At 52.1% G+C, this 44,881-nt stretch carries 40 protein-coding genes, 9 tRNA genes and 2 pseudogenes; 48 read left to right on the forward strand and 3 right to left on the reverse strand.

The window, feature by feature from the left end; all coding sequences use genetic code 11:
• Positions 1-132 precede the first annotated feature (132 nt).
• From AWJ19_RS03570 to AWJ19_RS03650, 17 genes are all read left to right on the forward strand, one after another.
• Positions 133-224, forward strand: a tRNA-Ser gene (locus AWJ19_RS03570).
• Positions 225-250: 26 nt separating this feature from the next.
• A tRNA-Met gene (locus tag AWJ19_RS03575) sits at positions 251-327 on the forward strand.
• Positions 328-334: 7 nt separating this feature from the next.
• Positions 335-410 (forward strand) — tRNA-Val (locus AWJ19_RS03580).
• 29 nt (positions 411-439) lie between these two features.
• Positions 440-515: transfer RNA gene (locus tag AWJ19_RS03585), tRNA-Thr, on the forward strand.
• A gap of 16 nt (positions 516-531) precedes the next feature.
• A tRNA-Asp gene (locus AWJ19_RS03590) sits at positions 532-609 on the forward strand.
• Between the two features lie 22 nt (positions 610-631).
• Positions 632-707, forward strand: a tRNA-Phe gene (locus tag AWJ19_RS03595).
• A 6-nt stretch (positions 708-713) separates the two neighbouring features.
• Positions 714-799, forward strand: a tRNA-Tyr gene (locus AWJ19_RS03600).
• A gap of 7 nt (positions 800-806) precedes the next feature.
• Positions 807-879, forward strand: a tRNA-Lys gene (locus AWJ19_RS03605).
• 144 nt (positions 880-1,023) lie between these two features.
• A complete protein-coding gene (locus AWJ19_RS03610) occupies positions 1,024-1,983 on the forward strand; it encodes an NAD(P)/FAD-dependent oxidoreductase (RefSeq protein WP_068721647.1) in 960 nt (319 codons plus the stop codon).
• A gap of 98 nt (positions 1,984-2,081) precedes the next feature.
• Positions 2,082-3,185: a helix-turn-helix domain-containing protein gene (locus tag AWJ19_RS03615; RefSeq protein WP_241781582.1), complete on the forward strand. Its 1,104-nt coding sequence runs from the start codon at positions 2,082-2,084 to the stop codon at positions 3,183-3,185.
• Positions 3,186-3,294: 109 nt separating this feature from the next.
• A complete protein-coding gene (gene ugpC, locus AWJ19_RS03620; RefSeq protein WP_068721650.1) occupies positions 3,295-4,416 on the forward strand; it encodes a sn-glycerol-3-phosphate ABC transporter ATP-binding protein UgpC in 1,122 nt (373 codons plus the stop codon).
• A 219-nt stretch (positions 4,417-4,635) separates the two neighbouring features.
• Positions 4,636-5,574 (forward strand): HPr(Ser) kinase/phosphatase, encoded by a 939-nt coding sequence (gene hprK, locus AWJ19_RS03625; RefSeq protein WP_068721652.1) that lies wholly within the window; start codon positions 4,636-4,638, stop codon positions 5,572-5,574.
• 15 nt (positions 5,575-5,589) lie between these two features.
• The gene (lgt, locus tag AWJ19_RS03630) at positions 5,590-6,621 is read left to right on the forward strand and encodes a prolipoprotein diacylglyceryl transferase (RefSeq protein WP_068721654.1); all 1,032 of its coding nucleotides are present in this window, start codon (positions 5,590-5,592) and stop codon (positions 6,619-6,621) included.
• Positions 6,622-6,629: 8 nt separating this feature from the next.
• A complete protein-coding gene (gene ppaX, locus AWJ19_RS03635; protein WP_068721656.1) occupies positions 6,630-7,271 on the forward strand; it encodes a pyrophosphatase PpaX in 642 nt (213 codons plus the stop codon).
• An 8-nt stretch (positions 7,272-7,279) separates the two neighbouring features.
• Positions 7,280-7,861 (forward strand): acyltransferase, encoded by a 582-nt coding sequence (locus AWJ19_RS03640; RefSeq protein ID WP_241781583.1) that lies wholly within the window; start codon positions 7,280-7,282, stop codon positions 7,859-7,861.
• A 250-nt stretch (positions 7,862-8,111) separates the two neighbouring features.
• Positions 8,112-9,320 (forward strand): acyltransferase, encoded by a 1,209-nt coding sequence (locus AWJ19_RS03645; protein ID WP_068721658.1) that lies wholly within the window; start codon positions 8,112-8,114, stop codon positions 9,318-9,320.
• A gap of 64 nt (positions 9,321-9,384) precedes the next feature.
• The gene (locus tag AWJ19_RS03650) at positions 9,385-10,536 is read left to right on the forward strand and encodes an acyltransferase (RefSeq protein WP_068721659.1); all 1,152 of its coding nucleotides are present in this window, start codon (positions 9,385-9,387) and stop codon (positions 10,534-10,536) included.
• Positions 10,537-10,609: 73 nt separating this feature from the next.
• On the opposite strand, the gene gntK is transcribed toward AWJ19_RS03650, so the two are convergent.
• Positions 10,610-12,139 (reverse strand): gluconokinase, encoded by a 1,530-nt coding sequence (gene gntK / locus AWJ19_RS03655; RefSeq protein ID WP_068721661.1) that lies wholly within the window; start codon positions 12,137-12,139, stop codon positions 10,610-10,612.
• A 320-nt stretch (positions 12,140-12,459) separates the two neighbouring features.
• Here gntK and AWJ19_RS03660 point away from each other — a divergent pair, with 320 nt between their 5' ends.
• From AWJ19_RS03660 to AWJ19_RS36205, 23 genes and pseudogenes are all read left to right on the forward strand, one after another.
• Entirely contained in the window at positions 12,460-13,677 is a 1,218-nt protein-coding gene (locus AWJ19_RS03660; RefSeq protein ID WP_068721663.1) for an ATP phosphoribosyltransferase regulatory subunit, read from the forward strand.
• A gap of 65 nt (positions 13,678-13,742) precedes the next feature.
• Complete coding sequence (hisG, locus tag AWJ19_RS03665) at positions 13,743-14,387, forward strand: ATP phosphoribosyltransferase (protein ID WP_039869025.1); 645 nt, start codon at positions 13,743-13,745, stop codon at positions 14,385-14,387.
• A 117-nt stretch (positions 14,388-14,504) separates the two neighbouring features.
• Positions 14,505-15,809 (forward strand): annotated as a pseudogene (gene hisD / locus AWJ19_RS03670) (histidinol dehydrogenase).
• A complete protein-coding gene (gene hisB, locus AWJ19_RS03675; RefSeq protein WP_039869028.1) occupies positions 15,799-16,410 on the forward strand; it encodes an imidazoleglycerol-phosphate dehydratase HisB in 612 nt (203 codons plus the stop codon). Before hisD ends, hisB begins: the two are co-directional and overlap by 11 nt.
• Before the next feature lies 1 nt (position 16,411).
• Positions 16,412-17,041, forward strand: coding sequence for an imidazole glycerol phosphate synthase subunit HisH (gene hisH, locus AWJ19_RS03680; RefSeq protein WP_068721666.1), 630 nt, complete (start codon positions 16,412-16,414; stop codon positions 17,039-17,041).
• A 40-nt stretch (positions 17,042-17,081) separates the two neighbouring features.
• A complete protein-coding gene (gene hisA, locus AWJ19_RS03685; protein WP_068721668.1) occupies positions 17,082-17,819 on the forward strand; it encodes a 1-(5-phosphoribosyl)-5-[(5-phosphoribosylamino)methylideneamino]imidazole-4-carboxamide isomerase in 738 nt (245 codons plus the stop codon).
• Positions 17,820-18,157: 338 nt separating this feature from the next.
• On the forward strand, positions 18,158-18,916 hold the full coding sequence (hisF, locus tag AWJ19_RS03690) for an imidazole glycerol phosphate synthase subunit HisF (RefSeq protein WP_068721671.1): 759 nt from the start codon (positions 18,158-18,160) through the stop codon (positions 18,914-18,916).
• Positions 18,913-19,596, forward strand: a complete 684-nt coding sequence (hisIE, locus tag AWJ19_RS03695) for a bifunctional phosphoribosyl-AMP cyclohydrolase/phosphoribosyl-ATP diphosphatase HisIE (protein ID WP_068721673.1) — start codon at positions 18,913-18,915, stop codon at positions 19,594-19,596. The genes hisF and hisIE overlap by 4 nt, the downstream gene beginning before the upstream one ends.
• Positions 19,597-19,610: 14 nt before the next feature.
• Positions 19,611-20,444, forward strand: a complete 834-nt coding sequence (gene hisJ, locus AWJ19_RS03700; RefSeq protein ID WP_068721675.1) for a histidinol-phosphatase HisJ — start codon at positions 19,611-19,613, stop codon at positions 20,442-20,444.
• Between the two features lie 27 nt (positions 20,445-20,471).
• On the forward strand, positions 20,472-21,422 hold the full coding sequence (locus tag AWJ19_RS03705; protein ID WP_039869041.1) for a ribose-phosphate pyrophosphokinase: 951 nt from the start codon (positions 20,472-20,474) through the stop codon (positions 21,420-21,422).
• Between the two features lie 240 nt (positions 21,423-21,662).
• Positions 21,663-23,072: a tetratricopeptide repeat protein gene (locus AWJ19_RS03710; protein WP_241781584.1), complete on the forward strand. Its 1,410-nt coding sequence runs from the start codon at positions 21,663-21,665 to the stop codon at positions 23,070-23,072.
• A gap of 151 nt (positions 23,073-23,223) precedes the next feature.
• Positions 23,224-24,178: pseudogene (gene trxB / locus AWJ19_RS03715) on the forward strand (thioredoxin-disulfide reductase).
• A gap of 254 nt (positions 24,179-24,432) precedes the next feature.
• Entirely contained in the window at positions 24,433-24,660 is a 228-nt protein-coding gene (locus tag AWJ19_RS03720) for a DUF1858 domain-containing protein (RefSeq protein WP_068721677.1), read from the forward strand.
• Between the two features lie 30 nt (positions 24,661-24,690).
• Positions 24,691-25,956: a DUF438 domain-containing protein gene (locus AWJ19_RS03725; RefSeq protein WP_068721679.1), complete on the forward strand. Its 1,266-nt coding sequence runs from the start codon at positions 24,691-24,693 to the stop codon at positions 25,954-25,956.
• 309 nt (positions 25,957-26,265) lie between these two features.
• Positions 26,266-27,216: an ROK family glucokinase gene (locus AWJ19_RS03730; protein ID WP_068721681.1), complete on the forward strand. Its 951-nt coding sequence runs from the start codon at positions 26,266-26,268 to the stop codon at positions 27,214-27,216.
• A 46-nt stretch (positions 27,217-27,262) separates the two neighbouring features.
• Positions 27,263-28,162: an RNase adapter RapZ gene (gene rapZ, locus AWJ19_RS03735; protein ID WP_068721683.1), complete on the forward strand. Its 900-nt coding sequence runs from the start codon at positions 27,263-27,265 to the stop codon at positions 28,160-28,162.
• Between the two features lie 56 nt (positions 28,163-28,218).
• Positions 28,219-29,154: a YvcK family protein gene (locus AWJ19_RS03740; protein ID WP_198536462.1), complete on the forward strand. Its 936-nt coding sequence runs from the start codon at positions 28,219-28,221 to the stop codon at positions 29,152-29,154.
• A gap of 34 nt (positions 29,155-29,188) precedes the next feature.
• Positions 29,189-30,118 carry a DNA-binding protein WhiA gene (whiA, locus tag AWJ19_RS03745; protein WP_068721687.1) on the forward strand — a complete coding sequence of 310 codons (930 nt, stop codon included), beginning with the start codon at positions 29,189-29,191 and terminating at the stop codon, positions 30,116-30,118.
• A gap of 97 nt (positions 30,119-30,215) precedes the next feature.
• Positions 30,216-30,485 carry an HPr family phosphocarrier protein gene (locus AWJ19_RS03750; protein ID WP_019914358.1) on the forward strand — a complete coding sequence of 90 codons (270 nt, stop codon included), beginning with the start codon at positions 30,216-30,218 and terminating at the stop codon, positions 30,483-30,485.
• Positions 30,486-30,647: 162 nt separating this feature from the next.
• Entirely contained in the window at positions 30,648-31,406 is a 759-nt protein-coding gene (locus AWJ19_RS03755) for an SIMPL domain-containing protein (protein ID WP_068721689.1), read from the forward strand.
• Between the two features lie 278 nt (positions 31,407-31,684).
• Positions 31,685-32,785 carry a DUF4163 domain-containing protein gene (locus tag AWJ19_RS03760; protein ID WP_068721691.1) on the forward strand — a complete coding sequence of 367 codons (1,101 nt, stop codon included), beginning with the start codon at positions 31,685-31,687 and terminating at the stop codon, positions 32,783-32,785.
• A 182-nt stretch (positions 32,786-32,967) separates the two neighbouring features.
• Positions 32,968-33,402, forward strand: coding sequence for a GDSL-type esterase/lipase family protein (locus tag AWJ19_RS03765; protein ID WP_241781585.1), 435 nt, complete (start codon positions 32,968-32,970; stop codon positions 33,400-33,402).
• Positions 33,378-33,605: a hypothetical protein gene (locus AWJ19_RS36205; protein ID WP_241781586.1), complete on the forward strand. Its 228-nt coding sequence runs from the start codon at positions 33,378-33,380 to the stop codon at positions 33,603-33,605. Before AWJ19_RS03765 ends, AWJ19_RS36205 begins: the two co-directional genes overlap by 25 nt.
• Before the next feature lie 93 nt (positions 33,606-33,698).
• Here the strand turns inward: AWJ19_RS36205 and clpP are convergent, their stop codons facing one another.
• Entirely contained in the window at positions 33,699-34,295 is a 597-nt protein-coding gene (clpP, locus tag AWJ19_RS03770) for an ATP-dependent Clp endopeptidase proteolytic subunit ClpP (protein ID WP_068721693.1), read from the reverse strand.
• A gap of 195 nt (positions 34,296-34,490) precedes the next feature.
• Positions 34,491-34,562: transfer RNA gene (locus AWJ19_RS03775), tRNA-Arg, on the reverse strand.
• A 332-nt stretch (positions 34,563-34,894) separates the two neighbouring features.
• Between AWJ19_RS03775 and AWJ19_RS03780 the strand changes: the two genes are divergently transcribed.
• From AWJ19_RS03780 to rnr, 8 genes are all read left to right on the forward strand, one after another.
• On the forward strand, positions 34,895-35,947 hold the full coding sequence (locus AWJ19_RS03780; protein WP_068721696.1) for a sugar-binding domain-containing protein: 1,053 nt from the start codon (positions 34,895-34,897) through the stop codon (positions 35,945-35,947).
• Positions 35,948-36,063: 116 nt separating this feature from the next.
• A complete protein-coding gene (gene gap / locus AWJ19_RS03785) occupies positions 36,064-37,074 on the forward strand; it encodes a type I glyceraldehyde-3-phosphate dehydrogenase (protein ID WP_068721698.1) in 1,011 nt (336 codons plus the stop codon).
• A gap of 91 nt (positions 37,075-37,165) precedes the next feature.
• The gene (locus AWJ19_RS03790; RefSeq protein WP_068721700.1) at positions 37,166-38,347 is read left to right on the forward strand and encodes a phosphoglycerate kinase; all 1,182 of its coding nucleotides are present in this window, start codon (positions 37,166-37,168) and stop codon (positions 38,345-38,347) included.
• Between the two features lie 28 nt (positions 38,348-38,375).
• A complete protein-coding gene (gene tpiA / locus AWJ19_RS03795) occupies positions 38,376-39,131 on the forward strand; it encodes a triose-phosphate isomerase (RefSeq protein WP_068721702.1) in 756 nt (251 codons plus the stop codon).
• Between the two features lie 2 nt (positions 39,132-39,133).
• Positions 39,134-40,678, forward strand: coding sequence for a 2,3-bisphosphoglycerate-independent phosphoglycerate mutase (gpmI, locus tag AWJ19_RS03800; RefSeq protein ID WP_068721704.1), 1,545 nt, complete (start codon positions 39,134-39,136; stop codon positions 40,676-40,678).
• A 61-nt stretch (positions 40,679-40,739) separates the two neighbouring features.
• Complete coding sequence (eno, locus tag AWJ19_RS03805; protein ID WP_068721706.1) at positions 40,740-42,026, forward strand: phosphopyruvate hydratase; 1,287 nt, start codon at positions 40,740-40,742, stop codon at positions 42,024-42,026.
• A 178-nt stretch (positions 42,027-42,204) separates the two neighbouring features.
• Positions 42,205-42,438: a preprotein translocase subunit SecG gene (gene secG, locus AWJ19_RS03810; protein ID WP_068721708.1), complete on the forward strand. Its 234-nt coding sequence runs from the start codon at positions 42,205-42,207 to the stop codon at positions 42,436-42,438.
• A gap of 244 nt (positions 42,439-42,682) precedes the next feature.
• On the forward strand, positions 42,683-44,881 hold a 2,199-nt coding region (gene rnr, locus AWJ19_RS03815; RefSeq protein ID WP_068721710.1), incomplete at its 3' end, for a ribonuclease R.

Genomic DNA, 44,881 nt, shown 5'->3' on the forward strand with positions numbered 1-44,881 from the left:
GTGCAGCAATGCATGGAGCTGACCAATACTAATCGGTCGAGGGCTTATCCAATAATTAATTCGCAGATTCGTTTCGGATTCAGTTTTCAGGAATCAAGTTCCTGTATGGATTTACATGGCACCAGATCGTTTGGAGAGATACCCAAGTGGCTATAAGGGGACCCTCTGCTAAGGGGTTAGACTGCGTAAGCGGTGCGAGGGTTCGAATCCCTCTCTCTCCGCCATTTCAAATCCATAACCTAATTATTGTGGCGGCGTAGCTCAGCTGGCTAGAGCGTACGGTTCATACCCGTGAGGTCGGGGGTTCGATCCCCTCTGCCGCTACCATATTCCCGGAGGCTTAGCTCAGCTGGGAGAGCATCTGCCTTACAAGCAGAGGGTCGGGGGTTCGATCCCCTCAGCCTCCACCATTTTTACCTTGAAATACATTTAACACTGTGCCGGTGTAGCTCAATTGGTAGAGCAACTGACTTGTAATCAGTAGGTTGGGGGTTCAAGTCCTCTCGCCGGCACCATTCTTTTTACAAATGCGGAACCGTGGTGTAGTTGGCCTAACATGCCTGCCTGTCACGCAGGAGATCGCGGGTTCGAATCCCGTCGGTTCCGCCATTTAAATTTTGGCTTGTTATATGGCTCGGTAGCTCAGTCGGTAGAGCAAAGGACTGAAAATCCTTGTGTCGGGGGTTCGATTCCCTCCCGCGCCACCATAACGTGGAGGCTTAGCGAAGTGGCCAAACGCATCAGACTGTAAATCTGCTCACGTACGTGTTCGGTGGTTCGAATCCATCAGCCTCCACCAGTTTTATGAGCCATTAGCTCAGTTGGTAGAGCACCTGACTTTTAATCAGGGTGTCGAAGGTTCGAGTCCTTCATGGCTCATTCCAAACAGAAAGTCATCATCTCCGGATGGTGGCTTTTTTGTATTTTCAGGAACATTTTCATTTTATTTCAATATCCAGTTTAAAAATTTCTGCTTCGTTTAATTATAAGTTTATAATAACGAACAGAAATGAGGGTATCCCTGTGAGATATGATGCGATTATTGTTGGAGGCGGGTTTGCCGGCCTTCAGGCAGCTATACAATTAGGACGCTACTCTGTGCACCGTGTACTGGTCATTGATGCGGGTGTGGGAAGATCAACACTGTGCCGGAGTTATCATAATATACTTGGATGGCCGGATGGTATATGGGGTGAGGAGCTGCGCCAGAAGGGCCGGCAGCAAGCTCAGACAGCAGGTGTGGAATTTAAGACGGACAGAATCATTACGGCGCAAAAGAGGGATGATCACTTCCTGTTAACAGGACAGCAGGGACAACTGTATGAAGGGACAACCTTGCTGCTTGCAACAGGGGTAATGGACCGTTTCCCGGAACTTCCGGGAATAAAAGCAACCATGGGCAGAACCCTCTACGTATGTCCTGACTGCGACGGCTATGAAATTGAGAACCGGCAGACAGTCCTGCTGGGCTCTGGCGATGCCGGTGCGAATATGGCTTTTGTTTTACGTGAGCGTACCGGGGATCTTACTTATATCAATCATGAACGTGAACCTGTTTCACAGGAAAATATAAACCGTCTCCTTGATGAGGGAATCAGGTACATTGAAAGGGCTGCTGCCGAGGTTGTTCATGAAAATGACGGATATATTAAGCAGGTTATCTTGGAGGATGGGGAAACGGTTCCGGCAGAGCGGGGGTTTATAGCTTTTGGCAAAAATCCCGTTCATTCGGAGCTTGCTGCCCAGTTGGGGGTAACACTCCATAAGAATAAACATGCAGAAGCCAACAAGCGCTCTTTAATGACAAATGTCGAGCATCTTTGGGTAGCCGGTGATCTTGCTGTTCATGCCGAACAGGCTACGGTTGCTATGGGGGAAGGAGCGATTGCGGGGATCTGGATGAATAAAGTGCTTAAAAAGCTTAATCCCCCTAAACTTCCAGTATCCAAACATGCCGTTTACAATACTGAAGGCACTGATTAGAAGAATTCATGTTATATATCAATATCCTTCAGAAGGGCCTTGCCGCATCTTATTGCAAAATATGATAAAATAGGCGAAAAGAGCAAAAGTGGTGGAGCATGGTGACTATGGATAGTGAGGCTTTGCGTCAAAGGTTGGAGCAGCTCACGGGAAAAAGAACCGGAATCAAACAGCTCGGGAGGCAGCATTCGGCTTCCCTTTTTGGTGCAGGTACAGAACAGCAGGACCAGCCGGTAACGCATGAAGGACATCTATGGGTTCCTTTATATGAGAATGAGGGCCGGTTCACCGCACTCTGGGTCGAGATGGAGGGCCTGTCCCCGCTGGAGCTGCAATTGGTCAATTATGCGGCTCGTAATTATGCTGTTGCCCTCAAGGCCACAGGCATAAAGGAAGAGGGCGAGGTGGAGGCGCGTCAGCTCAGCGTCTGGCTTAACTCCCAGCTGGAGCAGGAAAAGATTGATGCAGAAATACCTGATGATATGACACTTAAAGGCCGTTTATTCGGAGATATGATTCCTTTTCTGCTGGTCAGTGAAAATGTGCATAACCCGCAGATGACCTACCGTACTTTAATGAAGCTGCTGCGCAATTATTTCGAGAATGAAATTCTGCTTATCCCCCTGCAGGAGAAGGAATGGCTAATTTTGGCCCGTAAGGAACTGCTCACCGGCGGAGATGATAAGGAAGACGAGGAAGAAAGTGAAGATGAGCTCCTGGCTCAAACTTGCATGGGACTGCATGAGCTGATTGCCAGTGAGTGGGTGGGGGTATTTCATCTGGCTGTGGCCCCGGCAATTATCCCGGTAAAAGGCCTGACAGGCTCAGTGGCTCTTCTGCGTGAGACTATAGTGCTTGGCCGGATCTTTCAGGTCGGTGATTATATCCATCTGCCGTGGGAGCTGCACATGGAGCGCTTGATTAACAGTATTCCCGATAGCCGGCGGCGGCAGCTGCTTGGACAGATCGGCGATTACTCTTCCGTGCTGGCTGACAAGGAGATGCTGCTTACACTGGAGACGTTCTTTGAAATGGACTGCAATGTAAGTGAGACGGCCAAGAAGCTATACATCCACCGCAACACACTGCTGTACAGGCTGGATAAGATCAAGCAGGAAACGGGAGCCGATGTACGGAGCTTCGGAGATGCGGCTATTGTGAAGTTAGCCATGTTATTGTATAAAGTGACGAAAAGAAAATAGGTTTTTTGTGAACGTTACAAATAGCCAGTTCTGCACGTCTGGGGTAAGATAAATGTACAAGAAAGCGATTTATTTTTATCCTAATTAATTAACTCGAGGGGGAAATACAATGGCAGGCGTACGTTTAGAGCACATTTTCAAAAAATACCCGGGTTCCGATAAAGCAACAGTAATGGATATCAATCTTGATATTAAAGATAAGGAATTTCTCGTACTGGTTGGTCCTTCCGGTTGCGGTAAATCCACAACACTGCGTATGATCGCAGGTCTGGAAGAAATCTCTGAAGGAAAAATGTACATTGGCGACCGTGTAGTTAATGACGTTGCTCCTAAAGACCGCGACATCGCGATGGTATTCCAATCCTACGCTTTGTATCCGCACATGAGCGTATATCAGAACATGGCATTCGGTCTGAAACTGCGTAAAGTGAAGAAAGAAGAAATCGACAAGAAAGTACGCGAAGCTGCGAAGATCCTCGATATCGAGCACTTGCTGGAACGTAAACCTAAGGCTCTGTCCGGTGGTCAACGTCAACGTGTCGCTCTGGGCCGTGCGATCGTCCGCGATCCGCAAGTCTTCCTGATGGATGAGCCGCTCTCCAACTTGGATGCTAAACTCCGTGGTCAGATGCGTGCCGAAATCACCAAGCTGGTTAAACGTCTTGAAACCACTTGTATCTACGTAACGCATGACCAGACAGAAGCTATGACAATGGGTGACCGTATCGTAGTTATGTACGACGGTATCATTCAACAGGCTGCTTCCCCTGAAGAGCTGTACAATGAGCCTACTAACCTGTTCGTAGCCGGATTCATCGGATCCCCTACAATGAACTTTATCAATGGTACCCTGAGCGATGTTAACGGTGCAGTTCGCTTCCGCGCTGAAAACCTGGATGTTGAAGTTCCAGGCGGCAAAGCAACAATCCTGCGCAGCAAAGGATACATCGGTAAAGAAGTTATCCTTGGTCTTCGTCCGGAAGATATCCATGAAGAGCCAGTATTCCTGGAAGCTTCCCCTAACACAATCTTCTCTTCCCTGGTAGACGTTACAGAAAACCTTGGTCACGAAATGCTCCTCTACTTGAGCGGCGTGGGCACAGGAACTGTAATCGCCCGTGTAGACGGACGTTCTACTACCCGTGAAGGCAGCAAGCCAAAATTGGCAATCGATATGAACAAAGTTCATATCTTCGATAAAGAATCCGAACTGAACGTATTGCTGGGCTAAGATAGCAGTATCTTCCCTGCTTGAGAGAGGCCGCCTGAAAGGGCGGCCTTTTTGATATGTTGGCCCCGGCGGGAATAAGCAGAGAGACAGGCATTAAGATTGCATTCATAGACATTATCCATTAAGATAGCAGGAGAATTACCTACGGTTGGGTTTATAAGAATAGCTATCCAGACGCGGACAGCGGACTTACCGCAGGCGACGAAAGGAAGAACATACATGGCTAAGAAGGTAAAAGTATCTGAATTGGTACAGCATTTTCAATTAGAAGTGGTTTCCGGGCATGAAGGTCTCAAAAGACCGATAACAGTGGATGACCTCAACCGTCCGGGGCTGGAAATGGCCGGTTATTTCGAATATTACCCTGAAGAGCGCGTGCAGCTGCTCGGCAAAACAGAGCTGGCGTTCTTCTCCATGCTCTCCGAGGAAGAGCGTAAGAGCCGCATCGAGGGAATTTGCACTGACAATACGCCATGTATTGTAATTACAAGAGCACTGGATGTACCGCAGGAGCTGATTGACACCAGTAATGAGAAGGGACTTCCGGTTCTGCGCAGCTCGATGGCGACAACGATTTTTTCCAGCCGCCTGACCAGCTTCCTGGAAGGCAGACTGGCGCCTACTGCAACCATTCATGGCGTTCTAGTCGATGTTAACGGTGTGGGGATGCTGATTACAGGCAGCAGCGGTATCGGTAAAAGTGAAACGGCTCTTGAGCTGGTTAAACGCGGACACCGCCTGATTGCCGATGATGCAGTGGAAATCCGCCAAACCTCGGATAATCAGCTGCATGGAACCGCGCCTGAGCTGATCCGCCATCTGCTGGAAATCCGCGGAGTCGGGATTATTAATGTAATGACTTTGTTTGGTGCAGGTGCCATCCGTAATCATAAACGGATAACGCTTGTTGTACGTCTTGAAGCATGGCAGCAGGACAAACAATATGACCGGCTGGGACTGGACGAGGAGACCACACGGATTATAGATACGGATGTTACGCTTGTAACCATTCCGGTACGTCCGGGACGAAATCTTGCCGTTATTATTGAGGTTGCGGCCATGAACTACCGTCTGAAGCAAATGGGCTTTAACGCAGCTCTTCAGTTTACCAATAAACTTACAGCCACCATCTCTGAGGACATGGATGATCTGGACTAGGAGGAGTGTGTGAACATGTTTTTCTCATTGGCGATTAATCCCATTGTTTTCTCCATCGGGTCGCTTCCGGTACACTGGTACGGCCTGATCCTCGGGACCGGGGCGCTTGTAGGCCTGTTTTTGGCCATCCGGGAGGGTAAACGGTTTAATATTCCGCAGGAATTTTTCATGGATCTGCTGCTGCTGGGTGTGCCTTCGGCCATTATCGGTGCGCGGATTTACTTCGTTGCCTTCATGTGGGACGATTACAAGGACAACCTGATTGATATATTTAAAATCTGGAACGGCGGTATTGCCATATACGGCGCCTTAATCGGGGCTATTATCTGCGGCATTATCTATTTCCGCTACAAAGGGTACCCGTTCTGGCGAATTGTGGATATATGTGCACCGAGTCTGCTAGCCGGACAAATGATTGGCCGCTGGGGTAACTTTGTTAATCAGGAAGCCTATGGCGGTCCTATCGAAGAATCTTTCCTGCGTGACAAGCTGCATCTGCCGGACTTCATTGTTAATCAAATGTACATAGGTGATGCGTTTCACCATCCGACGTTTTTGTATGAGTCACTGTGGAGTCTGCTGGGGATTGCGCTGCTGATGGTACTGCGCCGCCAGAAATTCGTACGGGCCGGTGAAATCTTCCTGTCCTACTTCATCTGGTACTCCATTGGACGCTTCTTCATTGAAGCGCTGCGTACCGACAGTCTGGGCTTCAACGGAAGCAGCGGTGTAGCTTCACTGATTGACGGGCTCTGGAGCCCGATGAAATGGCTGGGCTTTGAACAGGGCTATTTCGATCCGGCATACGGGAACATCCGTATCTCTCAGCTGCTTGCCCTGCTGATTATCATCGCGGCGATTATCATTATTGTCGTACGCAGAGTGACCGGCCAGGCGAATGCTTATTATTCTGACCCTATTGTCAGCACAAAGGCTGCAGCCAGTGAACCGGTTGTGCCGGAGCATGCCGCGGTTACTCCGCAGAAAGCCCCGCAGGATGTACAGTCTGAAGCAGACAAAGCGGAGAATGAGCAACGTAAGGAGTAAATATTGAAATGATAGAATATGTGTTGTTCGATCTGGATGGAACCATTGTTAATACTAACGAGCTGATCATCAACTCATTTATGCATGCGCTCAAGGAGAATAATCTGCCCCCGCTAAGCCGGGAGCAGATTATTCCTCATATGGGGACAACGCTGCAGCAGCAGATAAGCACCTTCTCCGGGCTGGCGGATACAAGTGCACTGGAGAAGTCATACCGTGCGTATAACAACAATCATCATGATGAGCTGATTGCTTCTTTTCCCCGTGTAAATGAAACGATGGACGAGCTGCTGCGGCGCGGGATCAAGCTGGGTATTGTCACTACTAAGATTCGGCCGACTACCCTTAGAGCGCTGGAGATGTTTGATCTGCTCAAGTACATGGAGACCATTGTTACCGTGAATGACGTAGAACACGCCAAGCCACACCCGGAGCCGGTGCTGACAGCACTCCGCAACCTGAATGCAGATCCTAAGCGGACGCTTATGGTCGGGGACAGTGCAGTTGATATCCAATCAGCCCAGGCAGCCGGCGTTCGTGTTGCCGGAGTCTCGTGGTCGCTTAAAGGGGAAGAGACGCTTCGTAAATATCATCCGGATTATATCATTCATGACATGACCGATTTACTGACTATTGTAGAGCAAGGGTGAAATGAACCGTGAGAAAAGTTACCCGTTATCCGGTCGAGGGGCATAACTCGCTCTGGTATATTTACCGTACGGTCAGCCCCTGGAAGGGTGTGCGCAATTTCATCTTTATCCAGATTGCCAGGTACTGTCCGATTCTGCCGGTCAAAAACTGGATTTACCGCAGCATACTCGGCATGAAGGTGGGAAAGCATACGGCGTTCGGCCTTATGGCGATGGTCGATGTGTTTTTTCCGGAGAAGATAACGGTCGGTGAAAATTCAATCATTGGCTACAATACGACGATTCTGGCGCATGAATATCTCATTAAAGAGTATCGTCTGGGTGAAGTCATTATCGGTGAAAATGTACTGATTGGAGCGAACACGACCATTCTGCCGGGTGTTACGATTGGCGACGGGGCCGTTGTTGCCGCAGGCTCGGTAGTACACAAGGACGTGGCGCCCGGCTCCTTTGTCGGCGGTAATCCGCTCCGGGAGCTGCGTCGGCTTCAGCAGGAGCGCTGCAGGAAGAGGAATAAAAGACAGGATCTGAAAATGGCCCTGCAGTTTCAGAATGCGTGTACCGGCGCAGAAGCTGCAGGGTTATTTTAATGTATATTGGCCTGCAGCTTAAATTTCCTTATTTTTTAGGTAACATTCAGAAAGCTTTAAGTGCCCCCGCAGCGGAAGAAGCGGTATACTTGTACTTAGAGTTATGTGTAGCTGACACAAGAACGCTGCAGAATACACATCAGAATGAATAAACAGCATAGGAAGGCTTCCTGATGGGTTCAGTCATCATGTTCCGCTCGCTTGGCGTCTATATGAACAGCCATTATAAGCAGAGAAGAGGATAATTATCATGAATGAAGCCAGACAGGAAAGACTGCCGCAGCTGGATATTTACCGCGCCTTGGCCATTACGGGCGTTTTGCATGTGCATTCTTCTTCTTTTGCCGCCGGGGAGCAGGCGCTGAATTCTCCCTTTTATTACTGGCTTAACTGGATCAATATCTTTTTCAAGTTCGGGACCCCGTCGTTTATTTTTCTCAGCAGCTTTGTGCTGTTCTACAATTATTACAGGCGTCCGGTTACGAAAAGTCTGATCGGCAGCTTTTACCGGCGCAGGCTGAAGTACATTTTGCTGCCCTATCTGCTTGCTTCGACCGGATATTATGCACTGACGCTGTATGTGAACGGGGTACTGATGCAGCAGCCGGCAGAGAACCTGTCCAGCTTTCTGGGGGCGCTTTTCTCAGGATCAGCATATGCGCATTTGTATTTTGTCTTTATCAGTATCCAGTTCTATCTGCTGTTTCCCTTACTATTGAAGCTGCTGCAGAGCTCAGAATTCTGGGTTAAGTGGGCTTTTCCGCTTGGCCTGCTGCTGCAATGGGGATTTATTTTTTGGAATAAAGTTCAGCTTCATATCGTGGAGAAGGGCAGTCTGGCGATTTCTTACCTGGCTTACTATATGCTTGGTGCTTATATTGCCATTCACTTTGAATCGGTGAAGCAATGGCTGATGCCGTCCTGGAGGGGACTTACGGCTCTGCATAAAAGGCTGACAGTGCTGTTGTTTACCGCATGGCTGGCGGCAGCTTTTATTCATGTTCAGTTATGGTATGAAGCCCGCCGCTTCGGCAACTGGACGGATTCGCTGTGGTACGAGCTGCTATGGAATGTGCATACGCTGCTGTCGGCGCTGGTGCTGCTGTACGTAACTTTTTTGCTCTACAGGAAGGCTCCGCGCAGGCTGGTTGCTTTTTTGACAAGGCTGGGGGAGCTGTCGTTCGCAATCTATCTGATTCATCCGCTGCTGCTCGCCGTGTACAGACGGTTCCGCTACGGCATTTCGCCTGATTCATTGCTCTATGTAGGGTTTATCTATGGCGGACTTCTGGTTGCGCTGGCTGGCAGCTGGATTATCGTGCAGTTTGCTTTTCGCAGATTTCCGCTCGGCTGGATTGCTTTTGGCAATGTGCCGCGTTCGCTGTCCCCTGAAGCTAAGGTGAGACAGACGGGAAGCGGGCAGGTGCGCTCTGAGATGAAAGAGAATCATGGGCTATAAAAGGGACTAATTATAAGCTGGGTTATGAGCATCAGAGATGCGGAGCTTAACAGGAGGAAGGGTAATGGGACAAAAGGAAAGAATTCCGCAGCTGGATATTTTCCGGGCAATTGCAATTTTTGCGGTACTGGCGATTCACGCCACTTCACGGACATTATCGGAGACACTGGGCACAGGTATGTTTCATCCGTTTTTGTTCGTCAATAAATTCAGCCAGTTTGCGGTGCCGTCTTTTGTATTTTTAAGCGGATTTGTACTGTTTTATAACTATATCGACCGTCCGCTCAGCGGGAAGACACTGGGCAAATTTTATAGCCGGCGGCTGATCTATATTATTGTGCCTTATTTTGTTTTTTCAGTACTGTATTTCATCCTGAAAATGACTGCCGGGCATACCTGGAACATGCCGCTGGAGGACATGGCAGCCAAGCTGTGGAAATACCTCTGGACGGGGACAGCCTACACCCATCTGTACTACATCATTATTATTATCCAGTTCTACGTGCTGTTTCCGCTTATGCTGTGGTGCCTGCAAAAAGTCCGTAAGCTTGCAGCCTGGGCACCGGTCATCGGGCTTGCCCTTCAATGGGGCTTCGTGCTGCTGAACAAATATATGACGAACAACGGATACTGGCAGCTGTCCAAGGGCAGCCTCTCGATAACCTATTTCTCCTATTTCCTGCTGGGAGCGGCGGTTGCCGTGTACTACAGCTCTTTAAAAAAATGGCTGATTCCATCCCGTGAGGGCTGGAAATCCGGCAGAGGCGGGGCCTGGATCGCACTGTGGCTGTTATGGGCGGCGGCTGGCGTTATCCATGTGCAGCTGTGGTTCAACAACTACACCAAGAAAACAGTGATTAACAGCCTATGGTACGAGGGCTTTTCTAACCTTCATGCGCTGCTGTCCTGTCTGATGCTGCTGCAGCTGTCTTTCCTGCTGTATGGAGCGGGCCGCAGTCTGCTGACGCGTATGCTGATCTCGGTGGGCGCGTGCTCGTTCGGTATTTATCTCGTGCATCCGGCGGTTCTATTTATTTACCGGAAAATCCCGTTCCACGGCGGTTCACTGGCCTATACGGCGGCTATCGCCGGGGGCTTCCTGGCTGCACTCCTGCTCTCCTGGCTGGTCGTGGCTGTAGCCTTCCGTTATATTAAGCCGGCCTGGGTGATCTTCGGCTCCGCGCCGCAGAAACCGAAATCCAAAGCAGCCGTTTAAACCTAAATAAAGCGCGGCATGGTCTGTGTGATGCAGACTATGCCGGCGCTTTTCATTATGAAAGGGCAGCCGCCTATTCTCCGGCCTGTTCCCGCTGGAACTGGGCTATAGATTCATACTGGCTCTCCAGGCTGCGGAAGACAGAGATAAAGATAGGCAGCAGCTGCTTATAGACCTTGGCATGTGCTTCTACCGGTTGATGGTGGTAAGTGGAGCCGATCATGTCAAATACAATATCGAGCGATGCGGCCCGCCCGGTGGCATACAGCCCCAGCACGACGGCTCCGAGACAGGAGCTCTCAATACTCTCCGGTATGATGACCTCCTGATCGAAAATATCGGCCATCATTTGCCGCCAGAGGGCGGAGCGGGCAAATCCTCCGGTAGCGAGAATCCGGCTTGGGCGGCCAATGCGCTCCTCCATAGCCAGGAGCACAGTGTACATATTAAAGATAACACCCTCCAGCACCGAGCGGATCATATGCTCCTTACGGTGGGTCATGCTCAGCCCGAAGAAGGAGCCGCGTGCATCCGGGTTCCATAGCGGGGCGCGTTCACCGGTCAGATAAGGATGGAACAGCAGCCCGTTGCTGCCGGGAGGTACCTGCTCGGCTATACGCGTCAGTACCTCGTAAGGATCAATACCGAGGCGCTTCGCGGTTTCCACTTCCGAGGCGGCGAACTCATCGCGCACCCAGCGGAACAGCATGCCGCCATTGTTCACCGGACCGCCGATCACCCAGTGATTCTCGGTCAGCGCATAGCAGAAAATCCGGCCCTTCGGATCAGTCAGCGGGCGGTCGATTACGGTACGGATGGCGCCGCTCGTACCGATGGTAGCAGCTACTACACCAGGCTCGATTGCGCCTACGCCAAGATTGGACAGTACTCCGTCACTGGCTCCAATAACGAACGGGGTTGAATCAAGTAGTCCAAGCAGCTCTGCAAAGCCGGGAAGCAGTCCCTGGATTACCCGGGTAGTCGGTACAGGCTCAGACAGCCGGTCAGCGGTTATTCCGGCAATACGCAGTGCCTCCGGGTCCCAGTCGAGGCTCTCCAGATTGAACATACCTGTGCAGGAAGCAATGGAATGATCGACAACATATTTACCAAACAGCTTGGCGAAGACATATTCCTTAATGGATATGAATTTATAGGTCTGCTTGAACAGCTCCGGCTGCTCCTCACCCAGCCACATCAGTTTGGTAATAGGTGACATGGGGTGAACCGGTGTGCCTGTGCGCAGATACAGCTCATGTCCGTTCAGCTCATTTTTGAGACGGGCAGCAGCAGTGCTGCTCCGGTTATCGGCCCAGGTGATGCAGGCGGTAAGGGGCTTGCCGGCAGAATCAACAGCGATTACGCTGTGCATCGCGGAGCTGAAGGAGAGAAACAGCAGCTCGTCCGGGCGGATTGCGCTTTGCTGCATCACGGCTGCTATCGTATGAAGAACAGCGTCCAGAATCTGATCCGGGTCCTGCTCCGCAACGGAAGGGGACGGCTGATGCAGCGGGTAGCCTTCACTCGCCTGGGTTACGATGCTCCCATCCTCCCTGAAGAGGACGGACTTGGTGCTTGTAGTTCCAATATCAACGCCGATCATATACGATGGATTCAAGTTCACAGTCCTTCTTTCTGCTTGAGAATAGATACTTGGAACGCTGAATGCGAAAAAATGCAGTAGAATTATATTAGTTCATTATAGTATCCGCAGAGCACAGTGGCAAAGATATGAAGTATTAAGTTGGGTAAGTAAAAAGAGGGGCCGGGAGGACAGGTGTTATCCGCGTAAAGGTAAGGTATTATTGACGTAGGAAGACAGTCCATGATACGATGTTCCCACCACTTTACTTTACTACCACTTTACCATAGTAAAGCGAATTACATATATTTTTATGAACTCTGACGAGGTGACTAATGAAGATGTCCAAGCCGAAGGGATTCGAAAAACCGGCAGGTGTGCGCGATTATCTGCCGCGTGCAGTCAAGAAGCTGCGCAAGATTGAACACGATGTGCTGCACTGTATGAGCCGCTGGGGATATCAGCAGATGATAACCCCTACACTTGAATATTACGATACGGTTGGTGTGGCCAGCTCCACATCCGACCAGAAACTTTATAAACTGCTGAACAACCGGGGGCAGGCGCTGGTGCTCCGCTCGGAAATGACAGCTCCGGTAGCGCGGGTGGTATCCTCCCTGCTCAAGGATGAGCCGCTTCCGCTGCGCCTGTCTTACCATGCCAATGTCTTCCGGGCTATTGAGGAGGAGGCGGGACGGGAGGCGGAATTCTTCCAGACCGGCGTGGAGCTGGTCGGTGATGATTCCCCTGAGGCGGATGCCGAGGTTGTTGCGCTGGCGATCGCCTCGCTGCAGGCAGCCGGCGTGAAGTCCTTCAAGATTGCCATGGGCCATGTGGGCTTCCTTGACGGCTTGTTCCAGGAAGCAGTACCGAACCTGCCGGAAGCGCAGGAGGAGCTCAAGAGCCATTTGCTCGGCCGCGACTATGTAGCCTTCAGGGATACGCTGCGGCGGCTAGACCTGACGGATGCCCAGAAGAATGAGCTGTACGGGCTGCTGCGCCTGCGCGGCGGCAAGGAAATCTGCGGGCAGGCGCTGGAGCTCAGCAGCCACCCGCTGGCCCGGGCCTCCATCGAGCATCTGTGCAAGGTGTGGGAGGTGCTTGTATCCTACGGGGTATCAGAGCATGTGCTGATTGACCTGACTATGATCGGTGATTTCTCCTATTATACCGGTATGACCTTTGAGGGCTATGCCTCTGAGCTCGGCTTCCCCGTATGCAGCGGAGGCCGGTATGACAACCTGCTGCAGCAGTTCGGCCGGGCGGTTCCGTCAACAGGCTTCTCCCTGAAGACGAACCGGATTCTGGACGGAGTGACCGGTATGCCGGAGGAAGAGGAGCTGCCTGTGCTGATCCAGTATGACGCGCAGCGGCGGTCAGAAGGACTTGCTGAAGCCGCAAGGCTGCGGTCTGAGGGGCATATGGTTGTGACCAGACTTGCCGCAGGTCCGGAGGATCTGAAGACTGTTAAGCGGCTTGACCCGGCGCGGGTTCTGGCGGATGGCGGACAATACGGTGAGATTTATACCTTCGTGTCTTTTGTAAGCGAGCATGGCTGAGCAGAAGAGGAACGGATGAGATAATAGAGCAGTAAGAAGAGTGATAAGAAACGGAGGCAAGTGACATGGGGCAGATACTGAAGGTAGCCATGCCGAAAGGCCGGATTTACAATAAAGCGGCGGAAATGTTCCGCCAGGCGGGCCTGCCGATTCCCCCGGACGGGGAGGAGTCGCGCAAGCTGGTCATTTCATTGCCTGAAGCAGGAATGGAATTTATTCTGGCCAAGCCGGTTGATGTGCCTACCTATGTGGAATATGGCGTAGCGGATATCGGAATCGTCGGAAAGGATGTCCTGCTGGAAGAGGAGCGCGATGTGTATGAGCTGCTTGATCTGGGCATTGCGCGCTGCCGGATGTCGATTATCGGCCTGCCCAACTGGCAGCCGGGCATTCAGCAGCGGGTAGCCACCAAATATCCGAATGTCGCTTCGCGTTATTTCCGGGAGCAGGGCCAGCAGGTAGAGGTTGTGAAGCTTAACGGCTCCATCGAGCTTGCGCCGCTGATCGGTCTGGCAGACCGCATCGTCGATATGGTGGAGACGGGCCAGACACTGAAGGATAACGGATTGGTCGAGATGAAGAGCATCTTCGAAATTACGAGCCGCCTAGTGGCTAACCGGGTAAGCTACCGGATGAAAAATAATGAGATTCAGCAGCTGTGCGACCGTCTGCAGGCCGTGATCGGCGAGCCGGGGTTACAGCTGAAATAATAACGGGAAGCTGAAGCAACGGCGTGTCTCACGAAGACGTATGGGCATGCGAATGATAAATAGAAGACATTGGGACACAGGAACAAAGCTTTACATGTGCAAAAGGGGGAAGCGGCGGTGAAGGTGAAGTCGAGCAAGGATTTTAAGCTGCAGCGGGATGTGGAGTACGGAACACCGGAGCAGAACGAGACCGTGAAGCAAATCGTAGCTACTATAAAAAAAGAAGGCGATGCCGCATTGCTTCGCTATACGGAGCAATTTGACCGCACGGTGCTGACGGCACCGGAGCTGCGGGTGACACCCGAGGAGCTTCAGGCTGCGTACAGCCAGGTGGAGGATTCATTCGTTACCGCGATCCGCGCCGCTGCGGTGAATATCCGGGCGTTCCACGCCCGCCAGAAGCGCAGCTCCTGGATGGATCTGCAGCCGGACGGCACGATCCTCGGCCAGATCATCCGCCCGCTGAAGCGGGTGGGCGTCTATGTTCCCGGAGGCACGGCGGCTTATCCGTCGTCCGTGCTGATGAACGTCATTCCGGCACAGATAGCCGGTGTGCCGGAGATCGTTATGGTCACCCCGCCGGCCACGGGCGGCAAGGCGGGGATTGACCCTTACATTCTCGTTGCCGCCGCTGAAGCGGGCGTAAACGAGATTTACCGGGTAGGCGGCGCTCAGGCGGTCGCCGCCCTGGCCTTCGGCACAGAATCAATTGTGCCGTCGATAAGATCTGCGGGCCGGGCAACATCTATGTTGCCCTCGCCAAACGCGAGGTCTACGGCGCTGTCGATATCGACAGCATCGCCGGACCGAGTGAAATCGTCGTGCTCGCCGACGATACCGCCGAGCCGGCCTACGTCGCGGCCGATCTGCTCTCCCAGGCCGAGCATGACACAATGGCCTCGGCCATTCTGGTGACGCCATCGCAGAGCCTGGCGGACAGTGTTGCTGCCGAGGTGGAGCGCAGCTTAAGGAGCTGCCGCGCGAGGCAGTGGCGCGCGCCTCCGTCGAGAACCACGGCGCGATTATCGTCGTGGACTCGATGCAGGAAGGCATTGACGTGGTCAACGGCTGGCGCCGGAGCACCTGGAGGTTGTGGCAGCAGATCCGATGGGCCTGCTGGGCAGCATCGAGAATGCCGGAGCGATTTTCCTCGGACCGTACAGCTCGGAGCCGGTAGGGGATTATTTTGCCGGACCGAATCACATTATACCGACTAACGGTACGGCACGGTTTGCTTCGCCGGTTGATGTGGACGATTTTATTAAAAAATCAAGCCTGATCTACTATAGCAAGGAAGCGCTCCTGCGTGACGGGGAGACGATTATGGAGCTGGCCAGACGAGAAGGTCTGGAGGGCCATGCAAGGGCGATACAAATCAGACTGGAGAACGAAGCGAAGGGTGGAGCAGAAGATGGAGAATAATAATAATGAGCTGGCGGAACGCAAGGCCGGTCTTAGCCGCACAACAAATGAAACGGACATTACCCTGTCGCTCGGCGTTGACGGCAGCGGTGTTGCCGAGCTGGAAACGGATGTGCCTTTTCTGAATCATATGCTGGATCTGTTCGCCAAGCACGGCCAGTTCGACCTGTCTGTGCAGGCCCGCGGAGATATTGATATTGATGACCACCATACTGTCGAGGATATCGGCATTTGTCTGGGACAGGCGCTGCGTGAAGCGCTGGGCGATAAAAAAGGAATCAAACGTTACGCCAGCGTATTTGTTCCGATGGATGAGGCACTGGCGCAGGTTGTGATCGATATCAGTAACCGTCCGCATTTCGAGTACCGGGCGGAATATCCGTCACAGCAGGTAGGCAGCTTCTCTACGGAGCTTGTACATGAGTTTCTCTGGAAGTTCGCGCTGGAGGCACGGATTACGCTGCACGTCATTGTGCACTACGGCTCCAATACCCACCACATGATTGAGGCGGTATTCAAAGCGCTGGGCCGGGCGCTGGATGAGGCGACACTGATCGATCCGCGAGTAAAGGGTGTGCCTTCTACGAAGGGAGTGCTGTAGCATGACCGTTGCAATCGTCGATTACGGCATGGGCAACCTGCACAGTGTCAGCAAAGCTGTAGAACGCCTGGGCTACGAAAGTCTGGTGACAGGCAAGGCTGAAGAGATTTTTGCAGCGGACAGCGTTATTTTGCCGGGAGTCGGTGCGTTTGGCGATGCGATGGAGCAGCTGCGCGCAAGCGGTCTCGACGGGATTGTGAAGCAGGCTGCCGCCGGCGGCCAGCCGGTGCTGGGCATCTGCCTGGGCATGCAGCTGCTGTTCAGCAGCAGCGAGGAGCACGGAGAGCATACCGGACTGGATATGCTTCCCGGGGCAGTCGTCCGGTTTGCCGCACGGGAAGGCTACAAGGTGCCGCATATGGGCTGGAACCGCTTAAGCTTCCGCCAGCCGCAGAGTCCGCTGCTTGAGGGGCTTGAAGAAGGGCATGTGTATTTTGTCCACTCCTATCATGCACAGGTGGAGCAGGAAAGTAACCTGATTGCTGTCACAGATTACGGGCATCCGGTAACGGCAGTAGTCGGACGGGATAACGTGTATGGCATGCAGTTTCACCCGGAGAAAAGCGGGAAACTGGGCATGAAGCTGCTGGGGAATTTTTTGCAGATTAAGAACGGGCAGAAGCGGGCGTAAGCACGCTATCAATCTATTATAGGGAAAGCAGGGGCGCCAGATGTCTTCTTTTATCGTGTATCCGGCAATTGATATCCGGGATGGAAAGTGTGTAAGACTGCAGCAGGGGGATTATGCCCAGGAGACGATTTACAACGACAGTCCGGTTGAGGTGGCAAAATCGTGGGAAGAGCAAGGCGGGAAATTCATCCACCTCGTCGATCTGGACGGTGCCAAAGCAGGCCATCCGGTAAATGATGTTATCATCGGCGCTATCGCAAAAAACGCCAATGTTCCTGTACAGGTCGGCGGCGGACTGCGCTCGCTGGCTGATGTAGAGAAGCTGCTCGGGCTCGGCGTCAGCCGGGTGATTATCGGAACAGCGGCCATCAACGACCATGCTTTCACAGAAGCGGTACTGGCTAAATACGGTGACAAAGTGGCGATTGGCATTGATGCGCGGAACGGCTACGTGGCAACCCACGGCTGGCTTAACACTTCGGAAGTGCGTGCCGAGGATCTGGCAAAGGAGCTCGCGGCTAAAGGAGCGGAAACGTTCATCTACACCGACATCTCCCGTGACGGAATGATGCAGGGCCCGAACATTGAAGGCATCCTCTCTATGGCAGCCGCCAGCGGACGGACCGTTATCGCCTCCGGAGGCGTCACCAGCCTGGATGACTTGCTGCGCCTTAACGTACATAGCGGCAGCGGAATCGGCGGGGCCATCGTCGGCAAGGCGCTGTACACCGGCAATATTAATTTGACCGAAGCGCTTTCGGCGCTTGGGCAGAAATAGAAGCAAGTAGAATTTAAAGGGTTTTGCAGTTTTGCAGTTTTGCACTTTTGCAGGTTTGCAGTTTTGTTTTTGCAGTTTTGCAGGAGCGCCTATTGTTCAAGCGGCCCCGCAGGGGCTAGCGCTACCTGCTCCTTGTTGCCGGGTGCGCCTCGGTCTCTTCTAAGACAGCTATCCGGGTGTCCAGAGGGCCGGGGCCCTTGGGGTCCCCCCTTGGCTAAGGGGGATTTAGGGGGATCGAAAATGCCTTAAGGTTTGGCTTTTGCTCAATAAGCCCTGGGATTGTAGTATTTTTTCATAAAATTTTACACGGTAAGGTTTTACTTTTGGAGGGATGCCGCATGTTAGCCAAACGTATCATTCCCTGCCTGGACGTAAAGGACGGGCGGGTAGTCAAGGGTGTGAATTTTGTTAATCTTCGCGATGCCGGGGATCCGGTGGAGCTGGCGGCGATTTATGACCGCGAAGGTGCTGACGAGCTGGTGTTCCTGGACATTTCCGCCTCGGTGGAAGGGCGGGCGACCATGGTGGAGGTTGTCCGCCAGACCGCCGGGGAGATCGCGATTCCTTTTACAGTCGGCGGCGGCATCTCGACTCCGGACGATATGAAGCGGATTCTGCGCGCCGGGGCAGATAAGATCGGCATCAACACGGCCGCAGTCAACAATCCACGGCTTATTCTTGAAGGGGCGCGCCGCTTTGGCTCCCAGTGTATTGTAGTGGCAATGGATGCCAAATATAATGAGGCTTGGGGCGAATGGGAAGTGTATACGCACGGCGGGCGCAAGCCGACCGGAATCCGGGCACTGGCCTGGGCGAAAGAGGCTGAACAGATGGGCGCCGGCGAGATTTTGCTAACCAGCATGGATGCTGACGGAACCAAGGACGGATTCGATCTGAAGCTGACAGCAGCGGTGAGCAGCCTGGTAGGCATTCCTGTCATCGCTTCCGGCGGCGCCGGGAAGATCGGCGACTTCTACGATGTATTTACTGAAGGTAAGGCCGATGCCGGGCTTGCCGCGACTATTTTTCACTATAAAGAAATTGCAATACATGATCTGAAGGCAGATTTGAAGTCTAAAGGGGTAGAAATCCGATGAGCCAAGAACAAGAAGCCATTATTGAAAATATCCGCTGGAATGAATCCGGGCTGCTGCCTGCCGTTGTGCAGGATGCACGCACGCTCGAGGTGCTGATGTTCGCCTACATGAATCCGGAGTCGCTGCGGCTCTCGCTTGAGAGCGGCCAGACCTGGTTCTGGAGCCGTTCCCGCAGTGAACTGTGGCATAAAGGCGGAACCTCGGGCAACACACAGGCCATTACTTCGATTCACTATGACTGTGACAGTGATACACTGCTGGTGAAGGTGGTTCCAGAGGGACCTGCCTGCCATACAGGTGAAAATACATGCTTTTACCGCGAAATCCCGCTTACTGGTCAGGCAGCAGCGGGGCCTCTGCGTACCGCAAGTGCAGATGAAGGGCGTTTTGCCGTACTGGGCGAGCTGGAGCGGGTGATTGCCGAGCGGGAAACCGAGCGTCCGGAGGGTGCTTATACTACCTATCTGTTCGATAAGGGCGTAGACAAGATTCTGAAGAAGGTGGGCGAGGAAGCCTCCGAAACGATTATCGCCGCCAAAAATAAAGACAATGCCGAGCTCCGCCTCGAAGTGAGCGATCTGATCTATCACCTGCTGGTGCTGCTGCAGGAGCGCAAGCTGCCGCTGGATGAGATTCTGGACGAGCTGAGCGCCCGACACGAACGTCCGCGCCGCGACTAGGAGGGGGTAGAGGGATGCATATCGACTATCATACCCATCATGAGCGCTGCGGTCATGCAGTAGGGAAGCTGGAGGAGTATGTGCAGCGCGGAATTGAGCTGGGCCTGCAGCAGCTGGGCCTGTCCGATCATCTGCCGCTGATTCATGTGGATCCGGATAGCTACTACCCTGAAATGGCCATGCCGCTGGCCGAGCTTCCGCGGTACGTCGAGGAATGCCTGACACTGAAGGAGCGCTACCGCGGAATCATTGATCTGCGTGTGGGGCTGGAGGCGGATTATATTGAAGGCTATGAGGAGCAGATCCGCGAGCTTTTGTCGCCCTATCCATGGGATTATCTGATCGGCTCTGTGCATTTTCTCGGAGAGTGGGATATTACGGATCACCGGCAGACCGGCGGCTGGGAAGGCAAAGATGTAATGGAGGTATACCGCCGTTATTATGATGCTGTAAGGAAGTCGGCGTTATCGGGATTATATGATATTATAGGACATATAGATGTGATCAAACGGTTCGGCTACGGCCCGCAGACTCCGGAGGAGAAGGCTGAATCCAGGGAACTGGAGCTTAGCGCGCTGAAGGCGATCGCCTCAAGCGGGATTGCCATGGAGCTGAATGCTTCCGGCCTGACCAAGCCCTGTGCCGAAATGTTCCCGGCGGAGCATGTATTGCAGCAGGCGCATACGCTGGGCATTCCGCTTACACTCGGCTCTGACGCCCACGACCCGGCCAAGCTGGGCGACGGGCTGCAGGAAGCCCGCAGTCTGCTATGGAATACCGGCTTCCGCGAACTGGCGGTGTTTGAAGGCCGTCGCCGTTCATTGGTACCGTTTGAGCTTAAATTATGATCTAAATTATGATCCCAGGAGGGTATTATGCAGCATCATCAATTGCGTATTTTTTCCGGTTCGTCAAATCCGAAGCTGGCCGCAGACATTGCGGAACGTCTCGGTGCACCCCTCAGCCCGATTAAGCTGACCCGTTTCAAGAGCGGTGAGATTTATGTGCATTATGAGGAGAGCATCCGGAACTGCGACGTATTTTTGGTGCAATCCCTCGCTCATCCTATTAATGAGCTGTTCGTAGAGCTGCTTGTGATGATTGATGCCGCCAAACGTGCCTCGGCAAGGACAGTGAACATTATCGTTCCTTACTACGGCTATGCCCGGCAGGAGCGCAAATCTGCACCCCGCGAGCCGATCTCGGCCAAAATGGTTGCCGATGTGCTGACCACTGCAGGGGCAACCCGGGTCATTACCATTGATCTGCACGCGGCCGCCATTCAGGGCTTCTTCAACATTCCGGTGGATCATCTGACTGCGCTTGATCTGATCAGCGGTTACCTGAAGGTTAAGAATATCTCCAACCCTGTGGTGGTTTCGCCGGATGCAGGACGTGCCTCCATGGCCGAGAAGCTGGCCAGCCGGCTGGATTCACCTTTTGCGATTATGATCAAGAAACGTCCGGCACATAACGAATCCGTTATCACGCATGTGATAGGAGATGTTGAGGGAAGAACGCCAATCATTATCGAGGACCTGATCGATACCGGCACGACAATTGTGAATGTGGTTGAGGGCCTTAAGGAGCGGGGAGCCGGCAACAGTATTGTCTGTGCAACACACGGGCTGTTCTCCGGTGATGCGCTGACACGTATGGATCATGACAATATTGATGAAATTGTTGTCACTGACTCAATTGCGCTGCCTGACGACCACTCTACCCGTTATAAGGTGCTGTCCGTTGCACCGATGCTGGCAGAAGCCACACGCATTATTATTGAAGGCGGATCCATCGATAAATTGTTCAGAGACGCGGGAATTTGATTCCCGCGTCTTTGCTGTGCAGCTGCGGTGCAGGAGCCGCTTCATCTATTTTCCTGAGGTGCGACCTTCCCTTAGCTTGAGAATCCCCCGCTCACTTGTGTTATACTGTGTGAAGCAGCTAAGCCCAGAGATGGAAACGATAGACTGCTTTAGGATAGGAGCCCGGAGTGCCCTTACGGCACAACCCTCCTATTTTTGCGTGAGGATAAGGAAGCTTACAAAGGGAGGTGCCTTGCTTCCATGATTGAGAGAACTTCAGATGAGACGGAGTTAAGCAATGTCATTCCGGTGACTCTGGATGCCAATTTTTTCTTTGAAAGAGCCGTTCGGTCGCTGGACCGCTTTCAATATGATAAGGCATTAAAGAATTTTCGCAAAGCTGTTGAATATGAGCCGGAGAATCCGGTAAATCACTGTAACATGGCAGGCATCTTATCGGAGATGGGTAATTATAAAGCATCCAATGATATTCTGACCCATGTACTGGAAAAGATCGACCCGGCGATGACCGAATGCCACTTCTACATGGCTAACAATTATGCCAATATGGAGAGCTTCGAGGAGGCAGAGCGCTCGCTCATGACGTATCTGGAGCAGGATGCCGCCGGTGAATATCTGGCGGAGTCCGAGGAGCTGATGGAGCTGCTGCAGTATGAGCTGGACCGTCCGGCTCCGCTGATCAAAATCCGCAGCCGTGAAGGGGTTGTGGAGCACGACCGTGCCCGTGCACTGCTGGAGGAAGGGAAGTTTCCCCAGGCGGTAGATCTGCTGGAGGAGATCGTCAAGGCAACTCCCGATTTTCTGGCAGCCCATAATAATCTGGCACTTGCCTATTTCTATATGGGCCGTTTTGCAAGAGCGAAGGAATGCCTGGGCGCTGTGCTGGAGCAGGACGCAGGCAATCTGCATGCCCTGTGCAATATGGCTATCTTTCTGCAGTATGCCGGGGACCGTGACCAGCTGGATACGCTTCTTGTAAGGCTTGAGGCCACCGTGCCCTTCCATAAGGAGCATGTGTTCAAAATGGCCACTACGATGGGCATTCTGGGCCGGCACAAGACGGCCTATAGTCATTTCCGCCGCCTGCTGAGGGATGAAGAGGTTGGCGCAGACGCCAGCCTGTTCCATTATTGCGCTGCTGCTGCGAGCAACAGCGGATTGCACAGCGACGCCTTGCGCTGCTGGCGGCAGGCCGCCAAGCTTGACCCGGCATCGCCTGTACCGGCTTTCTTCCTCGCCCAGCTGCAGCAGGCGCTGGCAGAGGGCCGGCCAATGTCGCCGGTCAGCTATAATTATCAGCTGCCTTTTCAGGAGCAGCTGAAGCAGTGGAAGAACAATGCCAGCAGCTTCACAGCTGAAGTACGCAGCAATCCGCTGCTGCGGGCCTCCTTCTTCTGGGCGCTGCGCTACGGCGATTCCGGGACCAGAATGCAGGTTACCGAGGCGCTCCGCTGGATTGAGGACGAAGAGATGTCCGAGGTGCTGGGCGAATTGCTGCAGCAGGAACCGCTCCAGGAGGAGAAGCTGCAGGAAGCGGCGCTGATCAGCCTGCAGCGGCTGATCGGAAGCAGCCTGAAGGAAAATCCTATTTCGGCAGAAGAGCAGGAACTGGCGCAGGGGGATTTGCCTTCTTCAACGGAGAAGGTATAACCCCGGCAAGGTAATATAAGCAAGCAGGTATAAATGAAGCGGGATTCTGCATCCTTATATTGTTTACCCGAAACAGTGAGAGGGCTTCTTCTGAAGCTCCGCCGCTGTTTCTTCTTATAAATCATTACCTACTCGTAAGGAGGCCATAGTGATGTACAAAACGATTGTAATCGGAACAGGCCCGGCAGGGCTGACTGCCGCTATTTATTTAGCCCGCGCCAATCTCAGCCCGCTCGTAATTGAAGGCTTGCAGCCGGGCGGACAACTGACAACGACGACAGAAGTGGAGAACTTTCCTGGCTTTCCTGAGGGAATTCTCGGCCCTGATCTGATGGAGAATATGCGCAAGCAGGCTGAGCGCTTCGGTGCACAGTTCAAGAACGGCTGGGTGGAATCGGTCGATTTCTCACAACGTCCGTTCAAAGTGAAGGTGGATGGGCTGGGTGTGCTTGAGGCGGAATCGGTCATCATTTCAACCGGCGCTTCCGCACGGTATCTGGGAATTCCGGGCGAGCAGGAGAATGTAGGGCGCGGGGTAAGCACATGCGCCACCTGTGACGGATTTTTTTCCGCGGGAAAAGATTATCGTTGTCGGGGGCGGAGACTCCGCCATGGAGGAAGCCAGCTTCCTGACCCGCTTTGCCTCTAACGTAACGCTGGTTCACCGCCGTGAGGAGCTGCGCGCTTCCAAGATCATGCAGGACCGGGCTCGTGAGAACAGCAAGGTGACCTGGGCGCTGAACCGCACCCCGCTGGCCGTAACAGTCGGAGATACAGGCGCAGTCAAAGGATTAACCGTGCGCAATAATGAGACAGGCCAGGAAGAGCTGATTGAGGCAGACGGTGTTTTCGTGGCAATCGGCCATACTCCTAACACCGGCTTCCTGGGAGGCCAGATTACTACAGATGCTAACGGGTATATTGTAGTGAACCCTGGTACGACGGAGACGAACATTCCGGGCGTATTTGCCTGCGGCGACGTTCAGGACACCCGTTACCGGCAGGCGATTTCTGCAGCCGGAACTGGCTGTATGGCCGCTATGGATGCCGAGAAGTATCTGGAAGGCACAATGGTGCATGACTGGAGCGAAAGCCTCGACAAGTAAAGTTTGAAGTATTCTACAGAATCAAGCCGGTAATTCCGCTTATGCGGGATGCCGGTTTTTTTGTGCAGGGAACGGCTGATTACCCCGGGCGCTAACCCGCGCAGCAGCAAGACGCAGGCGGCAACCGATTTATTTAAAAAATAAAGTACATATCAGCTTCAACTTAGTGATTGCAATCACAATGTGTGTATATGGGCTATGCTAAGCTGATGTTGAGAAGAGTTCTCAATAAGTGGATTAAAGGAATGGTGTCCATGAACAAAGTGCTGAAGATGGATGAGTCCATATTCGAGCTGGTGAGCCGGCATCCCGAGGTAACCGGCATTATGGTGGAGCTGGGGTTTCAGGATATTGCCAAACCGGGGATGCTGCAGACCGCAGGCCGGTTCATGACCCTGTCGAAGGGAATCAAACTGAAAAAAATGGATCCTGAAACAGTAAGGCAGACATTTGTCCGTCATGGTTTCGAGATTGTTGAATAGAAGCATTCCGCATATAAAGGAGAGAGTATAATGAGTGAATTAATTAACAACCGTGAAGTGGATGTACCCGAGCAGACCCGCCGCCAGGCGATGCTCAAGGAAATTATTAAAGAGCTGCATGCCGGTAAAAGTGTAGATGAGGTCAAAGCCCGTTTTGCTGAAGCGGTTGGCGATGTGACAGTAGCCGAAATTTCTGCAATGGAGCACTCGCTGATGACGGAGGAAGGTATTCCGGTAGAAGAAGTCCAGCGGCTGTGTTCGGTCCATACCGCAATTTTTAAAGGCTCGATAGAGCAGATTCACCGTTCCTCGAAGCCGGAGGAGCAGCCTGGTCATCCTGTTCACACCTTCAAGCTGGAGAACCGCGAAATTGAGCGGCTGGTTAACTTCCGTCTGGAGCTGCATGCCGGCAAGTTCCTGAAGAATGACAGCGACGAAATTATTTTCAAGCTGCTGGAGGATCTGAGTCTGCTGCTTGATCTTGACAAGCACTACAGCCGCAAAGAGAATCTGCTGTTCCCTTATCTGGAGAAGTACGGCATCTACGGGCCGACCAAAGTAATGTGGGGCGTGGATGACGGCATCCGGGCGATGATCAAAGCAGCCAAGGCAGAGCTAAGCTCATACAAAGGCAATAAGGAAGAGATCGGTGAACAGCTGACCCAGATTATTCAGGAAGTTAACGAAATGATCTTTAAGGAAGAAAATATTCTGCTGCCGATGGCGCTCGACAAGCTGACTGAGGACGAGTGGGTCAAAATTGCCCGTGAAAGCGACGAGATCGGCTTCTGTCTGACGGCGCCGGAGCAGGAATGGATACCGGAACGCTCACCTGAACCGGAAGGCGCAGCTGTCTCTGCTGAGGAGCAGCAGGCAGGCGAAAGCCCGCAGGGCTTTATCCGGTTTGAAACCGGCCTGCTGTCACTGCACCAGCTGGAGACCATCATGAACCATCTGCCGGTTGACCTGACCTTTATCGATGAGAATGATGTTGTCCGTTATTTCTCCCACGGTAAGGAGCGCATCTTTGCACGGACCAAGGCGGTCATCGGCCGTACCGTCCAGAACTGCCACCCGCCGCAAAGTGTGCATGTCGTGGAGAAGCTGCTGGAAGACTTCAAGGCAGGACGCAAGGATGCCGAGGATTTCTGGATTAACATAAAGGATAAGTTCATCTATATCCGTTACTTCGCAGTCCGGGATGAAGCCGGCCGTTACATGGGGACGCTGGAGTTCACCCAGAATATTGCCCCGATCCGCGCGCTGGAAGGTCAGAAACGGATTTTGTCGGAATAGAGTTAATTCTTCATAAGGTGCAGGCCTTAAGGCCTGTGCCTTTTTTTGCTGCTTAAAGAGTGTGGCCGACTGCGGGGATACCCGTAATAGTGTACAAGTCATAGATTATAGTGATAACGCATACAACGTTAATATGCCTGAAAAAGGAACCCCCTGTCGTCGGCTCAGCCAGCCCCCTTTTATCCAGCCTAGTTTTTAGAGTAGGGTATATAGCCGGGTGTGCCGCCTTTCCTTGACCGCAGGGGAGGCTTCTATTATAGTGGGTACGTAGGATTAACTATTTTAGCATAGAAAAAGGTGGCTTGTTACATGTCTGAGAATATCTACGTTGGCGTGGATTTAGGTGGAACCACGATTAAGGTTGGAATCTGCAATGCCGAGGGAACCCTGCTGCACACTTATGAGGGACCTACGGGGACTGCGGATGGCGTCGATGCCGTTATCGATAACATCGAGAAGTATGTGCGCCTGATTGTGGAAGAATCCCCGTACTCCTGGGAGCAGCTTGCCGGTGTGGGAGCAGGCCTGGCCGGATTTACGAATATTCGTGAAGGAATCATCATTCTTGCGCCTAACATAGGATTTAGAGATGTGCCGATCCGTTCCATCCTGGAAGGACGCCTTAACAAGCCTGTCAAAATAGACAATGATGCCAATGTGGCTGCGCTGGGTGAAGCCTGGAGCGGCGCGGGACGCGGCATTGAGAACTGTGTCTGCTATACGCTGGGAACCGGTGTCGGCGGCGGTATTATCATTAACGGCAAGGTATACCAGGGCTTCGGCGGTCTGGCCGGAGAGCTGGGCCATATCTCGGTTGTGCCTGACCTGGAAGCCATTCAATGCGGCTGCGGCAATATGGGCTGCCTGGAGACCGTATCCTCGGCCACCGGCATTATCCGTATGGCTAACGACGCTGTAGCACGCGGAGACCGTACTTCGCTTACTGCTGTGGAGAAGATTGCAGCGAAGGAAGTATTCGATGCTGCAAAAGCCGGCGACGAAGTCGCGCTGCGCATTGTTAACCGGGCCGCATTTTACCTGGGCAAGTCCATGGCGGCAGTTGCTGCCGTGCTGAACCCTGAAGTCTTTATTGTCGGCGGCGGAGTATCCAAGGCAGGCGACATTCTGTTTGATGAGGTGCGCCGTGTGTTTGCCAAGCTGGCTCCAGAGCCGCTGCAGAAGGGCGTTACCATCGTGCCTGCGGAGCTTGGAAATGATGCCGGCATTATTGGTGCGGCGGGTCTCTTGCTGCGTTCTTAATAAGCGGGACTTATTCATATACTAATCTTAGGGAGGGAACGCTCTCATGACCGAATTGGAGCACTCCGAAACGGCCGGCGCCACCCTGATCATTATTACAGGCATGTCAGGCGCAGGCAAAACAATTGCTGTTCAGAGTTTGGAAGACCTTGGTTTTTTCTGTGTGGATAATCTGCCGCCGGTGCTGATACCGAAATTTGCTGAACTGATTGAGCAGTCCAAAGGCAAGATCGCCAAAGTGGCACTCGTTATTGATTTGCGGGGACGGGAATTTTTTACGGCGCTTTCTGAATCGCTGACCTACATCAAAAATGAGTCAACGATCGGCTGCGAAATTCTCTTCCTCGATGCTACGGACTCCGTGCTTGTGCAGCGTTATAAGGAGAGCCGCCGGCATCATCCGCTGGCCCCCAAGGGGATGCCGCTTGACGGCATCCGGCTGGAGCGCCAGATGCTGGATGAGCTGAAGAATTCGGCTACCCTGTGTCTTGACACAAGCAGCATGAAGCCGGCCCAGCTGAAGGAGAAGATTGTCTCCAGGTTTTCTCACCTTGGCAAAAGCACACTCTCCGTTAATATTACTTCGTTTGGATTCAAGTATGGTATTCCGATTGATGCAGACCTCGTGTTTGATGTCCGCTTTTTGCCGAATCCGCATTATGTGGATCAACTGCGGCCCAAGACCGGCCAGGACAGCGATGTATATGACTATGTAATGAAATGGCCCGAAACGCAGGCTTTTCTGACCAAGCTGCTGGATATGCTCCACTTCCTGATTCCCCAGTACCGCAAAGAGGGCAAGTCCCAGATAATTATCGGCATCGGCTGTACCGGCGGCAAACACCGTTCAGTCGCCATATCCGAGTATCTGGGTAAAATGCTGGGAGTCAGCGAGACGGAGACGGTAGCGGTCAGCCACCGGGATTCCGAGCGTGACCGGCATTAACGAGAGAAGGGGTCTAAGTGTCCGAAGAACAAGAGAAACGTCCGCGGATCGTCGTTATGGGCGGCGGCACAGGGCTTTCTGTTATGCTTCGCGGTTTGAAAGAGAAGCCGCTTGATATTACAGCAATTGTAACAGTGGCAGATGACGGAGGCAGCTCCGGTATTCTGCGCAGTGAGCTGCAGATGCCGCCTCCCGGCGATATCCGCAATGTGCTGACAGCCATGGCGGATGTAGAGCCGCTTATGGCGCAGATTATGAGATACCGCTTCAGCAGTGGAGAAGGACTTGCCGGCCATAGTCTCGGCAATCTCATTCTCGCGGCGCTTACCGATATCTCGGGTGATTTTGTAACTGCTGTGCGGGAGCTGAGCCGGTTGTTCGCTGTCCGCGGACGAGTATTGCCCGCTGCCGGTGATGCGGTGGTGCTGCATGCCGAGATGGCTGACGGTACCATTGTTACGGGAGAGTCCAAAATACCCGAGGCCGGCGGCCGGATCAAACGGGTGTTTCTGGAGCCCGCAGATGTGGAGCCGCTTCCGGAGGCGCTGGAGGCGATCCGTGGTGCTGACGCCATTCTATGCGGTCCGGGCAGCCTGTACACCAGTATCCTGCCCAACCTGCTGGTGCCTAAGCTGGCGGAGGCTGTTGTAGAATCGGATGCGATCAAAATCTTTGTCTGCAATGTAATGACCCAGCCGGGCGAGACGGACAACTACACAGTCAGCGACCATCTCCAGGCCGTATACGATCACATCGGGCTGCATTTGTTCGATTATGTGATTGTCAACGACGGGGAGATCCCGGAGCAGGTGCAGGTCAAATATGCCGAGAAGGGCGCTCGCCCCGTGCTTCTTGACCGGGATGTGCTTGACGGCAACGGGTATAAGGTAATTGCTGATAAGCTGGTATTGTTCAAGACCTATTTGAGGCATGATACGGATAAGCTAAGCCACCATATTTACCAGCTGGTCAAGGATTGGATTTCCAGATAAACAAGCTTCAATGAACATGAAAGAGGTGAGCCCCTTGTCTTTTGCGGCACTTACCAAAAAAGAGCTGACGATGGTGGAGAGCCCGCCCTGCTGCGAGAAGGCGGAGATGTCAGCGCTGATCCGGATGAACGGATCCGTGCAGCTTTCAAGCAAAAAGGTGGTTCTGGACATCTCGACGGAGAACGCCGCGATTGCAAGGCGGGTATATTCTTTGCTTAAGAAATATTACCAGGTCCATATCGAGCTGCTCGTGCGTAAAAAAATGCGTTTGAAGAAAAATAACGTCTATATTGTCCGAATCCCCAGCCGGGTGCAGGAGATCCTGAAGGACCTGCGGATTGTATCCGAGGGCTTCATCTTCAATGACGGAATTGACGAGGAAATCGTCAGAAAAAACTGCTGCAAGCGGGCTTATCTCCGCGGAGCCTTCATGGCCGGCGGGTCGGTAAACAATCCCGAGGGCTCGTCCTATCATTTGGAAATCGCTTCCATGTATGAGGAGCACTGTAAAGCGCTGGTGGATCTGGCTGGTGAATTTCACCTGAACGCCCGCTGCATAGAGCGTAAAAAAGGCTTTATCCTATACATTAAGGAAGGCGAGAAGATCATCGAGTTCCTGAACCTGATCGGTGCGCACCAGGCGCTGTTCAAATTTGAGGATGTGCGGATTATGCGTGACATGCGCAACTCCGTAAACCGCATCGTCAACTGCGAAACGGCCAACCTGAACAAAACGATCAGTGCGGCTGTCCGGCAGATTGAGAACATCAAGCTGCTGCAGCGTGAGGTGGGGCTGGAGAGCCTTCCGGATAAGCTGCGCGAGGTCGCGGAAATCAGGCTGGCACACCCGGACATCAACCTGAAGGAAGTCGGTGAGATGCTGAAGGGGAACGTCAGTAAATCAGGTGTAAACCACCGTTTACGCAAAATTGATGAGCTGGCGGAGAAAGTCCGCGGCGGCTAATTATTTTTTTTCTAGTGTGGATGCGGTTATAATGATATAATATTATAAAATTAATGTGAAATTTTTGGGCAGATCTCAAATAGGGGGTAAGCGTTTCATGACAAAGCACCCGGTAGTTGTACGGTTGAAGACGGGGCTCCACGCTCGGCCGGCAGCATTGTTCGTGCAAGAAGCCAACAAGTTTTCGTCGGAGATTTTCGTGGAAAAAGACGATAAAAAAGTTAACGCCAAAAGCATCATGGGCATTATGAGCCTGGCGATCAGTTCCGGCACGGAGATTTATATCAGCGCGGATGGCGCCGATGCGGATCAGGCTGTAACCGCTTTGACAAGTCTTGTCAGCAAGGAAGAGCTGGAGAACCAATAGGTCTCCGCCTTGCTTACGATGTAGTTACAAAAAGCCCCTAACGGGGCTTTTTTTAATTTAAGAAAAAATGTTTTTGAAATGCGCACCTGAATGCAACTTTTACCAAAGAGGCCCGTCTAGAGGATACCAAACAAATAAAGGATCTGAAAGGGGAAGTTAAGCATGAAGAAATGGGGCAAATCACTCGGAGCGGTACTGCTGGCAGGAAGTTTGATTGTTGGAGGAATGGGGCTGAGCAGTGTGTTCAAAGGACCTGAAAAGGCTTACGCCGCAGAGGAAATTACCCGCAATATTGTCAGCGTAACAGGTAAGGGCGAGTTGTCGATCAAGCCGGATATCGTCTATCTGTCGATTGGAGCGAATTCATCTGCGGCAACGGCGCAGGAAGCGCAGAAAGCCAATGCAGCCAAAATTGCCAAAGTGACTGAACAGCTCAAAACAACCTGGGGAATCGCCGATAAGGACATCCAGAGCACCCAGTTCAGTGTTCAGCCTAATTACACTTACAGCGAAAAGGACGGACAGCAGGTTAAAGGCTACATCGCACAGCACACACTGCAGGTGGCTTACCGTGACCTGGCCAAGGTTGGAGCACTGCTCGATGCTGCTTCGGCTGCAGGCGCGAACAACATCGGTAGCGCGCAGTTTGCAATTGAAGATCCTTCCGCTTTTGAAGCCCAGGTTATCGAAAAGGCTATGGCTAACGCGGATGTAAAAGCAGCAGCTATCGCCAAGGCGGCAAAACGCAGCCTGGGCCAGGTTGTTACCGTAACCCAGAATGATGTAGGCAATAACCCTGTGTACTACATGGAAAATGCGGCAATGAGCAAGGCTGCTGCAGATACTGCCGGAGGCACTTCGGTTGAACCGGGCCAGGTTAAGGTTACTACCCAGCTCAGCGTAGTATATGAATTGAAATAGGATTGAAATTATGGGACCCTGCTTCTGCCGTTAATGGCACAGCGGGGTCTTTTTTCAGCAATCAGATGCTTCGCGGTAGAAATTCTCTCATTTTGTTTAAGGAAAAGTAACAAGACCCTTTAAATATGCTGTAAAAGCTTAAGAAACTGTAAGGGAATTTGTAACAATCATGGCAGCCGTACTCTCTATAATAAGAGAAGTGGACCAGGGGGCCAGGCTTTCCGGGTCTTAGGGGGAACATCAAGTCAATCATCGTACCTGCGGAAGGAGAAATCGGCATGAATATTATACTTAAGGAACAAGCGCGCAAATGGGGAACGGGCATCATGGCGGCAAGCCTGCTGCTTGGAGGTGGAATGCTGTCAGCAGGAGAAGCTCAGGCAGCACCGGCTGCAGTACAGGCTAAGACGGCCCAGTCAACGGTAGTACTGAAATGGAACGGCAGCATTACGCAGCAGACCGGCATTTTCAGCGGGGGCAAGGTCTGGGTACCTGTCAGCTTCCTGCGGGATACACTGGGTATGCCCGTGACCTATGATAAAGCGGATAAGACCTATTCCATCGGCAAAGGAAACACGCTGACCAAGCTGATGGTTTCGGATTACAGTATAGCGATTTCTGTGAACAATTATTTTCTGGGTGACTATGAAGCGAAAAATATAAATAACCGGCTGTATATACCATTTGACCTGATGACGGATTATCTGGGCTTTCAGGGGGACTGGAGTGCAGCTACCGGCCGTCTGAACGTAATGAAGCAGAAGCAAAATGCCATTACAATTACTACCGAGAGCTTCATCAAGGAGTCAGAGAACGCACCGATCAAGCTGGATTACCCGCAGGTGAGCGGGCTGGCTAATGCTGCGGCACAGAAGTCGATCAATGATACGATCAAGAAGCTGGTCCTTAATTATGCGGCAGATGCTGAGAAACAGATCGCTAACAGGTCGGAGGATGACCGGCCTTATGAGTTCCAAGGCGGATATGTGGTTACGTACAATAAGGACGGGGTACTCAGTCTGGTTACAGAACAGTACGGATACACAGGCGGAGCGCACGGAATGACCTACCGCAATGCCTTTACTTTCTCGCTGAAGGACGGTAAACGCCTGCTGATCGGTGATCTGCTGAAGGCCAACCCGAATTATAAAAAAGAGCTCAATACCAAGCTGTCTAAGCGGATTAAGGCTGAGGGCGGCTACCTCGGCGGATTTACCGGACTGAATACAGAGAAATACTTTTATTTAAAAGAAGGCAAGCTTGTCGTGTTCTTCCAGCTGTATGAATACACCGCATACGCTTCAGGATTCCCGCAGTTTGACTTTACCTTCAAGGAATTGCTGCCGGATGGAAGCAGCCCGTTCGCGGCTTTTAAATAAAGGCTTAGTCTGCGCCTCCGTGCATTGTAAAGAGCCCTTCTGCTGCCCCTATAGGGAGCCGGAGGGCTTTTTGCCGCCTGATTCCTCCGCAAGTACATATAAGGATGCCCTGCCGTTACGGGGCGCCTCTCCTGTTCATAAGCTGTAGAAAGTACCGTTTAACAGGAAGGGGGAAGAAAAGGATGAGCTATCAGTACACCGCGATCGGAGATTCCCTGACTACAGGCTTCGGGGCACTGCCCGGGAACGGGTTCGTACCGGTCTACCGGAGAATGGCGGAGGCCCGCCTGAGAACGCCAATCCGGCTGACGAACCTTGGTGTTAACGGACTGACTACGGACGGTCTGGAGCAACGGCTGAAGGGCGATTATAATTTCCGTCTGGCCGTACAGGAGGCTGACCTGATAACAATCTCCATTGGCGGCAATGACCTGATCAAAGCAGCCAAGGCGGCCGGCGGCCGTCCCGGTGATCTGTCACCGCTGCTGCAGAAGGCTCTGCGCGGCTGCAAAAGGAATATCAGTGATATCATGGGTACGCTGTCACAGCTCAAGGCCGGCATGAGTAAGCCATACATCATCCGGATTGTCGATTGTACAATCCCTATCCGCAGATAGATGAAGCTACGGAATGGGTCCGGCAGTTCAACCGGTATACTGCCGGCTACAGCAGCCGGGTCTGCGGATTTGCCTCTATTTACAATGAATTTGCCGGCAATGAGCGCGGCTTATTGTTCCTTGACCATATCCATCCTAACGGCAGGGGCTACCGGGTTATTGCCGGCAAGCTGGACGGTCTGGGGTACGGGCGGCTGGGTTAAGGTGTATAAGGATTCGGAACAGAATATATAAGAATGTAAAAAAGGCTGCCGGACCCTTGAGGGTCCCGGCAGCCTTCTGTACTGTTATTCAGCTTACACGCCGGCTGGCAGTGTCTTCTCGATAACTTTATCGACGATACCGTACTCGGCTGCATCAGCAGCACTCATGAAGTAATCGCGGTCTGTATCCTTCTCGATGCGTTCCAGCGGCTGGCCGGTACGCTCGGAGAGGATGCGGTTCAGCTTGTCGCGCAGCTTCAGGATGCGGCGGGCGCGGATTTCAATATCCGTTGCCTGGCCCTGAGCCCCGCCCAGCGGCTGGTGAATCATGATTTCACTGTTCGGCAGCGCAAAGCGCTTGCCCTTGGCACCGGCGTTCAGCAGGAATGCTCCCATGGAAGCAGCCATACCCACGCAGATCGTGGATACATCCGGTTTGATGTATTGCATTGTATCAAAGATAGCCATACCGGCTGTGATCGAACCGCCCGGGCTGTTGATATACAGGTGAATGTCCTTATCCGGGTCTTCGGCAGCCAGGAACAGCATTTGTGCGATGATGGAATTGGCTACCACGTCATTAACATCCGTTCCAAGGAAAATAATGCGGTCCTTCAGCAGGCGGGAATAGATGTCATAAGCGCGTTCGCCGCGGTTGCTCTGTTCTACTACCATTGGAATATAACTCACGTGTAAAACCTCCTTGAATGGGTTCTTCGGAATGTGTTCATTTTTTACTGTTACCGTATTAACCACATGATAAACAAAATCAAACAAAAAGTCAAAGAAAGTCAAACTTAGTTTTAAAAAAAAGAGCCATCAATCGGCTCTTTGGTTAATTAACAGTAGGACTACTGCTAAATTATGTACAAATATCAAAATAATGGCGCGCGCCAAGAATCGAACTTGGATCTCAGGCTTCGGAGGCCTACGTCATATCCATTGGACCACGGGCGCAACAGAATTTATTATAATACATGAAGTCAGAAATTGCAATAAACATTAAAGGTGACCTTAAAAATAACTTTATATGCTTTTAAAAATCCCCGTTTTCCGCTCGTTCACCAGAGGGAACACAGGTTGTTTCGGCTGTGCTAAGGGGAATTCAATTCTCTTACACCCTGTGACAGATGTATAAGATGAAAAGCGGTTGAGAATTATACTTTCGGATGACTTGCACTCCGCGTAATATTTGGTTAGAATATGTGTGGGACTTAAAAAGTTAACCCGGGACATTTTGAGACCACGAACAAGGGAATAGAGAAAGACGAAGTTGCAGGAGTGAAAGCATGCGCAATTTATTGGAAATCCAAAAGCAGCTTCTGCCGGATCTCATGGAAACCCTTAAGAGACGTTACACGATTCTACATCAGATCATGCTGTCCGATATTATTGGACGCAGAACACTGGCCGCGTCGCTTGATATGACCGAGCGGGTACTGCGCGCCGAGACGGATCTTCTGAAATCGCAAGGGCTCATTGAGATCGAGAGTGTCGGTATGCGCATTAGCGATGCCGGACGCAGAACGCTTGACCTGCTGGAGCCGATCGCCAAGAGCCTGTTCGGCCTGGATGATCTGGAAGAGAAGATCCGCTCAACGTATGATCTTAGCAAAGTTATTATCGTGCCCGGGGATTGTGAATCATCTCCGTTCACCAAGCGTGAGCTGGGACGTGCAGGCGCCAAGGCCTTTCTCGGTGTACTGCGCGGTGACGATACCATTGCCGTGACAGGCGGCTCTACACTGGCTGAGATGGCCGATCAGCTGACCCTGCCATTATCCGCCTCCTATAAGAATGCATGGGTTGTCCCTGCACGCGGAGGGCTTGGAGAGAGCATGGAGATTCAGGCCAATACGATTGCTTCTACCATGGCTAAGCGGATCGGAGCAAATTACCGTCTGCTGCATGTGCCGGATCTGCTCAGCGAGGAAGCTTACCAGTCGCTGGGGCATGACTCGAACATCGGGGAGATTGTACAAATCATCCGCAGATCGCGTATCATTGTTCATGGGATCGGTGATGCCCTGGAAATGACCCGCCGTCGCAGGCTGGATGAGGCTACGGTCTCGGAGATTCAGGCCGAAGGTGCGGTTGCCGAATCGTTCGGCTACTATTTTAATGAAGCCGGCGAGGTTGTCCATACCATGCGTACGATCGGGCTCCGTTTAGAGGATATCCTTCGTACAGAGGTCGTTATCGGTATCGCAGGGGGCAAACGCAAAGCCAAAGCGATCCACGCAATGCTGCGCTTCGGGCAAGAGGATATTCTGGTTATTGATGAGGCGGCTGCTGTCGAAATCGGCAAAGAAATCGACGCACAGTTGCAGCATGTGCTATAGATTCCAGGATATGGGGAGCTTTCGCAGTTATTTTGCATTATACTTAACATTGTTGTCTTGACGAGCTTCACGGCTTGTCTTGAATAAATAAAACGAAATCTAGGAGGAACTATTCAATGAGTGTAAAAGTTGGTATTAACGGTTTTGGACGTATTGGACGCCTTGCATTCCGCCGTATTCAAAATGTAGAAGGTATCGAAGTGGTAGCAATCAACGACTTGACTGACGCTAAGATGCTTGCTCATTTGCTTAAATATGATACAACTCAAGGTAAATTCCAGGGAGACGTTGAAGTTCATGACGGATTCTTCAAAGTAAACGGTAAAGAAGTTAAGGTTCTTGCGAACCGTAACCCAGAAGAACTGCCTTGGGGCGACCTCGGCGTAGACATCGTTCTGGAGTGCACAGGCTTCTTCACAACTAAAGAAGCTGCTGAAAAGCACCTTAAAGGCGGAGCTAAAAAAGTAGTTATCTCTGCTCCAGCTACAGGCGACATGAAAACTGTTGTTTACAACGTTAACCATGACATCCTTGATGGTTCCGAAACAGTTATCTCCGGCGCATCTTGCACAACCAACTGCCTGGCTCCAATGGCAAAAGTCCTGAACGACAAGTTCGGTGTGGTTGAAGGCCTGATGACTACAATCCACGCTTACACTGGCGACCAGAACACTCTTGATGCTCCACACGCTAAAGGTGACTTCAGACGCGCTCGTGCAGCTGCTGAGAACATCATCCCTAACACTACCGGTGCTGCAAAAGCAATCGGTCTGGTAATTCCAGAACTGAAAGGCAAACTTGACGGAGCAGCACAACGCGTGCCTGTTGCTACAGGTTCCCTGACTGAGCTGGTTACTGTTCTTGAGAAGAACGTAACTGTTGAAGAAATCAACGCAGCAATGAAGGAAGCTTCCGATCCGGAAACTTACGGCTACACTGAAGATGAAATCGTATCTTCCGACATCAAGGGCATGACTTTCGGTTCCCTGTACGATGCAACACAAACCAAAGTCCTGACTGTTGGCGACAAACAACTGGTTAAAACTGTTGCTTGGTACGACAACGAAATGTCCTACACTGCACAGCTGGTTCGCACTTTGGAACACTTCGCAAAACTGGCTAAGTAAGACCGGCTTAACATAAGCAGCATCTATAGAGCGGAAACAGAAGTTCCTTGTTTCCGCTCTTTCTAAATTTGGGTGTGGAGGAAGACTAATCATGAACAAAAAAAGCGTCCGTGATGTAGAAGTAGCAGGCAAACGCGTATTCGTGCGCGTCGATTTTAACGTTCCGGTGGAAGACGGCAAGATCACTGATGATACCCGTATCCGCGAAACCCTTCCAACGATTAAGTACCTGATCGAAAACGGTGCTAAGGTCATTCTGGCCAGCCACATGGGCCGTCCTAAGGGCCAATTCGTTGATTCCATGCGTCTTACCGTTGCTGCAGAGCGCCTGTCCGAGCTGCTCGGCAAACCGGTAGCCAAAGCTGATGAAGCTGTCGGCGAGGCTGTTAAAGCGCAAATCGCTGAGCTGAATGACGGCGACGTGCTTGTGCTTGAGAATGTCCGTTTCTATCCGGGCGAAGAAAAGAACGATCCTGAACTGGCTAAGCAGTTCGCTGAACTGGCTGACCTGTTCGTAAATGACGCGTTCGGCGCGGCTCACCGTGCTCATGCTTCTACTGAAGGTATCGCTCACTTCCTGCCGGCTGTATCCGGTCTTCTGATGGAGAAGGAATTGTCCGTACTGGGCAAAGCTCTTTCGAACCCTGAGCGTCCTTTCACTGCCATCATCGGCGGTTCCAAGGTTAAGGACAAAATCGACGTTATCGACAACCTCTTGAACCTGGCTGACAATGTTCTGATCGGCGGCGGCCTTTCTTATACATTCACCAAAGCTCAAGGCTATGAAATCGGCAAATCGCTGGTAGACAACGATAAAATCGACGCTGCGCTGGGATTCATCGAGAAGGCTAAAAAACTGGGCAAAAACTTCGTACTTCCGGTTGACGTTGTTGTCGCTGACAAGTTCGGTGCAGATGCCAACACCAAAATTGTAGATGTTACTGAAATTCCTGCTGACTGGGAAGGTCTGGACATCGGTCCTAAAACCCGTGAAATCTACGCCAATATCATCAAAGATTCCAAGCTGGTTGTTTGGAACGGACCTATGGGCGTATTCGAAATCGATATCTTTGCTGAAGGAACCAAGGCTGTAGCGCAGGCTTGCGCAACAACTGAAGGTTACACTGTCATCGGCGGCGGCGATTCCGCAGCTGCAGCAGAAAAATTCCAGCTGGCTGACCAAATGGATCACATCTCTACTGGCGGCGGCGCATCCCTGGAGTTCATGGAAGGTAAGGCACTTCCTGGCGTAGAAGCACTGAACGACAAGTAAGAGGCAAAGAAGGAGGCAATACAAGATTATGAGCAGAACACCTATTATCGCCGGCAACTGGAAAATGTTCAAAACCGTTCCGGAAGCAGAAGGCTTTATCGCTGAAGTTAAAGGCCAGGCAGAAGTAGAAGGCGTGGAAACTGTAATTTGCGCTCCTTTCACCAACCTGCCTGCACTGGTAGCAGCGGTTAAAGGTACATCCATCAAAATCGGTGCACAGAACCTGCACTTCGAAGACAACGGTGCTTACACAGGTGAAATCAGCGGCGTTATGCTGAAAGATCTGGGTGTAGACTACGTTATCATCGGCCACTCCGAGCGCCGCGCTTATTTCGGCGAAACGGATGAAATTGTAAACAAAAAAATGCACGCGGCATTCCGTCACGGCATTACTCCAATCGTATGTGTCGGCGAAAAGCTTGAAGAGCGCGAAGCTGACCAGACCAAGGAAGTTTGCAAGGTTCAAACTGAAGGTGCTTTTGCCGGTCTGAGCGCTGAACAGGCAGCTCAGGTTGTTATCGCTTATGAGCCAATCTGGGCGATCGGTACTGGTAAATCCTCCACTTCCCAAGACGCTAACGAAGTTATTGCTTACATCCGTACTCTTGTAAAAGACCTGTACGATGAAGCAACAGCTGAAGCTGTCCGTATCCAATACGGCGGCAGCGTGAAGCCTGAGAATGTAACGGAGTATATGAGTCAAAGCGACATCGACGGCGCTCTCGTCGGCGGTGCCAGCCTGCAGCCTGCTTCCTTCGTTTCACTCGTTGAGGGGGCGAAGTAAGGATGTCAGCTCCAAGACCTGTAGCATTAATCATCATGGACGGATTCGGATTGCGGAATACGGATGAAGGCAACGCGGTTGCCCAAGCCAATAAACCCAATTATGACCGTTACCTGAAGCAATATCCGAACACTACGCTTACCGCCTGCGGCGAAGCTGTAGGTCTGCCTGAAGGACAAATGGGCAACTCGGAAGTAGGACACCTTAACATCGGCGCAGGCCGGATCGTATACCAGGATCTGACCCGTATTGACAAGTCGATCCGTGACGGTGAGTTCTTTGAGAACGAAACGCTGGTTGCAGCTGTAAGAAGCGCCAAGTCCACCGGCAAAAAGCTTCACCTGTATGCGCTCGTATCCGACGGCGGCGTGCACAGTCACATCAATCATCTGTTCGCCATGCTCGATCTGGCCAAGAAGGAAGATATGCACGAAGTGTATATCCATGCTTTCATGGACGGACGCGACGTTGCGCCTGACAGCGGACAAAAGTTCGTTCAGGATCTGATCGCGAAGATCGAAGAAGTTGGTGTAGGTACAATTGCTACGGTATCCGGACGTTACTACGCGATGGACCGTGACAAGCGCTGGGAGCGTGTAGAGAAGGCTTACCGGGCAATGGTATATGGCGAAGGCCCTAAATATACCGATGCGCTGCAGGCCATCACTGCATCCTACCAGAATTCCGTGTATGATGAATTCGTAGAGCCTAGCGTAATCGTTGACAGCAACGACCAGCCGGTAGGAGTAGTGGAAAGCGGCGATTCCGTCGTATTCCTGAACTTCCGTCCTGACCGTGCGATTCAGCTGTCGCAGGTATTCACGAACTCCGATTTCCGCGGGTTCGACCGTGGTCCTTTGTTCCCGCAGGATCTGCACTTCGTGTGCCTGACTACGTTCAGTGAAACGGTACAGGGCTATGTAGCCTACTCGCCGAAGAACCTGGACAATACCCTGGGTGAAGTGCTTGTACAGAACAACAAGAAGCAGCTGCGTATTGCGGAAACTGAAAAGTACCCGCACGTAACCTTCTTCTTCAGCGGCGGACGCGACGAAGAGCTTCCAGGCGAAACCCGCATCCTGATTAACTCGCCAAAAGTGGCAACCTATGATCTGAAGCCTGAGATGAGCGCATACGAAGTGGCGGCGGCCTGCGTAGCGGAAATCGAAGCGGACAGACAGGATGCCATTATCCTGAACTTTGCGAACCCTGATATGGTAGGACACTCCGGCATGCTGGAGCCTACGATCAAGGCGGTTGAAGTAACGGATGAATGTGTGGGTAAAGTCGTAGATGCAGTTGTTGCCAAGGGCGGCGTTGCGATCATCATTGCCGACCACGGTAATGCCGATATGGTATTTGACGAGCAGGGACGTCCGTTCACCGCTCACACCACCAATCCGGTTCCGTTCATTGTAACCACTGAGAATGTTGTTCTGCGCGAATCCGGTATCCTTGCCGATGTAGCACCGACAATTCTGGATCTGATGGGACTTCCGCAGCCTGCGGAAATGACCGGACAATCCATGATTGCCAGCCGCAAATAAGCAGGAGCCCAACGAATGCTTTGCAATAACCAAAACCATAGTTAAAAGGAGATTAACTTACATGACTATTATTTCTGATGTATATGCACGCGAAGTCCTTGACTCCCGCGGTAACCCTACTGTAGAGGTTGACGTTTACCTGGAATCCGGCGCTAAAGGCCGCGCTATCGTTCCTTCCGGCGCTTCCACTGGCGCTCATGAAGCTGTAGAGCTTCGTGACGGCGACAAATCCCGTTACATGGGCAAAGGCGTTCTGAAGGCTGTTGAGAACGTAAACGAAATCATCGCTCCAGAAGTAATCGGTATGGACGCTCTTGACCAAGTGGGCATCGACAAGCTGATGATCACTCTGGACGGAACTCCTAACAAAGGTAAGCTGGGCGCTAACGCAATCCTGGCTGTATCCATGGCAGTAGCCCGCGCAGCTGCAGCAGCTCTGGATATTCCTTTGTACGTATACCTGGGCGGATTCAACGCTAAAGCACTGCCAGTACCAATGATGAATATCATCAACGGTGGTGAGCATGCTGACAACAACATCGACGTTCAAGAGTTCATGGTTCTGCCAGTAGGCGCTCCTAGCTTCAAAGAAGCTCTGCGTACAGGTGCTGAAATCTTCCACAACCTGAAATCCGTACTGCAGTCCAAAGGCCTGAACACAGCTGTAGGTGACGAAGGCGGCTTCGCTCCTAACCTTGGTTCCAACGAAGAAGCAATCACTACAATCATCGAAGCAATCGAAAAAGCCGGTTACAAACCAGGTGTTGACGTATTCCTGGGTATGGACGTTGCTTCCACTGAGTTCTACAAAGATGGCAAGTACACACTTGCTGGCGAAGGCAAATCCTACACTTCCGCTGAGTATGTTGACCTGCTGGCTTCCTGGGTTGAGAAGTACCCAATCATCACAATCGAAGACGGTATGTCCGAAGACGACTGGGAAGGCTGGAAATTGCTCACTGAAAAATTGGGCGACAAAGTTCAATTGGTTGGTGACGACCTGTTCGTTACTAACACTGAGCGTCTTGCTACAGGTATCGAAAAAGGTATCGGTAACTCCATCCTGGTTAAGGTTAACCAGATTGGTACACTGACTGAAACTTTCGATGCTATCGAAATGGCTAAACGCGCTGGTTACACTGCTGTTATCTCCCACCGTTCCGGTGAGTCCGAAGACAGCACAATCGCTGACATCGCTGTTGCTACCAATGCTGGCCAGATCAAAACAGGTGCTCCTTCCCGTACTGACCGCGTTGCCAAGTACAACCAATTGCTTCGCATCGAAGACGAACTGGGTGAATTGGCTCAATACAACGGCCTCAAATCCTTCTACAACCTCAAAAGATAATTTCTTTTGATATAGCTTTACAGGGCCTGCCGGTTTCCGGCAGGCTTTTTTATGAGTTGTTGGCTGGTTGAAGGTTGTATTCGCTTTAACGCTATGATAAAATAAAAATGCTGTTTATGAATTCGTGAAATCTAAATTACCATAGATAGTGATGCTTGGACGTAGGAGGTGGAAGTGAATGGATATCTTTTTGAAAATTGTGCTCCTGATTTTTTCCGTCGGTCTGATTGCGGTCGTTCTTCTGCAAAAAGGGAAAAGCGCAGGTCTTTCCGGTGCCATCTCCGGCGGTGCTGAGCATCTCTTCGGTAAAACCAAAGCCCGCGGTATGGAACTCGTACTGCAGCGTGTAACAGTTGCATTGGCAGCCGGATTCTTTATCATGTCAATCGTTGTTGCCATTTTTGTTGACTAAACTGCATACACTAAGCCTTCGCTCTGTTCTGAATGGAATGGGGCGGGGGCTTTTTATTTTTGGATTTTTGAGCCTGCGTTAACCTTGGGATAATCATAACAGGGATGGGCGGGATTGATTTCGTGTATACTAGGGTATGAAGTATATAGAGGTAAAATTTACTTGAAGCGCGAAAAACCAAAGAGGACAAGACGTACATATTTGCCGCAGCATACGATGCTGCGAAAGGGCCGAGGTGACTTATTTGATAACACAGGAAATATTACTTGATTTTATGCGGGAAACCGCTTATAAGCCGCTGACATACGATGAGCTGGTCAGCCATTTTGCAATAGAGGACAGCGCTGCGTTCAAGGCGTTTGAGGATTTGCTCTCAGAGCTGGAGCAGGACGGCCGGATCGTACTGACCCGGAATAACCGTTATGGTGTGCCGGAACGGATGGATCTTTTGCGCGGGCGGCTGCAGGCGCATGCTAAAGGCTTCGCTTTCCTGATTCCTGATGACCGCGACCATCCTGATGTCTACATTCATGCCAATGATCTCAAAGGTGCAATGAACGGCGATATTGTGCTGATCCGGATTACCTCCAAAAGCCCGTCCGGCGGGCGGATGGAAGGTGAAGTGGTGCGGATCGTCAAGCGCGGCGTATTGCAGACTGTAGGAGTGTTTCAGAGCCTGGAGACTTACGGATTTGTGCTGCCGGATGATAAGCGGATCAACCGGGACATTTTTATTCCGAAGCAGTCGTTTGGCGGTGCGGTTGACGGCGAAAAGGTTGTCGTGCGCATCGTTAATTATCCGGAGGGCCGGGCAGCGGCAGAGGGCGAAATCATCGAGATTCTCGGGCATAAGGATGACCCGGGTGTTGATATTCTGTCCGTTATCCGCAAGCATCAGCTGCCGGAGGCTTTTCCTGCTGAGGTAATGCGGGAGGCGGAGCAGGCTCCGGATTCCATTACGGAAGAGGAGATTGTACAGCAGGGCCGGCGCGATCTGCGCGGACTGAACATTGTTACCATCGACGGCGCTGATGCCAAGGATCTTGATGATGCGGTTAACGTGCAGCGCCTGGAGAATGGAAACTACAAGCTGGGCGTTCATATTGCTGACGTCGGTTATTACGTGCGTGAAGGCTCGGAGCTGGATAAGGAAGCTTATGACCGGGGATGCAGCGTCTACCTGGTAGACCGGGTTATTCCGATGCTGCCGCACCGGCTCTCGAACGGGATCTGCAGTCTTAACCCCAAGGTGGACCGGCTCACCATGTCCTGTGAGATGGAATTCAACGAGCATATGAAGGTCGTGAAGCATGATGTCTTTACGAGCGTTATCCGGACCAAAGAAAGAATGACCTATTCCGACGTCCGCAAAATTGTGGAGGATGAAGATCCGGAGCTGCTGGAGCGCTACAGCCCGCTGATTGAGGATTTCCGTCTGATGAAAGAGCTGGCGATGAAGCTGCGGGCGGCCCGGATGCGGCGCGGGGCGGTTGATTTTGACTTTGAAGAAAGCAAGATCATCGTCGATGAGACCGGCAAGGCAATTGATATCGTAAAACGTGAGCGTTCCGTGGCTGAGCAGATTATTGAGGAGTTTATGCTGGCGGCTAACGAGACAGTGGCCGAGCATTTCCATTGGCTGAAAGTGCCGTTCCTGTACCGGATTCATGAGGACCCGGACCAGGAGAAGCTGCAGAACTTTATGGCTTTTGCCGCTAACTTCGGTTACCATGTCAAAGGCCGGGGGAATTCCATTCACCCGCGTGCCCTGCAGGATCTGCTGGAGCAGATCGAAGGGACGAAGGAGCAGACGGTGATCAGCACGATGATGCTGCGCTCGATGAAACAGGCGAAATATGATGCCGAAAGCACAGGCCACTTTGGACTGGCTGCCGAATACTATTCCCATTTCACTTCACCAATCCGCCGTTATCCTGACCTGGTCATTCACCGCGTGATGCGTGAGGTGCTTGAAAACGGCGGGGCGCTGACCGAGAAACGGCATGAGTATCTGGCCAGCAGGATGCCGGATATTGCCCAGCAGTCCTCCGAGCGTGAGCGCGTGGCCGTTGAAGCTGAACGTGATACCGAACAGCTGAAGAAGGCTGAGTATATGCAGGATAAGGTCGGTGAGGAGTTCGAGGCGATGGTCAGCAGTGTGACCAGCTTCGGGATGTTCATCGAGCTTGAAAATACAGTCGAAGGCCTGATCCGTCTCAGCGCCCTGACGGATGATTACTACCACTTCGACGAAGCCCATATGGCGCTGATCGGCGAGCGCACCTCCAAGGTGTTCCGCATCGGCGACGAGGTGAAGATCCGAGTCGCCAAGGTGAATATGGACGACCATACGATCGACTTCGAGCTGGTCGACATGAAGCCGCGTGCGGCGGGCGAGCACCGCAGCTACGGCGGCCGGCCGGGCAAGGGCGGCGGCTTCGCC

It is taken from the genome of Paenibacillus sp. DMB5 (genome assembly GCF_001517085.1).
Classification (GTDB): Bacteria; Bacillota; Bacilli; order Paenibacillales; family Paenibacillaceae; genus Paenibacillus_AQ.

Bases quoted from the DNA above. Each gene is read 5' to 3' on its own strand.
- AWJ19_RS03615 (WP_241781582.1), top strand. From the start codon at position 2,082: ATGGTGACTATGGATAGTGAGGCTTTGCGTCAAAGGTTGGAGCAGCTC.
- ugpC (WP_068721650.1), top strand. From the start codon at position 3,295: ATGGCAGGCGTACGTTTAGAGCACATTTTCAAAAAATACCCGGGTTCC.
- hprK (WP_068721652.1), top strand. From the start codon at position 4,636: ATGGCTAAGAAGGTAAAAGTATCTGAATTGGTACAGCATTTTCAATTA.
- lgt (WP_068721654.1), top strand. From the start codon at position 5,590: ATGTTTTTCTCATTGGCGATTAATCCCATTGTTTTCTCCATCGGGTCG.
- ppaX (WP_068721656.1), top strand. From the start codon at position 6,630: ATGATAGAATATGTGTTGTTCGATCTGGATGGAACCATTGTTAATACT.
- AWJ19_RS03645 (WP_068721658.1), top strand. From the start codon at position 8,112: ATGAATGAAGCCAGACAGGAAAGACTGCCGCAGCTGGATATTTACCGC.
- AWJ19_RS03650 (WP_068721659.1), top strand. From the start codon at position 9,385: ATGGGACAAAAGGAAAGAATTCCGCAGCTGGATATTTTCCGGGCAATT.
- gntK (WP_068721661.1), bottom strand. From the start codon at position 12,139: ATGATCGGCGTTGATATTGGAACTACAAGCACCAAGTCCGTCCTCTTC.
- AWJ19_RS03660 (WP_068721663.1), top strand. From the start codon at position 12,460: ATGTCCAAGCCGAAGGGATTCGAAAAACCGGCAGGTGTGCGCGATTAT.
- hisG (WP_039869025.1), top strand. From the start codon at position 13,743: ATGGGGCAGATACTGAAGGTAGCCATGCCGAAAGGCCGGATTTACAAT.
- hisB (WP_039869028.1), top strand. From the start codon at position 15,799: ATGGAGAATAATAATAATGAGCTGGCGGAACGCAAGGCCGGTCTTAGC.
- hisH (WP_068721666.1), top strand. From the start codon at position 16,412: ATGACCGTTGCAATCGTCGATTACGGCATGGGCAACCTGCACAGTGTC.
- hisA (WP_068721668.1), top strand. From the start codon at position 17,082: ATGTCTTCTTTTATCGTGTATCCGGCAATTGATATCCGGGATGGAAAG.
- hisF (WP_068721671.1), top strand. From the start codon at position 18,158: ATGTTAGCCAAACGTATCATTCCCTGCCTGGACGTAAAGGACGGGCGG.
- hisIE (WP_068721673.1), top strand. From the start codon at position 18,913: ATGAGCCAAGAACAAGAAGCCATTATTGAAAATATCCGCTGGAATGAA.
- hisJ (WP_068721675.1), top strand. From the start codon at position 19,611: ATGCATATCGACTATCATACCCATCATGAGCGCTGCGGTCATGCAGTA.
- AWJ19_RS03705 (WP_039869041.1), top strand. From the start codon at position 20,472: ATGCAGCATCATCAATTGCGTATTTTTTCCGGTTCGTCAAATCCGAAG.
- AWJ19_RS03710 (WP_241781584.1), top strand. From the start codon at position 21,663: ATGATTGAGAGAACTTCAGATGAGACGGAGTTAAGCAATGTCATTCCG.
- AWJ19_RS03720 (WP_068721677.1), top strand. From the start codon at position 24,433: ATGAACAAAGTGCTGAAGATGGATGAGTCCATATTCGAGCTGGTGAGC.
- AWJ19_RS03725 (WP_068721679.1), top strand. From the start codon at position 24,691: ATGAGTGAATTAATTAACAACCGTGAAGTGGATGTACCCGAGCAGACC.
- AWJ19_RS03730 (WP_068721681.1), top strand. From the start codon at position 26,266: ATGTCTGAGAATATCTACGTTGGCGTGGATTTAGGTGGAACCACGATT.
- rapZ (WP_068721683.1), top strand. From the start codon at position 27,263: ATGACCGAATTGGAGCACTCCGAAACGGCCGGCGCCACCCTGATCATT.
- AWJ19_RS03740 (WP_198536462.1), top strand. From the start codon at position 28,219: ATGGGCGGCGGCACAGGGCTTTCTGTTATGCTTCGCGGTTTGAAAGAG.
- AWJ19_RS03750 (WP_019914358.1), top strand. From the start codon at position 30,216: ATGACAAAGCACCCGGTAGTTGTACGGTTGAAGACGGGGCTCCACGCT.
- AWJ19_RS03755 (WP_068721689.1), top strand. From the start codon at position 30,648: ATGAAGAAATGGGGCAAATCACTCGGAGCGGTACTGCTGGCAGGAAGT.
- AWJ19_RS03760 (WP_068721691.1), top strand. From the start codon at position 31,685: ATGAATATTATACTTAAGGAACAAGCGCGCAAATGGGGAACGGGCATC.
- AWJ19_RS03765 (WP_241781585.1), top strand. From the start codon at position 32,968: ATGAGCTATCAGTACACCGCGATCGGAGATTCCCTGACTACAGGCTTC.
- AWJ19_RS03780 (WP_068721696.1), top strand. From the start codon at position 34,895: ATGCGCAATTTATTGGAAATCCAAAAGCAGCTTCTGCCGGATCTCATG.
- gap (WP_068721698.1), top strand. From the start codon at position 36,064: ATGAGTGTAAAAGTTGGTATTAACGGTTTTGGACGTATTGGACGCCTT.
- AWJ19_RS03790 (WP_068721700.1), top strand. From the start codon at position 37,166: ATGAACAAAAAAAGCGTCCGTGATGTAGAAGTAGCAGGCAAACGCGTA.
- tpiA (WP_068721702.1), top strand. From the start codon at position 38,376: ATGAGCAGAACACCTATTATCGCCGGCAACTGGAAAATGTTCAAAACC.
- gpmI (WP_068721704.1), top strand. From the start codon at position 39,134: ATGTCAGCTCCAAGACCTGTAGCATTAATCATCATGGACGGATTCGGA.
- eno (WP_068721706.1), top strand. From the start codon at position 40,740: ATGACTATTATTTCTGATGTATATGCACGCGAAGTCCTTGACTCCCGC.
- secG (WP_068721708.1), top strand. From the start codon at position 42,205: ATGGATATCTTTTTGAAAATTGTGCTCCTGATTTTTTCCGTCGGTCTG.